Annotated in this window: 54 protein-coding genes and 1 tRNA gene (2 of these 55 only partly in view); 26 read left to right on the forward strand and 29 right to left on the reverse strand. The window is 62.8% G+C overall.

What is annotated here, in order from left to right; genetic code table 11:
• The 10 genes from DCO57_RS13150 to phnG all read right to left on the reverse strand — a co-directional run.
• Window positions 1-254, reverse strand: partial view of a hypothetical protein gene (locus DCO57_RS13150; RefSeq protein WP_133192670.1) — the 5' portion only. It extends 574 nt beyond the left edge of the window; only the first 254 of its 828 coding nucleotides appear in the window; the start codon lies at window positions 252-254; its stop codon lies off the left edge, out of view.
• 245 nt (window positions 255-499) lie between these two features.
• Entirely contained in the window at window positions 500-1,078 is a 579-nt protein-coding gene (gene phnN / locus DCO57_RS13155; protein WP_347876555.1) for a phosphonate metabolism protein/1,5-bisphosphokinase (PRPP-forming) PhnN, read from the reverse strand.
• A complete protein-coding gene (locus tag DCO57_RS13160; protein WP_116699367.1) occupies window positions 1,071-2,216 on the reverse strand; it encodes an alpha-D-ribose 1-methylphosphonate 5-triphosphate diphosphatase in 1,146 nt (381 codons plus the stop codon). The genes phnN and DCO57_RS13160 overlap by 8 nt, the downstream gene beginning before the upstream one ends.
• Entirely contained in the window at window positions 2,213-2,962 is a 750-nt protein-coding gene (locus tag DCO57_RS13165) for a DUF1045 domain-containing protein (protein WP_116699459.1), read from the reverse strand. Before DCO57_RS13165 ends, DCO57_RS13160 begins: the two co-directional genes overlap by 4 nt.
• A gap of 125 nt (window positions 2,963-3,087) precedes the next feature.
• A complete protein-coding gene (gene phnL, locus DCO57_RS13170) occupies window positions 3,088-3,792 on the reverse strand; it encodes a phosphonate C-P lyase system protein PhnL (RefSeq protein WP_116699368.1) in 705 nt (234 codons plus the stop codon).
• 12 nt (window positions 3,793-3,804) lie between these two features.
• Window positions 3,805-4,593, reverse strand: a complete 789-nt coding sequence (phnK, locus tag DCO57_RS13175) for a phosphonate C-P lyase system protein PhnK (RefSeq protein ID WP_116699369.1) — start codon at window positions 4,591-4,593, stop codon at window positions 3,805-3,807.
• Entirely contained in the window at window positions 4,593-5,492 is a 900-nt protein-coding gene (locus DCO57_RS13180; protein ID WP_116699460.1) for an alpha-D-ribose 1-methylphosphonate 5-phosphate C-P-lyase PhnJ, read from the reverse strand. Before DCO57_RS13180 ends, phnK begins: the two co-directional genes overlap by 1 nt.
• Before the next feature lie 26 nt (window positions 5,493-5,518).
• On the reverse strand, window positions 5,519-6,640 hold the full coding sequence (locus DCO57_RS13185) for a carbon-phosphorus lyase complex subunit PhnI (protein WP_116699370.1): 1,122 nt from the start codon (window positions 6,638-6,640) through the stop codon (window positions 5,519-5,521).
• Window positions 6,641-6,644: 4 nt separating this feature from the next.
• A complete protein-coding gene (gene phnH / locus DCO57_RS13190) occupies window positions 6,645-7,283 on the reverse strand; it encodes a phosphonate C-P lyase system protein PhnH (RefSeq protein ID WP_116699371.1) in 639 nt (212 codons plus the stop codon).
• A complete protein-coding gene (gene phnG / locus DCO57_RS13195) occupies window positions 7,283-7,759 on the reverse strand; it encodes a phosphonate C-P lyase system protein PhnG (protein ID WP_208977936.1) in 477 nt (158 codons plus the stop codon). The genes phnH and phnG overlap by 1 nt, the downstream gene beginning before the upstream one ends.
• Before the next feature lie 152 nt (window positions 7,760-7,911).
• On the opposite strand from phnG, the gene phnF reads away from it, so the two are divergent.
• On the forward strand, window positions 7,912-8,652 hold the full coding sequence (phnF, locus tag DCO57_RS13200; protein ID WP_116699372.1) for a phosphonate metabolism transcriptional regulator PhnF: 741 nt from the start codon (window positions 7,912-7,914) through the stop codon (window positions 8,650-8,652).
• 49 nt (window positions 8,653-8,701) lie between these two features.
• Here the strand turns inward: phnF and DCO57_RS13205 are convergent, their stop codons facing one another.
• Window positions 8,702-9,871, reverse strand: coding sequence for a LuxR family transcriptional regulator (locus DCO57_RS13205; RefSeq protein WP_133192671.1), 1,170 nt, complete (start codon window positions 9,869-9,871; stop codon window positions 8,702-8,704).
• A 702-nt stretch (window positions 9,872-10,573) separates the two neighbouring features.
• Here DCO57_RS13205 and DCO57_RS13210 point away from each other — a divergent pair.
• From DCO57_RS13210 to DCO57_RS13230, 5 genes are all read left to right on the forward strand, one after another.
• Window positions 10,574-11,977, forward strand: a complete 1,404-nt coding sequence (locus DCO57_RS13210; RefSeq protein ID WP_116699374.1) for a glutamate decarboxylase — start codon at window positions 10,574-10,576, stop codon at window positions 11,975-11,977.
• 119 nt (window positions 11,978-12,096) lie between these two features.
• Window positions 12,097-13,653: a glutamate:gamma-aminobutyrate antiporter gene (gadC, locus tag DCO57_RS13215; RefSeq protein ID WP_116699375.1), complete on the forward strand. Its 1,557-nt coding sequence runs from the start codon at window positions 12,097-12,099 to the stop codon at window positions 13,651-13,653.
• 81 nt (window positions 13,654-13,734) lie between these two features.
• Window positions 13,735-14,679 carry a glutaminase A gene (gene glsA, locus DCO57_RS13220; protein WP_208977943.1) on the forward strand — a complete coding sequence of 315 codons (945 nt, stop codon included), beginning with the start codon at window positions 13,735-13,737 and terminating at the stop codon, window positions 14,677-14,679.
• Window positions 14,680-15,023: 344 nt separating this feature from the next.
• Window positions 15,024-15,887, forward strand: a complete 864-nt coding sequence (locus DCO57_RS13225) for a mechanosensitive ion channel family protein (protein WP_279629135.1) — start codon at window positions 15,024-15,026, stop codon at window positions 15,885-15,887.
• 192 nt (window positions 15,888-16,079) lie between these two features.
• The gene (locus DCO57_RS13230; RefSeq protein ID WP_116699378.1) at window positions 16,080-16,859 is read left to right on the forward strand and encodes a hypothetical protein; all 780 of its coding nucleotides are present in this window, start codon (window positions 16,080-16,082) and stop codon (window positions 16,857-16,859) included.
• A gap of 75 nt (window positions 16,860-16,934) precedes the next feature.
• Here DCO57_RS13230 and DCO57_RS13235 read toward each other — a convergent pair whose 3' ends face one another.
• Window positions 16,935-17,534, reverse strand: coding sequence for a TetR/AcrR family transcriptional regulator (locus DCO57_RS13235; RefSeq protein WP_116699379.1), 600 nt, complete (start codon window positions 17,532-17,534; stop codon window positions 16,935-16,937).
• Window positions 17,535-17,724: 190 nt separating this feature from the next.
• Here DCO57_RS13235 and DCO57_RS13240 point away from each other — a divergent pair, with 190 nt between their 5' ends.
• Complete coding sequence (locus DCO57_RS13240; protein WP_116699380.1) at window positions 17,725-18,288, forward strand: carboxymuconolactone decarboxylase family protein; 564 nt, start codon at window positions 17,725-17,727, stop codon at window positions 18,286-18,288.
• A gap of 138 nt (window positions 18,289-18,426) precedes the next feature.
• Here the strand turns inward: DCO57_RS13240 and DCO57_RS13245 are convergent, their stop codons facing one another.
• Together DCO57_RS13245 and DCO57_RS13250 are read right to left on the reverse strand one after the other, a co-directional pair.
• Window positions 18,427-19,992 carry a CYTH and CHAD domain-containing protein gene (locus DCO57_RS13245; protein WP_116699381.1) on the reverse strand — a complete coding sequence of 522 codons (1,566 nt, stop codon included), beginning with the start codon at window positions 19,990-19,992 and terminating at the stop codon, window positions 18,427-18,429.
• A gap of 120 nt (window positions 19,993-20,112) precedes the next feature.
• Window positions 20,113-20,643, reverse strand: a complete 531-nt coding sequence (locus tag DCO57_RS13250; RefSeq protein ID WP_205756155.1) for a cupin domain-containing protein — start codon at window positions 20,641-20,643, stop codon at window positions 20,113-20,115.
• Between the two features lie 271 nt (window positions 20,644-20,914).
• On the opposite strand from DCO57_RS13250, the gene DCO57_RS13255 reads away from it, so the two are divergent.
• The 9 genes from DCO57_RS13255 (at window position 20,915) to DCO57_RS13295 (ending at window position 29,619) form a co-directional block, all read left to right on the forward strand.
• A tRNA-Leu gene (locus DCO57_RS13255) sits at window positions 20,915-20,999 on the forward strand.
• A 242-nt stretch (window positions 21,000-21,241) separates the two neighbouring features.
• Window positions 21,242-22,594: a sigma-54 dependent transcriptional regulator gene (locus DCO57_RS13260; RefSeq protein WP_116699382.1), complete on the forward strand. Its 1,353-nt coding sequence runs from the start codon at window positions 21,242-21,244 to the stop codon at window positions 22,592-22,594.
• A gap of 3 nt (window positions 22,595-22,597) precedes the next feature.
• A complete protein-coding gene (locus tag DCO57_RS13265; RefSeq protein ID WP_208977937.1) occupies window positions 22,598-24,553 on the forward strand; it encodes a cache domain-containing protein in 1,956 nt (651 codons plus the stop codon).
• 245 nt (window positions 24,554-24,798) lie between these two features.
• Entirely contained in the window at window positions 24,799-26,520 is a 1,722-nt protein-coding gene (locus tag DCO57_RS13270) for an OFA family MFS transporter (protein ID WP_116699383.1), read from the forward strand.
• A gap of 136 nt (window positions 26,521-26,656) precedes the next feature.
• Window positions 26,657-27,586, forward strand: a complete 930-nt coding sequence (locus tag DCO57_RS13275; RefSeq protein ID WP_116699384.1) for a LysR family transcriptional regulator — start codon at window positions 26,657-26,659, stop codon at window positions 27,584-27,586.
• A 165-nt stretch (window positions 27,587-27,751) separates the two neighbouring features.
• Window positions 27,752-28,330, forward strand: a complete 579-nt coding sequence (locus DCO57_RS13280; RefSeq protein WP_116699385.1) for a YqaA family protein — start codon at window positions 27,752-27,754, stop codon at window positions 28,328-28,330.
• 15 nt (window positions 28,331-28,345) lie between these two features.
• Window positions 28,346-28,870 (forward strand): disulfide bond formation protein B, encoded by a 525-nt coding sequence (locus DCO57_RS13285; protein ID WP_116699386.1) that lies wholly within the window; start codon window positions 28,346-28,348, stop codon window positions 28,868-28,870.
• Window positions 28,867-29,145 carry a hypothetical protein gene (locus tag DCO57_RS13290; protein ID WP_116699387.1) on the forward strand — a complete coding sequence of 93 codons (279 nt, stop codon included), beginning with the start codon at window positions 28,867-28,869 and terminating at the stop codon, window positions 29,143-29,145. Before DCO57_RS13285 ends, DCO57_RS13290 begins: the two co-directional genes overlap by 4 nt.
• 30 nt (window positions 29,146-29,175) lie before the next feature.
• On the forward strand, window positions 29,176-29,619 hold the full coding sequence (locus DCO57_RS13295) for a metallopeptidase family protein (protein ID WP_116699388.1): 444 nt from the start codon (window positions 29,176-29,178) through the stop codon (window positions 29,617-29,619).
• A 19-nt stretch (window positions 29,620-29,638) separates the two neighbouring features.
• On the opposite strand, the gene ppa is transcribed toward DCO57_RS13295, so the two are convergent.
• Window positions 29,639-30,178, reverse strand: coding sequence for an inorganic diphosphatase (gene ppa / locus DCO57_RS13300; RefSeq protein ID WP_116699389.1), 540 nt, complete (start codon window positions 30,176-30,178; stop codon window positions 29,639-29,641).
• A 132-nt stretch (window positions 30,179-30,310) separates the two neighbouring features.
• Here ppa and DCO57_RS13305 point away from each other — a divergent pair, with 132 nt between their 5' ends.
• The gene (locus DCO57_RS13305; RefSeq protein WP_116699390.1) at window positions 30,311-30,895 is read left to right on the forward strand and encodes a hypothetical protein; all 585 of its coding nucleotides are present in this window, start codon (window positions 30,311-30,313) and stop codon (window positions 30,893-30,895) included.
• A 54-nt stretch (window positions 30,896-30,949) separates the two neighbouring features.
• Here the strand turns inward: DCO57_RS13305 and DCO57_RS13310 are convergent, their stop codons facing one another.
• The 5 genes from DCO57_RS13310 to dctP all read right to left on the reverse strand — a co-directional run bounded on the left by DCO57_RS13310 (window position 30,950) and on the right by dctP (window position 35,864).
• On the reverse strand, window positions 30,950-31,468 hold the full coding sequence (locus DCO57_RS13310) for a GNAT family N-acetyltransferase (protein ID WP_116699391.1): 519 nt from the start codon (window positions 31,466-31,468) through the stop codon (window positions 30,950-30,952).
• 164 nt (window positions 31,469-31,632) lie between these two features.
• A complete protein-coding gene (locus DCO57_RS13315) occupies window positions 31,633-32,910 on the reverse strand; it encodes a hydroxymethylglutaryl-CoA reductase, degradative (RefSeq protein ID WP_116699392.1) in 1,278 nt (425 codons plus the stop codon).
• 15 nt (window positions 32,911-32,925) lie between these two features.
• Complete coding sequence (locus tag DCO57_RS13320; protein WP_116699393.1) at window positions 32,926-34,239, reverse strand: TRAP transporter large permease subunit; 1,314 nt, start codon at window positions 34,237-34,239, stop codon at window positions 32,926-32,928.
• The gene (locus DCO57_RS13325; RefSeq protein ID WP_116699394.1) at window positions 34,236-34,742 is read right to left on the reverse strand and encodes a TRAP transporter small permease subunit; all 507 of its coding nucleotides are present in this window, start codon (window positions 34,740-34,742) and stop codon (window positions 34,236-34,238) included. Before DCO57_RS13325 ends, DCO57_RS13320 begins: the two co-directional genes overlap by 4 nt.
• 81 nt (window positions 34,743-34,823) lie before the next feature.
• A complete protein-coding gene (dctP, locus tag DCO57_RS13330) occupies window positions 34,824-35,864 on the reverse strand; it encodes a TRAP transporter substrate-binding protein DctP (RefSeq protein ID WP_116699395.1) in 1,041 nt (346 codons plus the stop codon).
• A 133-nt stretch (window positions 35,865-35,997) separates the two neighbouring features.
• On the opposite strand from dctP, the gene DCO57_RS13335 reads away from it, so the two are divergent.
• Together DCO57_RS13335 and DCO57_RS13340 are read left to right on the forward strand one after the other, a co-directional pair.
• The gene (locus DCO57_RS13335; protein ID WP_116699396.1) at window positions 35,998-37,404 is read left to right on the forward strand and encodes a PLP-dependent aminotransferase family protein; all 1,407 of its coding nucleotides are present in this window, start codon (window positions 35,998-36,000) and stop codon (window positions 37,402-37,404) included.
• 456 nt (window positions 37,405-37,860) lie between these two features.
• Window positions 37,861-38,250: a DUF2794 domain-containing protein gene (locus tag DCO57_RS13340; protein WP_116699397.1), complete on the forward strand. Its 390-nt coding sequence runs from the start codon at window positions 37,861-37,863 to the stop codon at window positions 38,248-38,250.
• A 24-nt stretch (window positions 38,251-38,274) separates the two neighbouring features.
• Here DCO57_RS13340 and DCO57_RS13345 read toward each other — a convergent pair whose 3' ends face one another.
• The 5 genes from DCO57_RS13345 to DCO57_RS13365 all read right to left on the reverse strand — a co-directional run bounded on the left by DCO57_RS13345 (window position 38,275) and on the right by DCO57_RS13365 (window position 45,638).
• Window positions 38,275-40,308, reverse strand: coding sequence for a S8 family serine peptidase (locus DCO57_RS13345; RefSeq protein ID WP_116699398.1), 2,034 nt, complete (start codon window positions 40,306-40,308; stop codon window positions 38,275-38,277).
• A 149-nt stretch (window positions 40,309-40,457) separates the two neighbouring features.
• Entirely contained in the window at window positions 40,458-41,240 is a 783-nt protein-coding gene (locus DCO57_RS13350) for a Bax inhibitor-1/YccA family protein (protein ID WP_116699399.1), read from the reverse strand.
• A 169-nt stretch (window positions 41,241-41,409) separates the two neighbouring features.
• Window positions 41,410-42,111 (reverse strand): hypothetical protein, encoded by a 702-nt coding sequence (locus DCO57_RS13355; protein ID WP_208977938.1) that lies wholly within the window; start codon window positions 42,109-42,111, stop codon window positions 41,410-41,412.
• Between the two features lie 234 nt (window positions 42,112-42,345).
• The gene (locus DCO57_RS13360) at window positions 42,346-44,928 is read right to left on the reverse strand and encodes an ABC transporter permease (protein ID WP_244287939.1); all 2,583 of its coding nucleotides are present in this window, start codon (window positions 44,926-44,928) and stop codon (window positions 42,346-42,348) included.
• Window positions 44,925-45,638 carry an ABC transporter ATP-binding protein gene (locus DCO57_RS13365; RefSeq protein ID WP_116699464.1) on the reverse strand — a complete coding sequence of 238 codons (714 nt, stop codon included), beginning with the start codon at window positions 45,636-45,638 and terminating at the stop codon, window positions 44,925-44,927. Before DCO57_RS13365 ends, DCO57_RS13360 begins: the two co-directional genes overlap by 4 nt.
• Before the next feature lie 177 nt (window positions 45,639-45,815).
• Here DCO57_RS13365 and DCO57_RS13370 point away from each other — a divergent pair, with 177 nt between their 5' ends.
• The 3 genes from DCO57_RS13370 to thpR all read left to right on the forward strand — a co-directional run bounded on the left by DCO57_RS13370 (window position 45,816) and on the right by thpR (window position 48,254).
• Window positions 45,816-46,391, forward strand: a complete 576-nt coding sequence (locus tag DCO57_RS13370; RefSeq protein WP_116699465.1) for an arylesterase — start codon at window positions 45,816-45,818, stop codon at window positions 46,389-46,391.
• Window positions 46,392-46,460: 69 nt separating this feature from the next.
• Window positions 46,461-47,513: an NADP(H)-dependent aldo-keto reductase gene (locus DCO57_RS13375; RefSeq protein ID WP_116699402.1), complete on the forward strand. Its 1,053-nt coding sequence runs from the start codon at window positions 46,461-46,463 to the stop codon at window positions 47,511-47,513.
• Between the two features lie 204 nt (window positions 47,514-47,717).
• Entirely contained in the window at window positions 47,718-48,254 is a 537-nt protein-coding gene (thpR, locus tag DCO57_RS13380) for an RNA 2',3'-cyclic phosphodiesterase (RefSeq protein ID WP_116699403.1), read from the forward strand.
• Here the strand turns inward: thpR and DCO57_RS13385 are convergent.
• Window positions 48,236-49,429, reverse strand: coding sequence for a glycosyltransferase family 4 protein (locus DCO57_RS13385; protein ID WP_244287940.1), 1,194 nt, complete (start codon window positions 49,427-49,429; stop codon window positions 48,236-48,238). The genes thpR and DCO57_RS13385 overlap by 19 nt on opposite strands.
• 85 nt (window positions 49,430-49,514) lie before the next feature.
• Here DCO57_RS13385 and DCO57_RS13390 point away from each other — a divergent pair, with 85 nt between their 5' ends.
• Window positions 49,515-50,282 carry an alpha/beta hydrolase gene (locus DCO57_RS13390; protein ID WP_116699405.1) on the forward strand — a complete coding sequence of 256 codons (768 nt, stop codon included), beginning with the start codon at window positions 49,515-49,517 and terminating at the stop codon, window positions 50,280-50,282.
• A gap of 9 nt (window positions 50,283-50,291) precedes the next feature.
• Here DCO57_RS13390 and DCO57_RS13395 read toward each other — a convergent pair whose 3' ends face one another.
• Window positions 50,292-50,933: a DNA-3-methyladenine glycosylase gene (locus DCO57_RS13395; RefSeq protein ID WP_116699406.1), complete on the reverse strand. Its 642-nt coding sequence runs from the start codon at window positions 50,931-50,933 to the stop codon at window positions 50,292-50,294.
• Between the two features lie 100 nt (window positions 50,934-51,033).
• Here DCO57_RS13395 and gluQRS point away from each other — a divergent pair, with 100 nt between their 5' ends.
• A complete protein-coding gene (gluQRS, locus tag DCO57_RS13400) occupies window positions 51,034-51,918 on the forward strand; it encodes a tRNA glutamyl-Q(34) synthetase GluQRS (RefSeq protein WP_116699407.1) in 885 nt (294 codons plus the stop codon).
• Window positions 51,919-51,930: 12 nt separating this feature from the next.
• On the opposite strand, the gene DCO57_RS13405 is transcribed toward gluQRS, so the two are convergent.
• Entirely contained in the window at window positions 51,931-52,905 is a 975-nt protein-coding gene (locus DCO57_RS13405; protein ID WP_116699408.1) for an AEC family transporter, read from the reverse strand.
• 164 nt (window positions 52,906-53,069) lie between these two features.
• Here DCO57_RS13405 and DCO57_RS13410 point away from each other — a divergent pair, with 164 nt between their 5' ends.
• Complete coding sequence (locus DCO57_RS13410) at window positions 53,070-54,224, forward strand: response regulator (RefSeq protein WP_116699409.1); 1,155 nt, start codon at window positions 53,070-53,072, stop codon at window positions 54,222-54,224.
• Between the two features lie 10 nt (window positions 54,225-54,234).
• Here the strand turns inward: DCO57_RS13410 and DCO57_RS13415 are convergent, their stop codons facing one another.
• Window positions 54,235-54,903 (reverse strand): 2-hydroxychromene-2-carboxylate isomerase, encoded by a 669-nt coding sequence (locus DCO57_RS13415; protein ID WP_116699410.1) that lies wholly within the window; start codon window positions 54,901-54,903, stop codon window positions 54,235-54,237.
• A gap of 181 nt (window positions 54,904-55,084) precedes the next feature.
• Here DCO57_RS13415 and DCO57_RS13420 point away from each other — a divergent pair, with 181 nt between their 5' ends.
• Window positions 55,085-55,740: the 5' portion of a phosphatase PAP2 family protein gene (locus DCO57_RS13420; protein WP_208977939.1), read on the forward strand. 163 nt of this gene lie beyond the right edge of the window; only the first 656 of its 819 coding nucleotides appear in the window; the start codon lies at window positions 55,085-55,087; the stop codon falls past the right edge of the window.

Genomic DNA, 55,740 nt, shown 5'->3' on the forward strand with positions numbered 1-55,740 from the left:
CCGGTCTCGACCGGCTCATGCCAGTGGGTGGTGTCGTAGCAGTGGGATTCGGGGATATCGAGGGTGAGGGCGGTGCTCAACGGAAAATCGTCAAAGACGGTCTGCCGCCCTTCGCTCGTGTGCGGATCGCTTGGTGCTTCGCCGTAGCACAGAACGACCTTGCGGACCGTCGACAGGATCGAACTGGCCCACAACACCTCGTCGTCAGGATGGGCCATAACAATGACAGCCGACCTGAAACTATCGAGTTTCATCCCCAAAACCCGCCCCTCGCCTTAAAATTTTGTATTTGCCCGTTCACCCGTTTCCCGCGGGTTGTCTCAACTCAAACCCAATTTTCTTAATTGTCGGTTGAATCGGCAAAAATCATCGTGATTTTTAACGGTAAGGGTACAATTTAAGGTGGCGAAGACCCGACAGCCCGGGTGCGCCCAGTTCAATCCGGTGACTTTCCGAAGGATGAGCGGGGGCTGATCCGGGGCGGCATCCGTCCGGGAATTCAGTCGTCCCCGGAAAGCTCCAGCACCGCCATCATCTTCGTGACGGCGTCGTCCACCGTGCCGGTGTTCTCGATGCGGATCAGGTTCGTGACGTTTTCCGGTTCCAGGTCCGCACGTTCCAGGCGCCTCCTGATCTCTTCCCGGGTTTCGCGGCCGCGGGCGGCGAGGCGCTCGGCGAGGATGTCGACCGGGGCGGTGATCAGAAGAACCAGCGCGTTTTCGTACTTGCGTTCCGCCAGCCTCAGGACCCGGCGGGAGCCATTGGCAATGACGGTGCCGCCGGCGCGGATGACCGCGTCGCAGGTCTTCGGGATGACATAGCCCAGACCGTGGGCCTCCCAGGCAAGGGCGACCTCGCCGGTGGAGACCAGGCGCTCGAAGCCGGCCCGGTCCAGCGTGTCGTGGTCCTCTGCGTCCGCATCCGCCTGCCGGGTGATCGCCCGGCGGGCAAATTGCACGTCGCTGCGGCCGCGAAGCCTGTCCTGCAGCGCTTCCATCAGCGTGTCCTTGCCGGCACCGCTGGGGCCGACGACAAGCACCATGCGGCCGGGACCGAGCCTTGCGGCCTCCTCAGGCAACCCGGCGACCCTCGCGCCAGACGCCGCGCACGATGGGGACGTCTCCGACCAGTTTCACCTGGATGAAATCGGCCCTCAGTCCCGGCTGCAGCACGCCGCGGTCGTTCAGGCCGATGGCCTTTGCCGGGGTCGAGGTGACCATGGCGACGGCCTGGGGAAGGGAAATTGCCTCGACCTCGTCGGCAAGCTGAAATGCGGCCTGGACAAGCGAGACAGGCACATAGTCGGAGGACAGCACGTCGAGATAGCCGGCTTCGGCCAGCTCCCTCGCGGAGACATTGCCCGAGTGGGAGCCGCCGCGCACCACGTTCGGCGCGCCCATCAGCACGGCCATGCCGGCTTCGTGAGAGGCCCGGGCGGCTTCGACGGTGGTGGGAAATTCGGCGATCCTGGTCTGCAGCGCGATTGCCTCGTCCACATGGGCGCGGGTGGCGTCGTCATGACTGGCAATGGCGATGCCGCGTTCCAGGGCGATGGAAGAGAGCTGCTTGCGGTTCTCCGGTGCCAGACCGCTGGCGCGTTGCTGGCGGCGGCGGATGAACTCCTCCATCTCCGCGTCGGAAAACCCCTTCTTGCCCTGATAATAGACCTTGTAGGAGTCCAGCGAAACGAACTGGCGCTGTCCGGGGGTGTGATCCATCAGCGAGATCAGCCGGATGCTGTCATCGTTGCGGAAGACCTCGAAGGCTTCCAGGACGTCCGGCGCGGAGACCTCGCAGCGCAGGTGAATGAAGTGATCGGCCCGCAGGCGCTGTTCCCTCTGGCCAGTCTCGATGGCGTCGGCGAGAATGCGCATGTCCGGATAGCGCAGGTCCGCGTCCTCGTCCATGCCGACCCTGAGCGCGTCGAATACCGTGGTGATGCCGGCGCAGGCGATCTGCGCGTCATGGGCCTGAACGGCGGAGATGGCGTTCCAGCGGACTTTCGGGCGCGGGGCGTAATGGGTCTCCAGGTGGTCGGTGTGCAGCTCGACCAGTCCCGGCAGCAGGTAGTCGCCGTCGCAATCGTGCCCGTCGGCCTCTGTCGGCGATCCGATGGCTTCGATCAGGCCGTCGCCGTCGAGGGAAAGAGACCCGTCGATGACCTCATCGGCCAGAACGAGCCTGGCGTTTCTGAAGACTTTCGGATGCGTGCTCATGCGTTCTCCTTGCGGGAGGACCCGCCTGTCTGTTGTTCTGCCGCCTGCGGTGTGACGGTGCCGGTCAGGGTGAAGATCCCGCGCACCTGAAACGGACCGCCGGGCTCAGGTTCGACATAGAGTCCGAAGGTGCGGCAGCTGCGCGGCCGGCCGGTGACATCGGCGAAAAACGATTGCGCCGCCCGTGTCAGCGCGGCGGCTTCCGTATCATCGTCCAGCTTGTCCGAGAGGGTCATGTGGAAACGGAATTCCTCGAAAACATAGGGATAGCCCCATGCGGCCAGATAGGCATCCTGGCGGGACGTCAGCCCGCTTCTGCGACGCCGGGCCAGGTCGTCGTCGCTCAGCGGAGCGCGGAAGGGTTCGAAGCTGCGCAGGCACAGGGCGGCAAAGGCCTGCAGGTCCGGTTCGGTTCCCTTCGGGGTCAGAGCGAGGAACTTCCCGAGCCGGTTGACGTCGAGGCCCTGGATGTCAAAGGGCGCGACCGAGCCGGCAAAGGCGGCGCAGGCGTCCAGAAGTGCCGCTTCGCTCTCTCCGTCGCGGAGCCGGAAGGGTGCCTTGAGCGTACCGTGAAAGCCGTAGCGGCGCGGGCTGGCGGTCAACTGGAACAACCGGTCCGGCGCGAGGCCTTCGATCACCGGCTGGGCCAGCTCCCTGCCGGAGAACGGGTCGCGTCCAAGCCAGGCATTGCCGAGCTGCATCAGCGGATCGTCGGCTTCGGCGGCGAAATAGATGGCGTAACGCATGTCCGGAATCACGATTTCATGTTGGAGAGGCATGACCTAAAGAGAGGCGGTGACCTTTCTGTGACAGTTTTCATATGCCCGCAAGGCTTTCCCCGGTTTCCGTCCCGCCCGTCCGGCGAATTGCTTCAGGCAGCCGCTTCGGAACCGAATTTGGTGACGTCCACGATCCGGTCGGCAATCTGGTCGCGGACATCCTGGTCGTGCAGGATTCCGACCATGGCGACGCCCTGCGCCTTTTTCTCTTCCACGAGCCGGACCACCACCGCCCGATTGGCGGCATCGAGGGAAGCGGTCGGCTCGTCCAGCAGCAGGACCGGGTAATGGGCGATGAAACCGCGGGCGATGTTGACCCGCTGTTGCTCCCCGCCGGAAAAGGTTGCCGGCGGCAGGGTCCACAGCCGTTCGGGCACGTTGAGCCGGGAGAGCAGGGCGCGCGCCATGTCCTGTGCTTCCGTCTCGCCCGTGCCCTGCGCGATCAGCGGCTCGGCCACCACGTCCTCGGCCGGAACACGCGGGATGGTGCGCAGGAACTGGCTGACATAGCCGATGGTGCTTTCGCGCAGGGTCAGGATCCGGCGCGGCTCGGCCCCGGCCACGTTGATGATCTCGTCGCCGACGGTGACCAGGATCTGGCCCTCGTCGCAGCGGTAGTTGCCGTAGATCATCTTCAGGATCGAACTCTTGCCGGCGCCTGAAGGGCCGCCGAGCACGACGCACTCCCCGGCATCGACCGAAAATTCGACGTTGTCGACCACCGGGATCACGGCACCGTCCTGCAGATGCATGGTGAAGGACTTGCCGACGTTGTTGAGGTAGAGACGGACAGGCATCCGGGACCTCCTTTACACCTGGAGAATGGAAGAAACGAGCAACTGTGTGTAGGGCTCGCGCGGGTCGTCGAGCACCTGGTCGGTCAGGCCGGTTTCGATGACGTTGCCCTGGCGCATGACCATGATCCGGTGCGACAGCAGCCGGGCCACGGCAAGATCGTGGGTGACGATCACCACCGAAAGACCGAGATCGGCGACCAGACGGCGCAGGAGATCCAGCAGGCGCGCCTGCACGGAAACATCCAGCCCGCCGGTGGGTTCATCCATGAAGACAAGTCTCGGCTGGGTGACCAGGTTGCGGGCAATCTGCAGACGCTGGCGCATGCCGCCGGAAAAGGAGCGCGGATCGTCGTCGATCCGGTCGCTGTCGATCTCCACCCGGCCCAGCCAGTCGTCGGCGGCAGAACGGATGTTGCCGTAGTGGCGGGCACCGACCGCCATCAGCCGTTCGCCGACATTCGCGCCGGCGGACACATTCATGCGCAGGCCGTCGGCGGCATTCTGGTGCACGAAACCCCAGTCCGTGCGCATCAGCAGCCGGCGCTCGGCTTCGCTGAGCTGATAGAGGTTGCGCATGGCGCCGTCGCGCATGCGGTACTCGATGGCGCCGGCCGTCGGCGCGAGGCGGGTGGACAGGCAGTTGAGCAAGGTGGTCTTGCCCGATCCGCTTTCCCCGACGATCGCCAGGACCTCGCCCGGCCAGAGGTCGAAGGAGACCTCCGAACAGCCGATGCGGTCGCCGTAGTAGCGGGTGACATTGCGGACCTGCAGCAGCGGGTCTTCTGCGTGAAACAGGGTCATCAGGCGGGTTCCTTCGTGCCGATCCGTGCGGCGGCGGGATCCGCCGCCATGGGTCCCAGATGGCCCTGCGCGCGGCGTTCCTCGCAATAGTCGCTGTCCGAACAGACGAACATGCGTCCGCCCTCATCATCGAGTATGACTTCGTCGAGATAAACGTTGTCCGCGCCGCACAGGCCGCAGGGCTTGTCGAACTGCTGGATCTCGAAGGGATAGTCCTCGAAATCCAGGCTCCTGACCTTTGTATGGGGCGGAATGGCGTAGATGCGCTTTTCCCGGCCTGCGCCGTAGAGCTGCAGGGCGGCCATCCGGTCGATCTTGGGATTGTCGAATTTCGGCGTCGGCGAGGGGTCCATCACATAGCGGTCGTTGACCTTTACCGGATAGGCATAGGTGGTGGCGATGTGGCCGTTCCGGGCGATGTCCTCGTAGAGTTTCACATGCATCAGACCGTAATCTTCCAGCGCGTGCATCTTGCGGGTTTCGGTCTCGCGCGGTTCGAGAAAGCGCAGGGGCTCGGGGATCGGTACCTGGAACACCAGGATCTGCTCCCCGGTCAGGGGCTTTTCCGGAATGCGGTGGCGGGTCTGGATGATGGTGGCCTCCGCCGTTTCGCAGGTGGTCCGGACTCCGGCGGTCTTTTCGAAAAAGCCGCGCAGGGAGACCGCGTTGGTGGTGTCGTCGGAGCCCTGGTCGATCATCTTCAGGCAGTCGTTTCTGCCGAGGATCGCCGCCGTCACCTGGACGCCGCCGGTGCCCCAGCCATAGGGCATGGGCATCTCCCGGGAGGCGAAGGGCACCTGGTAGCCGGGAATGGCGATGCCCTTGAGGATCGCCCGGCGGATCATGCGCTTGGTCTGTTCGTCCAGATAGGCGAAATTGTATTCGTCCTGCTCGTGAATGCTGTCCTGTATCCGTGCCGTATCGGTCATTGGGCGGCCTCCGGGGCGGCTTCGCCCTCTTCCTGCTGTTCGCGTCTGCCGAACCATTCGGCGCGCATGCGGCGCACCAGATCGAGTTCGGCCTGGAAATCCACGTAGTGCGGCAGTTTCAGGTGCTCGACGAAGCCGGTCGCCTGGATATTGTCGGAATGGGACAGGACGAACTCGATGTCCTGCGCGGGCGCCACCTGCTCCTCGCCGAGTTCCTGCCAGCGCATCGACCGGTCGACCATGGCCATCGACATGGCCTTGCGTTCCACCTGACCGAAGACCAGCCCGTAGCCGCGGGTGAAGGTCGGGGCCGCCCGGGCAGAGCCGGCGAACTGGTTGACCATCTGGCATTCGGTGACCTTGATGGAGCCGAGAGTGACGGCAAACCCGAGCTCCTCGGCGAAGAATTCCACTTCCACCTCGCCATAGCGGATCTCTCCGGCGAAGGGATGGGTGCGGCCGTAGCCGCGCTGGGTGGAATAGGCGAGAGCCAGCAGGAAGCCCTCGTCGCCGCGGGCAAGGTTCTGCAGCCTCAGGTCCCGGTCGGCGGGAAAGGAGAGGGGCTCGCGGGTCAGGTCGCCGACAGGGGTGTCCTCGTCGCTGACGGGATCCGGTTCCATCAGGCCCTCGTCGCCGAGCAGGTCGGTCACCCGTGGCATGGCCTCATCGACGCTCTCCGCCGTTTCGGCTGTCCGCAGCACGCCGTCGTCTTCCGCCGCAAGGGCGAAGTCCAGCAGGCGGTGGCTGTAGTCGAATGTCGGACCCAGAACCTGACCGCCGGGCAGATCCTTGTAGGTGGCCGAGATCCGGCGCTCGATCCGCATGGCGCCGGTGTCGACCGGTGTGCTGTAGCCGAAGCGCGGCAGGGTGGTGCGGTAGGCGCGCATCAGGAAGGCGGCCTCGATCAGGTCGCCGCGCGCCTGCTTGATGGCCAGGGCGGCCAGCGTCTCGTCGTAGAGCGAGCCTTCGCCCATCACCCGGGCGACCGAATGGGAGAGCTGCTGCGCGATCTGCTCCAGCGTCAGCGCCGGAACGGAGGTGTCCCCCCGGCGGCGTTTCGCCGTGAGCTTGTGGGCGTTGCGGATGGCCTTCTCGCCACCCTTGACGGCTACATACATGGCGTCAGGCCTCCGTCGGCAGAATGCGGGTGGAACGGGGCAGGGCGGCAATGTCCGAGGACCCGGCGAAAATCAGGTCGATGCCGCGCGGGAACTGGCGGCTGTTGGCAACGGCCTGCTCCCAGAACACCGGGGGAAGCGGTCCGGTGGAGAAAACCGTGCTGTTCTCGATGCCGGGGCCGCTCAGCGTCACTGTCTGCGCCGCCTGGAAGTCCTGTCCCAGAAGGATGACGGTAGCGGAGCTGTCCGGATATTCGGCCGAGCCCTGGTTGAAGCCGGCCAGGGGAACCATCTGTCCCGGACTGGAAACCAGCGCGAAGGCCGCCTCCACAGGCTCGCTGACGATCGGTGCCCCGGTGTGAAAGCGGAGGAAGGCCTTGACCGCGCCGGATGCCATCAGCGGCTTGTCGAGCCAGAGGGGGGTGTCATAGTCGAGGAGGGTCAGGGCCAGCGCCGCCGCAACGGGGGTCAGCGGCGCGGGCGGGGTCAGGTCCGGCGCGCCGACCGGCTGCCGGCTGCCCGGCCGGGCCATGGCGTTCATGACCGCCCGGAAACACGCCTGGGCATCATGGACGGGATCGCGGAACCCGGCGGCAAGCGGCGCCTTTGCGCCCAAGGACTGGGTGTCCTGCTTTGCGGTCATCAGTTGTCTCCCCGGACCATGGTGAAGAAGTCCACCTTCGTTGCCGCGGTTTCCTGCCGCACGGTCTCCGCTGCGGATTTTTGTGCGGCGGCGAGCGGGGCGATGATGTCTGTCTCGATCCGCGCCCGGGCTTCCGGACGCTGCCAGAGCGCGTCGATCACCGCCGACTGCAGGGCCTTCTTCTTGCTGCGGCCAAGGGCGTAGGCGCTGCCGGTTTCACCGGTCTCCAGGCGGACGACGCAGCGGGTCACCGTGACCTCGCCCAGATTGAACGGGCTGCCGGTGCCGCCCATGCGGCCGCGCACCATCACCAGGCCGGTTTCGGGCTGGCGGACAAGGTCGAAGGCTGGCGGGGCAAGGCTTTCGAATTTCTCGGCAACGGCTTCCGGCGTGGCCGCCGCCAGCGTCGCCATGATTTTCTTCCGGTCGCCGTCAGCGGCAGTCCCGGTCCGGTCATTGAATGTGGTTTCGGTCATGAAGCGCCTTCTGGGAACTTGGCGGTCGTGCGGACGGATGCCGATCGCCGGGCGGGAGAGCGATTTGTGCGGAGTGTCTAGTCTTATGTTGTCTATTTGTCTATACAAATATTATGTTTGACTCTTTGGTAGCGAAATTTGATGACGGACGCATGACGACCCACAGCACACTCGACCGCGGCGCGGGCATTGCCGTCTGGCGCCAGATCATGGAAACGCTCAAGGCGGAGATCGTCAGCGGAGCGTTCGAGAAAGGCAGCCGGCTGCCGGCGGAGTCCGAGCTGGCCGCCCGCTTCGGCGTCAACCGGCACACGGTGCGCCGGGCCATCGCGGCGCTCACCGGTGAAGGCATCCTGCGCGCCGACCAGGGCCGGGGCACCTTTGTGGCCTCCGCGCCGCTCAGCTATCCCATCGGTCCGAGAACGCGGTTTTCGGAGATCGTTTCCGGCCAGGACCGGGCTCCGGACGGGCGGCTTATCGGTTCGGCGGTGGAAGAGGCCGACGCGCTGCTCGCCAACCAGCTGAAGGTGCCGCTCGGCACGGCCCTCCTGCGGGTGGAAACCCTGCGCGTAGCCGACGGGGTGCCGATGATTGTGGGCACCAACTGGCTGGAGCAGGCGCGCGTGCCGAATTTCGTCGCGGATTATGCCGAAAACGGCTCCATTACCACGGCCCTGAAACGCGCCGGCATCGCGGACTACCGGCGCACGGAAACCAGGATCACCGCCGAACTGGTCGAGCCGGGCGATGCCCGCCAGCTCGGCCTGGCGCTGGGCCAGCCCGTCATGGTGATGGAAAGCGTCAACCTGGACATGACCGGCCGTCCGGTCCAGTACACGCGGGCGCGCGTGGCGGCGGACCGGATGCAGCTTGTGGTGAACGAGGCCGGGTGAGGACGCTGTCCTGCCGAACACCCTCCCAACGCGGTCAAATGGGTTCCTATCAACTGCGGTTGGTATAACCTTCCAGGTGGAAGGACTGATGCCGGCCGAGCGCGGACATGCGCAGCACGAGTTCCGCCTGCCGCTTGACCCCGAGCTTCTGGAAAATCCGTTTGAGCACGACCCGGGCGGTGCCCTCGGTAACGCCCAGCTGGCTGGCGGCCTTTCGCACGGTGACGCCGCCCCCGACCAGCGAGGCCAGTCGCGCTTCGCCGAGCGACAGGTCGAAGATGTCACGCAGGGCCGTCGGATTGATCAGCGAGTCGTGTTCCGCCGGCGTTGTCAGGACGAGCGTGCGCGCCGTGTCGGTCAGATTGAGCTGCGTCCTGCCGGAGTCGGTCAGGGGCAGGGCCGATATGAGAATCCGCTGGTCATTTTCGCTGCCAAGCATGCAGGAGCGCGGTGTCGATTGCAGGCCTGCAGCGCTCCGGGCGTCTGCGAGGAGCGTGTCGAACAGGGGGGCGCTGTCTTTGTCGAGTGCCGTCAGGCGGCCGTCGGAGAGGGTGAAGAAATCGCTGAATTGCGCGCGGCCCACCTGATTGTCCAGCACTATGCGTTCCTGTGCGTCGAGCACGTAGAGACCGGCCTCGATCTTGTCCAGGATCTGCTGAAGGACCCTCTGTGCGCTTTCCAGATTGGCGATCCTCAGTGACAACCGCAGTGCCTGTTCCACATGCCGGCTGAGGAGGCGCAGCATGTCCATCTCCGTTGCGGTGAAGGGTCCCCGCTCCCTGGCGCGGGGCACCGAAACCGAAGCGAACATGTCAAGGTCGGGAACGATGACGCAGCCCATCAGCCAGCCGAATCCCACCTTCCGGAAGAAATCGGTAAAGATCGGCAGGGTCTCGATTTCCTGTTTCGTTGCGACGCTTTGGTCAGTGAAGATGTCACCGCCCGTCAGGTGCATCTCCATGGCCCGTTGCGCATGCACATCACGCTGCCACCAGGCTTCGTCCTGGTAGATTTGGACAGCGTGACCCACGCCCTCGGAGAAAAGGAAATCGGTGTCGCCGCCGCCGTTGTTGAAGTAGATCACCGCCCCCCGGGCGGCAAACAGCTCGCCGATGCGATGCAGGGCGACAGGCCATGCGTCCGGTGAAAGTGCTGCGTCGTAGATTGCGCGGACCGTGTCGCTGAATGATTCAAGGAACTGACTGTCGACTGGGTTCAATGGAACGCTTCCCCGAATTTTCGCCGCAAGCGCGAGGGTACCGCCCTGCGCCATGTCACGGTGACCTTCGATAGCGGAATTTTCATATAAGCCGGAAGGCGCGGCAAGTCGGGGAAACATTAATTCCGCCAAGATATCCCATTTGGGATATTGACGTTAAAAGTCTCTCTATGAAATACAATCAAGTAAATATCGTGTGTATTTCCTTGCGTACGCGTAAGCGGACTTGCGTCAAGACTGTGAAATTTTAAGTAATAAAATTGTGGATGGTCTTATTGATGTCCATTACCCTGCGGGAAGATGTGATGACTGGCGAGATTGATCAACCTTTCGTGGTCCCGGTTTGGTCCCGCCAGACCTTGTTGCAGGGCCCTCCCGCCGAATGTCCGCCCAGGGATGCGTGCGGTTTCCGATTTGCCGAGGGCAATCGTCAATCAGCCGAACGCCTGTATGGATGCGGCAGGGAGCCTGTTGCAGGGCTCGGTCCGCGACAGGCTCGCGCGCTGCCCGGGGAACCGGACACCGGTATTCGGTCCGGTCTTCCCCGGTGGCGAAGACACCTTCGATACCAGCTCAATTCATAAAAATCTCCGAGATAAAGCCTGGTCAAAATCCAGAAATACATGAATCCATCGCATTATCTGCATGGGTAATGCCTGTGAATACCCAAAATTCTACCGAGGCGTAGAAAGGAAATGAGAAATGACGAATAAAAAACGCGAAAATATTCGAGACGAACTTTTGGACGACGTCTATTCGTCCGGGGATCTGGCGCAGGCCCTTCCCAAGGATGCGTTTCCGCAGTCCGAGCGTGCGCCGCGCCACGTCTTCGCCTCGGTGCGCGACGAGCTGATGCTCGACGGCAACTCGCGCCAGAATCTGGCGACCTTCTGCCAGACGTGGGTGGACGAGGAAATCCACGAGCTGATGGACCTGTCGATCGACAAGAACATGATCGACAAGGACGAATACCCGCAGACCGCCGATATCGAGGCGCGCTGCGTGGCCATGCTGGCCGGGTTGTGGAACTCTCCCGACGCCACGGGCACGCTCGGCTGTTCGACGGTCGGCTCCTCGGAGGCGGCCATGCTCGGTGGTCTCGGCATGAAGTGGCGCTGGCGCAAGAAGCGGGAGGCTGAAGGCAAGCCGACAGACAAGCCGAACATGATCTGCGGTCCGGTGCAGATCTGCTGGCACAAGTTCGCACGCTATTTCGATGTCGAGCTGCGCGAAATTCCGCTCGAGGGCGACCGTCTCATCATGAATGCCGAGGAGGTCCTGAAGCGCGTCGACGAAAACACGATCGGCGTCGTTCCCACCCTGGGCGTCACCTTCACCTGCCAGTACGAGCCGGTGAAAGCGGTGAGTGATGCTCTCGACCAGCTCCAGCACGAGACCGGGCTCGACATTCCGATTCACGTCGACGGAGCATCGGGAGGTTTCCTTGCTCCGTTCTGCGCGCCGGACCTTCCCTGGGATTTCCGTCTGCCGCGCGTCAAATCGATCAACGCGTCGGGGCACAAGTTCGGACTTGCTCCGCTGGGCGTGGGCTGGGTTGTCTGGCGTGAAGCGACGGATCTTCCCGAAGACCTGATTTTCAACGTGAACTATCTGGGCGGCAACATGCCGACCTTCGCGCTCAATTTCTCCCGCCCCGGCGGCCAGGTGATCGCGCAGTATTACAACTTCCTGCGTCTCGGCCGGGAAGGCTACGCCAAGGTTCACAACGCCTGTTACGCGACCGCGCAATATCTTGCCCGCGAGATCGGCGCTCTCGGGCCCTTCGAGGTCCTGTTCGACGGCGACAGCCAGGGGGGCATTCCGGCGCTGTGCTGGAAGCTCAAGGAGGACACCGGCATCGGTGGCTATACCCTCTACGACCTTGCCGACCGGCTGCGGAGCCGCGGGTGGCAGGTTCCCGCCTATTCCATGCCCGCCAACCGGGAAGACCTCGTCATCCAGCGCATTCTCGTACGCCACGGGGTTTCCATAGACCTGGCGAGCCTTCTCATCGAGGACATGAAGCGGGCGATCGACTATTTCGACCGGCACCCCGTCTCCAGGCCGATGACGGAGAGCGAGGCCAGCGGTTTCAACCACAACTGATGGAACACGGGCGTGCTGGCAGGACGTTTCCCGTCCGGGCGAGCCCCATTCGCGCCGTCTGGCGGGCACGGTCCGTCAAGCGGCGCTCCTGAAACGAAACATTGTCAAAGGGGCGTATCATGACAAGCAACTCGACCAAGGCCGGAGCCGCGAGCGCGCCGGCCGGAAGCGCAGGTGCCAAGCAGCTGACCCTCATGGGATTCTTCGCCATCACCGCGTCGATGGTAATGGCGGTCTATGAATATCCGACTTTCGCGACATCGGGCTTTTCGCTGGTGTTCTTCCTGCTGCTCGGCGGTATTCTGTGGTTCATTCCGGTTGCCCTTTGCGCGGCGGAGATGGCAACCGTCGAAGGCTGGGAAGAAGGCGGTGTCTTTGCCTGGGTGACCAATACGCTCGGCGAACGCTGGGGCTTCGCGGCCATCTCGTTCACCTATCTTGAGATCGCCATCGGTTTTCTGCCGATGCTCTATTTCGTGCTCGGGGCACTTTCCTACATTCTCGACTGGCCGGAGCTGAACAACGATCCGGTGGTGAAAACCATCGCTGCGATCGTCCTGCTGTGGGCTCTCGCGCTGACCCAATTCGGCGGAACCAAATACACGGCACAGATCGCCAAGATCGGTTTCTTCGCAGGCATTCTCGTGCCGGCCCTGCTGCTTGTCGGGCTGGCCATCTGGCACATCGCCAGCGGTGCCAGGCTCGAGATCGAGATGAATGCCTCCACCTTCTTCCCGAATTTCACCCAGATCGGGACGATGGTCGTCTTTGTGGCGTTCATCCTGAGCTACATGGGCGTGGAGGCCTCGGCTACCCATGTCAACGAGATGAAAAATCCGGGCCGCGACTATCCCCTCGCCATGTTCCTGCTGATGATCGCGGCAATCGTGCTGAGCTCGATCGGCGGCCTGGCGGTTGCCTCGGTGATCCCCCACGACCAGATCAATCTCTCCACCGGCGTGGTGAAGACCTATGAAGCACTGATCACCAGCCATGGACCGGGTTTCGAGTGGGCGGTTCGTATCGTCGCCGCGCTTCTGGTGCTCGGGGTTCTGGCGGAAATCGCTGCCTGGATCGTCGGCCCCTCGCGTGGCATGTATGTCACCGCCCAGCACGGTATCCTGCCGGCGGTCGCCGCCAAGGTGAACAAGAACGGCGTGCCGGTGCCGCTGGTGATCTTCCAGCTGTGCATCACCACGGTGGCCATCGTCGTGTTCACCAACATGTCGGGCAGCAACATGTCGTTCCTGATCGCCATGTCCCTGACCGTGGTGCTCTATCTCATCACCTACTTCATGCTGTTCCTGGCCTACATGAGCCTGACCCTGAAGTATCCGGAGAAGAAGCGCAGCTACCGGCTGCCGGGCGGTACCGGCTTCCGGCTCACCGTTGCGGGAGCGGGGTTCATCGTCTCGCTGCTGGCATTCGTCATCTCCTTCGTTCCGCCCTCGGGCCTGCCCGGCGGCGAGAGCAACGAGATCTATGTCGGTCTGCTGGTGGTGAGTTTCCTGATCGTTCTCGTCATTCCGTTCATCGTCTATGCCTTCCATGACAAGAGCGGGAAGACAGTCGAGGCCGATATGGTGCACATCAAGATGCACAACGCGCCTCTGGGACATTTCGCGATCCATCCACGTGCACGGGCAACCCATCACCTCGTGCCGCGCGGCGACTAGCGCCGGCGGAAATTGGCAAGAGGCAGCGCCGTGCGGCGGGAAACCGCCGCTCGGCGCTGCAGTCCATCAATAAAAAGGCACATCATGACCCGATCCGACATCAAGGCGGCGCTGGCCGCCGGCCATGCGGCCGCCATGGCGGTCGACGGCGGCCAAAATGCCGACTACATCCCCTTCCTCGCCTCCGTTCCTTCCGACCTTCTGGGGATTGCAGTTGTGACGGCCTCGGGCGAGACCCACACCATGGGCGATGCCGGCTACGGCTTCGCCATCGAGTCCATTTCGAAGGTTTTCACGCTTGCGCTGGTGCTGGAAAGGATCGGTGCGGAGGCCGTGCGTGAGAAGATCGGCGCCGATCCGACAGGACTGCCGTTCAATTCCGTGATGGCGCTTGAATTGCATAACGGCAAGCCCCTGTCGCCGCTGGTGAATGCGGGGGCCATCGCGTCGGCGAGCCTGGCGCCCGGCGACAGCGCGGATGCCAGCTGGGACGCGATTCTCGACATGCAGAGCCGCTTCGCAGGGCGGCCGATCCAGTTGAGTGCGACGGTGAACAAGTCCGAGCAGGAGACGAATTTCCACAACCGGGCCATAGCCTGGCTGCTCTATAGTGCCGGCTCCTGCTTCTGCGATCCGGTCAAGGCGGTCGACGTCTATACGCGCCAGTGCTCGACCCTGGTCACGGCGGAAGACCTGGCGGTGATGGGAGCGACCCTGGCCGCAGGCGGCGTCAATCCGCGGACCGGCGAACAGGTGATCAAGCCGGAGCACACGGCTCCGATCCTGGCCGAGATGATGATGGAGGGGCTCTACACGGCCTCCGGAGACTGGGCCTATACGGTGGGTCTTCCGGCGAAAAGCGGCGTCGGCGGCGGCATCATGGCCGTGGTCCCGGGCGTGATGGGGATTGCCGCATTCTCTCCGCCGCTCGACACGGCAGGCAACAGCGTTCGCGGTCAGGCGGCGGTCGCGGCGGTCGCCAAGTCGCTTGGCTACAATCTCTTTACGAATCCGCTTCAGGCCTGAAGACACCTCCCGGTGGCGCCGGACCGGATCCGCTCCGGTCGGCGTGCCCTGGGATGAGGGCCGCGGTGCCCTGACGCGCCCGCCCCCGGCTCCCTCGCTTGCGTCCTCCCGACTGCCGTGGAGACGGTTCGGCGGGCGGCATCCGGAGCCGTTCTCTCCTTGCTCCACGCTGCCCGCATCGCGGCTGCGCGTCACGGCAACAGGTTGATATCATGACGGTTTACTGGATAAACGCAGCCATCTTCCTTGTTCTTGTTTCCATCGTGCTGTCATGCCTGTTTGTCATGCGGCGAAGGAGCGGTCTGTCGAGAAGCATAACAATACATTTCATCTATGTTGTCGCCATGTCTGGGGCATTGCTGACCGTCAACAGAACGATCGACAGACTGCTTCATGCCTATGATATCACGACGATAAAGCCCGAAATAATTGACAATCTGACCTTCGCGGCAATCGGCCTGACGGCCATGGAGCGGTTGTTCCGGCTGATCAACCGCCTGACCTACCAACAGGTGAAGAAAGGCAGTGACCGGACGTCGGCGACAAGTGTCGCACGGGTCATCAAGCTGGCGATCGTCCTGTCTCTCGTGCTTCTGTTCGGCGAGCATCTGGGACTGAGCCTGTCCGGCCTCCTCGCGTTCGGAGGCTTTGGCGGCATCGCCATCGGCATCGCAGGCAGAGACGTCCTCAGCAACGTGTTCACCGGCGTCATGCTCTATTTTGACCGCCCCTTCAGGCTTGGCGACTGGATCAGGTCTCCGGACCGCGATATCGAAGGCACGGTGGAGGAGATCGGTTGGCGAATGACCAGAATCACCACGTTCGACAATCGCCCCCTTTACGTGCCGAATTCGCTTTTCTCCTCGATCAGTGTCGAGAACCCCGGCCAGATGTCGAACAGGCGCATCACCACCTCAATCAATCTGCGCTACGAGGATGCCGGCAAGGTCAATGCAATCGTCGCGGACATACGCGCCATGCTGCGTGCGAACCGGAATATCGACCTGACGCAGGACCTGCTCGTCTACTTCAACGAGTTCGGCGATTACTCGATAAACATCATGGTGTATTGTTTCACGAAGACCACGAAATGGGCCGAATGGCTGGAGGTCCAGCAGGATGTCTATCTGAAGGTCATCGAGATCGTTCACGCCAACGATGCCGATTTCGCCAATCCGGAACAGCTGATTTCTCTCAAGAAGTGCTGACGGATCGGGTCGATGGCAGGCCTGTTCGCGTTCGTTTGACGCGAGCCGGACAGCCGGCATGAGGGGCGCGCCGGACGTTGACGTGCACGTCTCGAGAATAACCGGCGCACCGCATTGGCAAGGAAGACCTGACGGCCTATAGATTTTATCAGCGCGTGAAATCGGATCTGAAAAATACGAAAAGGGAGCAGGATGAAGGGCATCATCTCAAAGCTGCTGATTGCGGCAGGCCTTGCAGCCGGCTCCTGGTCAGCTGCGGATGCGGAGGATATTTCCGGTGGAAGCCCGCCGTCTTTTCAGTCTGATCATGGCTGGAAATTCAGTGCGGATGTCTATGGATGGCTCCCCCAGATCGATCTTGAAACCGCCAGGGGAGACAAGATGGAGCTGCCGCTCTGGCAGATCCTGCAGAATCTTAACTTTACGGCAATGGCCGGTCTAACGGCGCAGAACGGAAGATGGACGGGGTTTTCGGACTTCATTTACATGAATCTCCAGGGAACCCGTACCTCCACGGCCAATATCATCGGCCGGCCGGTGGAGACCGGTGTCGGTGTCAAGATGCAGGCGTTCATCAACACCACGGCTGTCGGGTATTCCTTCCTGCAGACCGACAACACCGAACTCAAGGCGTTTGCCGGTACGCGCTATCTCTGGCTCGAGTCCGACCTCAGTTTCAACATCGGGCGGGTCGGTGGCGAGGTCGTCGGTCAGGGGCATGTCTGGGACGGCATTGTCGGCCTTCGGGGTCAGACGAATTTCGCCGACCGGTATTTTGTCACTTATTATGGCGACATCGGCACCGGACAAAGCGACCTGACCTGGCAGGCGCTCGGTGGCCTCGGCTACCGCTTCGACAGGTTCGATGCGGTCGTGGGGTGGCGCTATCTGGACTGGAATTTTTCCGATACCGCCAAAATGGACGATCTGACCGTCAATGGCCCCTTCGCGGGCATCAAGGTTCATTTCTGAGGGGATTTGACAACGCAGTGGCGGTCCGGACTTCCGGCGGCAGGCCGTGCCTTTGCTGTTTCAATCCTGATGCGGTCAGCCGCCGTTCCCCAGCTCCTCCACCTCCTGCGCCATGTTTTCGGCCAGATCCTTCAGGCCGGCGGGGTCGCCGCCGAGATGCGCTTCCACTCTGAGGGCGGTGATATTGGCCTGGTACCGGCGGGCAAGGCGATCGGGATTGGCGTCGGGAGGGAGCTCGCCGTTGTCCCGGGCCTGGCGGAAGAAGCCGGCGAATTCGTCGCGCAGGGCCTCGAAATAGATCTGGGCCCTGTCGGAAATCGCACCGTCGTCGGCGGTGGTGTCCAGAAGGGTCTTGACGATCATGCAGGCGCGGCCGTGAGGCGGAGCGCCGGTCGTGTCGCCGTAGCTTCGCAGATGATCCGCCAGAGCGCCCAGAACGGTGGCGGCGCCGGCCATCTGGTCGCGCAAGGCCTGGCGGCTGCCGAGGAAATAGCGTTCCAGGCTTGCCAGGTAGAGCGCCTCCTTGCTCTTGAACGCGGCATAGATGCTGCCAGGCTTCATGGCCAGCGCAGCTTCCAGATCCTTCAGGGAGGTGGCGTGATAGCCCTTGCGCCAGAACAGGTCCTGTGCCGCGTCCAGCGCCTTTTCGCGGTCATAGGGTTGAGCTCGTGTCATGGGTAAAAAATAGGATCTTCCGTCCGGATTGTCTTGTCTCGAAATCGTGGTTTCGGCTCACATTTGAGTGAATGCTCAAATAATCGATTGAGCAATCGCTCAAAGTTACCTATCTGCTGATCGCAAGCCCGGCCGTCGCCGGACAATGTCACGGGCGCCTCCCAGGGCCAACCTCAAAGGATCGACACAGATGACCGACTTCACGCTTTACGACGAGACCAATGCTCCGGAAGACTCGCGGCCGCTGCTGGCCAAATCCAAGGCTGCCTACGGCATGGTGCCGGGCCTTCACGCGGTGATGGCCGAGGCGCCGGGCCTGCTGGAAGCCTATCAGCGCGTGCATGAACTGTTCGCGAATTCCAGCTTCGACAAGGATGAGCTGACCGTGGTCTGGCAGACCGTGAACGTGGAAAATGCCTGTCACTACTGCGTTCCGGCGCATACGGGCATTGCCAAGAGCATGAACGTGGACGACGCTATCACGGATGCGCTGCGCAATGAAACGGCGTTGCCGACGCCGCGCCTGGAAGCGCTGCGTGATTTCACCCTGAAACTGGTGCGCCAACAGGGCAACCTGTCGGACGCGGACGTGCAGGCCTTCCTTGATGCCGGTTTCACCCAGCGCAACATTCTGGAAGTGATCCTGGGCTACAGCCAGAAGATCATGTCCAACTACACCAACCACATCGCGCATACGCCGGTAGATGCGCCTTTCCGGAAATTTGCCTGGGAACCTGCCGACAAGGCCGCCTGATCGTCTGGTGTTCCGGGGCGGCCTTGTCGCTGCCCTGGAACGTCCGCCAAACCGGACAGATGCTGTCGGGTGCGGCGGAAGGGACCCGATGACCGCACGTGTCGCCGTCCGGGGGCTGGCCCAGGTTTCCCGAGGGCCCTAATTCCAGAACTTCGGGGTTTCCCGCGTGGCGTCCCAGTAGCCCCTGGCGTGCCGCCACATGGTCTGGCACTGGCATTCGTGCCAGCCGATTACGAAGCCGACAGCCTGATGAACAGCCCCGGCCTGCGGTCCGGAGGGGGGGCAGGTCTGGGGCAGCTTTTCCGCCATGGCCACGTCGTTCAGATAGCCGAAAATATCCTGCAGTTTCTTCATCCGCTTGAGGAACGGCCTGACCTTGTCGCGCGGATAGAGGCAGCCGAAGAATTCGATGCCGTAACGCATCTTCTTCATCGCCTTGCGCATTTCATGGCGTTCGGCAACGGACAGTTTTTCCAGCCGCTTGCCGTATTTGAGAACCTTCTTCCACTGCCGGGCGAGGGCCTTGTCGGCAAAGTCTCCGACCGGCTGCGCCAGTTGCGCCGTCTGGTCGAAATTCTCGGGGTCCAGCCAGCCCCGGCCTTCCGTGTAGGCGGCCAGATCCAGCAGAAAGCCGTTTACCTCGGCGGACTTCAGATGGTTCTGCAGGACGCGGCGGGTATCCTGGCCCCGGGTTGCTTTCAGGTGTTCCAGAAGTGCGTCGAAGGACAGGCTTTCCGGCGCCCTGGCTGCCAGAGGAGAGACGATTTCGTCGATCAGCACGTCAAGGTCCCGCAGGGCGCCGGCTTTGGCGGCAATCCCGCGCGCCATCGCGTCCAGGGGCCGCAAGGTCGCCGGATTGAGGACCGGTTTGAAGAGCCGGAAGGCGCTGCGCAGCCGCCGCAAGCCGATCCGAAGCTGGTGCGGCCCTTCCGGGTCGTTGGAGGCCAGCACCACCAGCCGGTTTTCGGCAATCTGGGTCAGGCAGGAGCGCAGGATATCGCGAAATGCGAGCTCGGTGCCGATCCCCGAGGGAAGGTCGACGGGCGCGGCAAAACAGGCGGTCGTTTCCGCCGCCGCAAGGCCTTCGGCGAACCGGTAGCCCCGTTCGGCCTTGCTGAAGGGGGAAAACCGGAAGGGAATGTCTCCGAGAAGCGCCTTGGCCGCTTCGAAGAGCGCCTGACCCGGACCGGATTTCAGCTCCATCTCCAGCTCGGTCAGCGGCTGGCTGCCGCTGCCGGCGAGAATATTGCCGCTGTCGAGGGCCAGTTCGATGCAGGCTCCGTCGCTTTCGCGGGTGAGCTGGCGGGTTGTCCGTTTCATCACCGTTTCGAAGCATTCGCCCAGAGAGGCATCGCCAATGGTGTCCGCCAGTTTTTTCCTGACGTCGGGATCCTCGATGACGGAAAAATCCAGTGCCCGGCCGCTGACCGGATGCTCGGCTTCCACGGCCGTGGACAGTCCGGCCATCACACCGGTGCCGATCTTCACCGTCTGCACCCAGCTGCGGCCGGTCTTGCGTACCCGCAGGGAAATCTTCGCCTTGCGCAGCGCCTGGTCCGGGGTGTCGAAATAGATCGACTGCAACGTCCTGGTCACCGCGCGTCCCGCGGTGAAGCCTTCGATGGAGCCTGCGCGTTTCAACGCGTCCTGGGCCATCGGATCCAGTTCGAGCTTGAGCTCGATTTCTCGTCCTGATTTGCTCATCCGGAATTTCTAGCCAAGCGGGAAGAACTTGTCCAGAAAAAGCGCACAATTTGCGCTTTTGTTCGCCACCTAAAGATTGCGGCCCCAATTTCGCAGCCGTGTTCCCGGTGAACCGGAAGGTCAGTTGAAAATGTTGCGCTGGATCTTGTTGAGCAACCGGCACAGCTTGTGAAGATAGGACGGGACGGGCTTCTGGTTGAAGGCAATCTTGCGGACATAGGACGGAACCTCCCAGTCTGCGGCGGAGCCGTCCGGGAACGACAGGGTCGCACCGGGCACCGCGTGATAGCGCACGCCGTTGTCGTCGGTGATGAACGCTTCACCTTCCAGGATAAGGATGGTTTCGTCGTAAAAATACTGCCAGCGGAACTTTCCCGAGGTGCAGGACCAGTGATCGACAAATGTCCAGTCGTCGCCGAACCGGGAAAGATTGGCGCAGCGCGCCTGCGGATCGCCTTCCAGGATCCAGTCAGGCTCGATGGGAGATGGCTTGAGGGCATCCTTGTTCAGAAAGGAAAAAGTGAACAGGGCGGTGTCCGGCACGGCGGAGATGTCCTGCGTCACGGGGGCCGGCTCTCCCGCCAGTGTCAACTCCGTAAGACGCGCTGCCGTGGCCGTTCTGGCGGTCATCGTTTTGTCGCGGAATACCATGGTCTGCCCTTTCCTCCATCACCCGTCCAATCTAGGAAACGGCATTTGACGGAGTCTTAAACCATCGGGACTTCTGATCGCCTATTGGTGGAAACTGCAAATTGTATCGACTCATGGTAAATATCGGGTTTTCTCAACCGCTAAAACTGTCGGGATCGCTGCCTGCGAAGCGGCCGGAAAAGCGGCTCGGCAGGATCCCCGGCGCCCGGTGACCACCGAACCGCTTGCATCGCTCAAATGCCCATGATAGGCACCCTTCCCGGTGCCGGTCGCCCCTCTGGCGGAACTGGTAGACGCGCGGGATTCAAAATCCCGTTCCTTCGGGAGTGCCGGTTCGATTCCGGCGGGGGGCACCAGTTTTCACCTTTATCTTCTTTTCTTCCGATGAATTCATGAGCTCGAGGCTCCTGGCAGCGCACAAGCGGGTCCCGTCCTGAAGCGCACGAAACGCGCCGGGCCGGAACGGCATTGTCGGCGGCGGCTACGCCATTTTCCTGTAAACGGCGCAGGGCTTTCCCCCGCAAGTCCAGCCTTGCAAATTTTTGCGTATTATTGCTAGGGTTTCCCGAGTGGGGAGACACAGGACAAGTGGTGGCAGATGGAGGGAGGATCAGGCGAACGAAGCAATCCGCTTGCCGCCGCAAGAATTCTTGTCGTTGATGACGAACCCGGCATGCGGCACTTCCTGGTCAAGACACTGCAACCGATCTGCCGGCATGTGGACGAGGCGCAGGACGTTCGTTCCGCCGAAGCCCTTCTGTCGTCTCATCAGTATGACGTGATGATTCTCGACAACATCATGCCGGGACAGAAGGGGCTCGAATGGCTGCAGGACCAGCGGGAGATCGGCGGCTTCACCGACACGATCCTGATCACGGCCTATGCCGATCTTCAGACGGCCATAGACGCCATGCGGGCCGGTGCGTCGGATTTCCTGATCAAGCCCTTCCGCTCCAACCAGGTTCTGAACGCGATACGCAAGTGCCTCGAGCTTTCCCGGCTGAAGCGCGAGAACTCTCTTCTCCGGCGCGAGCTGGATACCGTGGCAAGCGGCAATCGCCGCCGGGAACTGGTCGGAAAGTCCAGCGCGATTGTCGAAGTGCGGCGTCTGCTGGAACGGGTCGCGCCACTGACCACGCCCGTCCTGATTACCGGACCGTCCGGATCCGGAAAAGAGGTTGCGGCACGGCATATCCATAGTCATTCCGGACGCGGCGAGGCGCCCTTCGTGCCGATCCAGTGCGGTGCGATCCAGGCGGAGATGATCCAGTCCGAGTTGTTCGGCCATGGCGCAGGCGCCTTTCCGGGGGCGCAGTCCGGACGGGAAGGGCTGCTGGCCCAGGCCTCCGGCGGCACCGTCTTTCTCGATGACGTGAGCGAGTTGAACGCAAGCGCGCAGACAGCCTTTCTGCGCGTGCTGGAGGACGGCGTGATCCGGCCCCTGGGGACGGGGCGTGACGTGCAGCTCGATCTTCGCTTCGTCATTGCGTCGACGAAATCGCTGCAGGCGGAGGTCGAAGCGGGAAGGTTCCGCGAAGACCTGCTGTTTCGCGCCAATGTGGTCGAGCTGGAGATGCCGCCGCTGAAAGATCGCGGCACCGATGTGCTGGAGCTGGCAGACCTGTTCCAGGCCGAAATCTCGGTGGCATTGAACCTGCCAAAGGTGGAAATGTCCGCCGCCGCGCGCTCTGCCATGCTGCGCTACGACTGGCCGGGAAATATCCGGGAACTGCACAATTTCATCGAGCGGGCGCTGATCTTCGGGCGCTTTCCCCTGGAAACCCTGGGCAAGGTCGTCTCTGCCGATGAAATCGCGCCACTGGAGGATACCGAAAAGCGCGAGATCCTGCTGGCTCTCGAGGCCCTGGGAGGGAACCGCTCGGAAGCCGCGCGGCGTCTGGGCGTGTCGCGCAAGACCATCGACCGGAAATGCGCGGCCTGGGGTCTGTAGCTCATGTCGCGCCTTCACACCTTCATGCGCTCGGTCCGGGTGCGTCTGCTGGTCATAGCCTTGCTTCCGATGCTGGTCCTGTTGCCGGTGCTGCTGGGCGGCACGATTTGGCGCTGGTCAGGCAAGGTCGATGCCCTTCTGGTCAACAAGGTCACCGGGGATCTGACCATCGCCGATCAATATCTGGCGAAACTGATCGAGTCCTCCGGCGAACAGATTGATGCGATCGCCCGTTCGATCGATCTGCGCCGGGCGCTCGAGGCGGATGCCGGGGCTGATTTCCTCGCAGGGGAAGAAGAACGGCTCGGGCTGGATTTTCTTCGTATCGTGGAGGGCGGGGCCGAGGCCGCAGAGTGGCCGGTCGTCAGGAGCGCCCTGGAGGGGCGCTGGCAAAGTGCGATCGATATCTTCTCCCACGATGATCTCGACGCCCTGTCGCCGGACCTTGTCGCGCGGGCCGAGATCCCGCTCGTTCCGACGCAGGGTGCCGTCCCGACCGAACGCACCGTCGAGACGCGCGGCATGGTGATCCATTCCGCGGCGTCCGTGAGCATGCCGGACGGCACGCGGGCGGCATTGGTCGGAGGGGTGCTGCTGAACAGGAACCTCGACTTCATCGACACGATCAATGACCTGGTCTATCGCGAGCAGAGCCTGCCGGAGGGCAGTCAGGGCACGGCGACCCTGTTTCTGGAAGATGTGCGCATCTCGACCAACGTCCGCTTGTTCGAAAACGTCCGCGCGCTCGGAACGCGGGTGTCCGCGGAGGTGCGCGCCAAGGTGCTGCAGGAAGGGGAGATCTGGCTGGACCGGGCCTTTGTCGTGAATGACTGGTATATCTCCGCTTACGAGCCGATCCTCGACAGCTTCGGTGCGCCGGTCGGCATGCTCTATGTCGGCTTTCTCGAAACCCCCTTCAGCGCGGCCAAGCGCAATTCCGTCATAACCCTGACCGTCGCCTTCCTGCTGATCGCGCTGGCCTCGGTCCCGGTCTTTCTGCGCTGGGCCGGGCATATCTTTCGTCCGCTCGAAGGCATGATGCGCACCATCCGCAGGGTCGAAAGCGGTGACATGACCGCCCGCAACATGCCCTTCGAGGATGACGGGGAGATCACACAGGTCGCGCGGCATTTCGACAGCTTGCTGGATCTTCTCGAGGACCGTGACCGGCAGTTGCGGCAATGGGGCGAGGCGCTTGAGCACCGGGTCGAGGAGCGCACCAGCGAATTGCGGGCTGCCAACCAGCGCCTGGAAAAAACCACGGAGCGGCTGATCATCTCGGAAAAACTGGCGGCGGTGGGCGAAATCACCGCTTCCGTCGCACATGAGATCAACAATCCCGTGGCGGTGATCCAGGGCAATCTGGATCTGGCGCGCAGCAATCTGGGAGAGGCGGTGCGCCATGCGCAGGAGGAGTTCCGCCTGATCGACGATCAGGTCTATCGCATCAGCGTGATCGTTTCGAAACTGCTGCAATTTGCGCGCCCCGAAGAATATTCGGGGGCTGACAACCATATCGACCCGACCGAAGTCGCGCGGGACTGCCTCGTTCTGACCCACCACCAGATCGAGATTTCCGAGATTTCCTGCGAGGCGAACCTCAACAGCCGGGAAAAGGTTCACATGTCGCGGACCGAGCTGCAGCAGGTTTTCGTCAATCTCATCCTGAACGCGGTCCAGGCCATGCCCGAAGGCGGCGACCTGCGGATCGAGTCCCGCGACGAGGCGGGAGAGGTCGTCCTGACGTTCGAGGATACCGGGAGCGGCATCGCTCCGGACATACTGTCGCGAATCTTCGATCCCTTCTTCACAACCAAGCAGGCACAAGGCACGGGCCTGGGCCTGTCGATCAGCCGGCAGATCGTGAGTCGGGTCGGGGGGCATATTTCCGCCAGCTCCACCCTCGGCAAGGGGAGCTGCTTCCGCATAGGGCTGCCGGCCGTAAAAAAATCGGAATAGCTCGAACTGGACAAAATGTCCCGATACGGCGCGTGACCTGCCCGGCCTTCGGATAGAATGACGCAATCTGCCTGAAAATTGAGCATCCAGCCGGACAAAACTTCTTCTAAGTGTCTGATATACATAATAATTTAGTCTTGACAGCACAAGGTCTGCGCGGCCTTTTCTTGCCTTGCATGCGACTGCATGTCTCGGCCGGGCCCTTGGAGGGGGTCTTGCCGAGGGCATTCAAGGGAGGAGAAATCATGAGCAACGCTGCAAGCGGTGCGCTGGGGTTCCTGCACAAGAACCACATCGTTGCCGAACCCGGATTCAACCGGTGGCGTGTGCCGCCGGCATCCATTGCCATTCATCTGTGTATCGGTTCGGTCTATGCATGGTCGGTGTTCAATCCGGCGCTGACGCACCAGCTCGGCGTGGTGGCGCCCGCTGCCGCCGACTGGAGCCTGAGTTCCGTGGTCTGGATCTTTTCGGTGGCGATCGTGTTCCTTGGCCTGTCGGCCGCCTTCGCGGGCAAATGGCTGGAAGAAGTCGGCCCGCGCATGGTGGGTGTGGTCGCGGCGTGCTGCTGGGGCGGCGGCTTCATCATCGGTTCCTTCGGCATCGCCTCCCACCAGCTGTGGCTGATCTATCTCGGCTACGGGGTGCTCGGTGGCTGCGGACTGGGGCTTGGCTATGTGTCCCCCGTCTCGACGCTGATCCGGTGGTTTCCGGACCGACGGGGCATGGCGACCGGCATGGCAATCATGGGGTTCGGCGGCGGTGCGATGATCGCGGCTCCGGTCAAGGGCTGGCTGCTGAATCTTTACCAGAAGGCGCCGGAATATCTCGGTGCGCAGGACGCGGTCGCAACCGTGGTCGAAGGCGGCCGGGTGTTCGCCGAAACCGCTGCCGGGAAGGTCGAGGTGGTGCTCGCCACCGCGGCACAGGCGGCGCCCTTCGGCGGCGATGCCGGGGTCTATGTGGTCGGCACCGGCAACACCGGCGCGGCGCAGACCTTCCTGACGCTGGGTATCGTCTATTTCGTGGTGATGATCCTGGCATCTTTCCAGTATCGGGTACCGGCCGAAGGCTGGAAGCCGGCTGGCTGGGAGCCGAAGCCGGTGGCCTCGGGTCTTGTCACCCAGCAGAACGTGCATATCGATCAGGCGCTGAAGACGCCGCAGTTCTGGCAACTGTGGATCATGCTGTGCTTCAACGTGACCGCCGGGATCGGTGTGATCGGTGTGGCCAAGACCATGATGTCCGAGATTTTCGGGACCGTCATGCCGCTGGTGGTCACCGCAAGCTTCGCCTCGACCTATGTTCTGATGATCTCGGTCTTCAACATGGTCGGCCGGTTCTTCTGGGCCTCGGCCTCCGACTATATCGGGCGCAAGGCCACCTATATGTGCTTCTTCGTGCTGGGCACGGTCCTGTATCTGTCGATCCCCTATTTCGCCTCGGCCGTGGCCACCAACCCGGCGCTGATCTATCTGATCGGCTTCTATGCGGCGACCATGATCATCTTCTCCATGTATGGTGGAGGCTTCGCGGCCATTCCGGCCTATCTGGCGGACATGTTCGGCACCATGCATGTGGGCGGCATCCACGGCCGGCTGCTGACCGCCTGGTCGACCGCCGGGGTTCTGGGGCCGCTCGCCATCACCTCGCTTCGGCAACTGTCGGTGACCAACGCGATCAACGATCTGGCGAGCCGGGTCGATCCGGCCGCCTTCGCCGAGAAGTTCGGGGCGCCGCTCGGCCAGCTCGATCAGCTGGTGGCGGCCAAGACGGTGACCATCGCCAAGCTGATGGAGATCGCACCGGCGGGGACAATCGATCCGACGCCGAGCCTCTACAACACCACCATGTACTGCATGGCGGCGCTGCTGGTGGTTGCCTTCTTCGCCAACCTGCTGATGCGCCCGGTCAAGGAGCATCACCATCACGACGAAGCGGCGCTCAGGGCCGTTCCCGTGGAGTAGCGCTACCGGAGGGGCGCCGTCACGGGCGCCCCTTCACCCCATTTCGGATTGGCCGCTGTTACATCAAAGGCGGTCAAACGGGTTCCTATCAGCTGCGATTGGTATTAATCCGCTCTCACGACAGGGGAATTCGATCATGCTCGACAAACTGGAAATGTTCATCGCGCTTGCCAAGGAAGGCCATTTTGGGCGCGCCGCCGAGCGTTTGAACATCGCGCAGCCGACCTTGTCGGCCGGTATCAAGCAGCTTGAGGAACAGCTTGGCGTTCAGCTCGTGCATCGCGGCTCGCGGTTCGGGGGACTGACGCCCGAGGGGCAGACGACGCTCACATGGGCCAAGCGCATCACCTGCGACGCACGGCAGCTTCGGGACGAAATGCGCTCGAGCCAACGGGGGCTGTCCGGCGAAGTCCGCCTGGCCGTGATCCCGACCGCGCAGACATGGGCGGGCCGGCTTTGTTCCGCCTTTGCGCAACGCCATCCCAATGTCCGCTTCACGATCCTGTCGCGAACCTCGCGCGAAATCCTGCAAATGCTCGAGGATTTCGAGGCCGATGCCGGGATTTCCTACCTTGCAAACGAACCGCTGGGCCGGGTCGAAACGGCCGAGCTCTATGACGAAAGCTATCTCCTTGTCTGCGCGCGATCCTCTCCTTTCGCAAAAAGGGCGAGCATTGCCTGGTCCGATCTGGCAGATCAGCCGCTGGCCCTTCTGACGCCGGACATGCAGAACCGCCGGATCATCAACCAGCTGTTCGAACAGGTCGGCGTTCCCCTGGATACCTGTATCGAGTCCAATTCGATCATCGCCCTGGTCGCCAGCGTGGCCTCGGGACATTGCATCACGGTTCTGCCCGCGGATATCGCGAACTTTCTGTCCGGTGGCAAGGATCTCGCGCTGATACCCCTGGAAAGCGCGGCGCAGCAGCAAACGGTCGGTCTGATCATGCCGCATCGAGTTCCCCGCACGCCGGTTCTGTCGGCGCTGCTGAAGGCGGCGCGCAGCGGTTCGGCCGCCGGGTATGCCGACGTGCGCAGCCCCGGAATACGAGGGGTGGCCATCTAATACCAAACGCGGTCAAATGGGTCCCTATCAACTGCGGTTGGTATAAACCGCGGCTGTTGCCACATCCGGCCGATTGACCTGTCCCGAGGCCCGGTTTCAGGTGACCTGACGCTTTCCCGAATTCTCCGGATGACTTTTTCCGCCGCTGCCGCTATGGGAAGCGCCATGATCAGACGTCTTTATGACTGGACCCTGTCCCTTGCCGCCGGGCCGCGCGCGCCTGTCGCGCTGGGCGCGGTGTCCTTTATCGAAAGCTCGGTGTTTCCGATCCCGCCCGATATCCTGCTGATCCCGATGGTGATCGCGCGGCGGGAGAAGGCCTGGTGGTATGCCGCCCTGTGCACCCTGATGTCGGTTCTCGGCGGCATTCTGGGCTATCTGATCGGCATGTTCCTGTTCGAGCAGGTAGCGGTGCCGGTGCTGACCTTCTACGGCAAGATGGGCTTCGTCGAGGAGTTCAAGCAGATCTATCACCAATACGGCTGGTGGTTCGTCTTCATCGCCGGGCTGACGCCGTTTCCCTACAAGGTGATCACGATCGCTTCCGGTGCGCTCGGCCTGGCCCTGCCGGTGTTCGTCGCCGCCAGCATCGTGTCGCGCGGCATCCGGTTCTTCGCCGTTGCCGGTCTGCTGTATCTGTTCGGACCGCCCATCAAGACCTTCATCGAAAAGCGCCTCGGTCTCATGTTCACCATATTCGTGGTGCTGCTGATCGGTGGATTTGTCCTGCTGCGCTATATCTGATCTACGGGAGATGTGATGACTGACGAGCGGATGGCAAGATATCTGACCGGCCTGCTGCTGATCGGCGGCCTTGCCGCCATCGCGACGGCCTGGGGCTTTCAGCTTCTTGGCGGATATGTGCCCTGCAAACTGTGCCTGGAACAACGGATTCCCTATTATGTCGGCCTGCCGGCGGCGGCCCTTGCGCTGGTGCTGATGCTCCGGGGCCGGGACGGGCTGGCGCTGCTTCTCCTGCTGGCGGTTGCGGCGGTATTCGCCTATGGCGCAGGTCTTGGGATCTATCAGGCGGGGGCCGAATGGCAGTTCTGGGCGGGGCCCAGCGATTGCGGCGGCGGCAGTGCCGCGCCGGCCTCGGCGGCCAACATGCTGCAGGCGCTGCAGACCACCCGGGTGGTGAGCTGCACGGAAGCCAGCTGGCGGATGCTCGGCCTGTCCTTCGCGGGCTGGAACGCGGTGGCCTCCGGCGGCCTTGCCGTGCTGGCCCTGATTTCGGCCGCCCTGTTGAAACGGCGCGGCAACACGGTAAGTGTAGGGGCATGAGCGAAACCAGACCCCCGAACGGCGGAAACCCGAAGGACAAGCAGCGTCAGGAGGCGCTCCGGGCGCTCGATCGGGTCGAGGCGGAAAGCGAGACCATCGTCGGGTCGACATTCGTGCGCATGGCCGATCGGGCCAGGAGCCACATGAGTGCCGGTGACAAGGACGAGGACGACCGGGTCGAGGTGTGGGGCACACGGATCGGCCGCAGTCTCGGGCTCGTTTTCGCGATAGGGCTGGCGATTTACCTGTTCGTCACTTACGTGTTAGCCCCTTAGAGACGAATTCGTGCGGCCAAAGGAATGAGAATGGCGTCGATCCATCCGGTCAGCCGGAGTGACTGGTCCGAATTGCGGGCCCCCGATCTTGCCGATTTCGAGGCCATGGCGAGTGAAACACTCGCCGGCCTTCCGGACGATCTGTTGCTGCGCTGCGGGCATGTGCAGATCAATCTGGCGGAATATGCGCCCGATGACGTTCTCGATGCGATGTCCATCGAGGACCCGCATGAACTGCTGGGACTGTTCGAAGGAAACGGCCTGATCGACGGGGACGATGCCGCCGGAACCGGCCGGCTGCCCAACCGGATCTGGCTGTTCAGAAGACCCATCCTGGACTACTGGGCGGCCATGGACGAGACTCTCGGAGATGTGGTCGCCCATGTCCTGATCCATGAGATCGGCCACCATTTCGGGCTTTCCGACCAGGATATGGAACGGATCGAGGCCGCCGCGGATTGCGGCCTCGATTGATACCTTCCAGAAGGAAAGCCTATTCGGCGCCTTCCATGCGGGCGCGCTCGATGGACTCGAGGATCATCCGCTTGGCTGCCTCGACCCCTTCGATGCCGGTGATCTTCACCCATTTGCCGGGCTCCAGATCCTTGTAGTGTTCGAAGAAATGCTTGACCTGGGCCATGGTGATGTCCGGCAGGTCGGAAATGTCGTTGATGTTGTCGTAGCGCTTGGACAGCTTGGGGGACGGCACGGCGATGATCTTCTCGTCCTGACCGGACTCGTCTTCCATCAGCAGAACGCCGATCGGGCGGCAGTTCATGATCGCGCCAGGCACGACCGGCCGCTGGTTGACCACGACCACGTCGATCGGGTCGCCGTCGCCGCACAGGGTATGGGGAACAAAGCCGTAATTGCCCGGATAGCGCATCGGCGTGTAGAGGAAGCGGTCGACGAACATCGCGCCGGCTTCCTTGTCCATTTCGTATTTGATCGGTTCGCCACCAACGGGCACCTCGATGATGACGTTCACGTCTTCCGGCGGGTTCTTGCCAATCGGCACAGCGTCGATACGCATTGCATACTCCTGTGTTTCGTTGCTGGGTCTATCGCAATCCCGCAGGAGAAGTTCAAGCCCCAAATTTTCGCATTGCACCCAAAGGATGACCGTGTCTCAATTCGCAAACTCAATTCTTCCGGAGGATCTCACATGCAGCGGTTTGTCTTTCGTGTGGCGGGCGCCCTGTGTCTCGCCTTCCTCGTCTCGGCCTTTCCTGCTGCTTATGATGCCGCTGCGGCAGGTCTTGCCAGCGACTATACCAGGATCCGCCTGGAAAGCTGCGCGCAGGTCGCCGCGGCCGACTCGGAAGAGGGCACTTTCGGCGGCGCATGGCAATGCGCCGGCTACGGGGGCCATCCGGTCTATGTTGCCGAGGGGGATCTGCGCATGTTCGTCTCCTTCGGAGCGGTCGCGGCGGAGGAGCCTGCCGCCGGTCAGACGCTGCCCAATTTCAATACGATCAACGAGACGCTTGAATGGCGTCTGCGCGATGGCGTGCCCTTTGCGACGATCCTGCGCTGGTTCCCGAGCCTGGACGGCGGCGGCAGCACAGGCAGCGTGCTGATCGTGACCCAGTTGCTTCCGGGCGGCGGCACCTGCCAGATCGCCCGGATCGATGCCCAGGCCAACAGCAATGCCAATGTTCTGGCCCGTCAGGCGGCGGATACAATGGCGGGGACATTCGACTGCTCAAATCAGCCGGCGGTCATCGGAAACCCCGGTATCCTGTACTGACGATCCTGAAATCGAATGTTGCGCCGGCAGTTTCCGTCCGGGTGATACCGGTGGTCAGCCGTTCTTATCGGGCCAGGCGTAGATGGACAGCTCCATGCGTCGGCCTCCCAGGCGATACCAGGATTTCGCAGCCAGTCTGCCGCCAAGCGCCTTGTAGAAGGCGCGGGCGGGCTGGTTGTCGCTGAGCACCTGGACCGCCAGACCCGAAAGATTTCCTGCCGACAGGGTCTCCCGGACATGGCCGAACAGCATGCGGCCGAAGCCCAGGCCCTGGTATTCGGGTTTCAGGTAAAGCTCGTATATCTCCCCCTCCATGCCCGTGTCGCGCAACCGGCAGGGGCCGCAGGTCGCGTATCCGGCGGGGACGTCGGCGATGCTGAGGATCTTTATGTCGACACCGCGGGCAAGGGCGCCGCGCCACCAGTCCGTGCCCCTGCGGGAAATCATCTTCTGCAGGTCAACGCCGTGCAGGACGCCCCGATAGGCGCCGAGCCAGGCTTCGCTGTGAATGCCGGCCAGTGCCTCGCAATCGGCGGTCCGGGCCGCGCGCAGATCGATCAGGTCCGTTGTCATCGTCTAAAAGGATACAACAAGCGGCCGGATGGAAAAGAGGCAATTTCCCCGCAGGGCGGAGAAAACAGGCAGTCGGTGCGCTGCCTGCGCGCCATTGAGCGCGCAAGACGCGTTGCGGACTGCCAGTATTACCTAGAGCCCCGATCTCCCCGACGGCCGCCCTGTCAGGCGCCGCTGCGCAGACGGGCCAGAATCTCCTCGGCCACATCCTGACGGACCTTGCCGAGTGCCTTCAGTTCCGTGGCCACCTTGTCGATTTCCTCGCCGACGGCACCGACCATCAGGGCGACGTTCTGGGCGTGCAGGGCCATGTGCCCCTTCTGGATGCCGGTGGTTGCCAGGGCCCGCATGGCGCCGAAGTTCTGGGCCAGGCCGACGGAAACGATGATGCGGGCCAGCTCGTCGGCGGTCTTGACGCCGAGGATCTTGAGATTGGCCTGTGCGGTCGGGTGGATCTTCGTGGCGCCGCCAATCAGTCCGACCGCCAGGGGCATTTCCAGAATGCCGACCAGATTGCCGTCGCCGTCCTTTTCCCAGCGGGTCATGGAGCGATACCAGCCGTCCTTTGCCGCATAGGCATGGGCGCCGGCCTCGATGGCGCGGGTATCGTTGCCCGTTGCCAGCACGACGGCACTGATGCCATTCATGATGCCCTTGTTGTGGGTGGCGGCCCGATAGGGATCGGCATCGGCGAAATAATAGGCGGAGAGCATGTCGTCGCGCACCTGTTCGCCGCCGATTTCCTCGACCGGCCAGACCGCACGCACACGGGCCAGGCGTCGGTCGGCCAGATTGGTCAGGATACGCAGCAGGCTGCGGGCACCGGTCCATTCCTCAAGCTTCGGCGCAAGGGCCTCGGCCATGCTGTTGACGGCGTTGGCGCCCATGGCGTCGCGGGTGTCGACGATGATGTGGACCACGGTCATCGGGCCCTCGGCAGTCTCGATCACCCGGATTTCCAGGTCGCGGAAACCGCCGCCGAATTTCAGCAGCAGCGGATCGGTCTCGTCGCAGATCGCCTTGATTTCGCCCATGCGTTCAAGAACCTTCAGGCGGACGTTCTCCGGGTCGCTGGCATCCAGAAGCTGGATCTGGGCGGCCATTACCGGGCCGCTGGTGGAGGTCCTGAAACCGCCGGTCGACCGGCAGCGCTTGGCTGAGTTGCAGACCGCGGCAACGACGGAGGATTCTTCGGTGGCCATGGGCACCAGCACATCCCGTCCGTCGACGGTGATGTTCGTGGCGATCCCGACCGGAATGGACATGCTGGTGATGGCGTTTTCGACGAGACGGTCGGCCAGCTCGATCTGGCCGGAGGCCGCATCCGCGAGACATGCCACGGCTTCATTGTCCAGCTTCGCCTGACGCGCCACGGCCTGAAGCCGGGCGTCCGGTGCCATTTTGTGAAAGCCTTCAATTCGGGACGAGGTGACGTCGCTCATCGGATGTCCTGCATGTTAGTTGATCATGGAATTGGGGAGCCACAACACCAGCTGCGGGAAAAGCGCGCAGATGAAGATGCCGAGGGCCTGGAGAAGGATGAAGGGGATGATGGCACGGTAGACGGTGCCCATGCCGATTCCGGCCGGAAGAACGCCTTTCATGTAGAAGAGCGTGTAGCCGAAGGGCGGCGAGATATAGGCCATCTGGGCGGAGACCAGGAAAAGGATACCGAACCAGAGCCGGTCGAAATCCAGGAAGTCGATCACCGGCAGAAAGACGGGGACGCACAACAGGATGATGCCGATTTCGTCCAGGAACATGCCCAGCAGGAAGAGAATCGCCAGCATCACCGCCAGAACGACCCAGCGGTTGGTGTCCAGATTCTGAATGAAGTCCAGCAGGAAGTCGGCGCCGCCGGTTCCGGTGAAGATCGCCACGAAGGCTCTCGCGCCGATGGTGATCCACAGGATCATGGCGGTGACCTTGACCACGTCGAGACCGACGCCCGAGATGAGTTCCCAGCCCAGACGCCGCTCGACGAGGGCCGACAGAAAGGCCAGGAATACGCCCACCGCAGCAGCCTCGGTCGGGGTGGCGATGCCCATGTAGATGGTGCCGAGGACACCGACGATGATCAGCAGCGGCAGCACGAGGGATTTCAGCGAGGCGATGCGCTCGTCCCATGTGGCGGCCTCGCTGGCGTCGGGGCGCGGCGCAACGGACGGGTTGAGAGCCGCGCGCAGGACGATGTAGCCGATGTAGAGCGAGGCCAGCAGCAGGCCGGGAATGACCCCGGCAATGAACATCTGGCCGATCGAGGCCTGGGCGGTCACCGCATAGACGATGGTGATGACCGACGGGGGAATCAGGATGCCGAGCGTTCCGCCGGCGCAGATGGTGCCGATCGCCAGCTCCGGGCTGTACTTGCGCTTCAGCATGGAGGGCAGGGCCAGCATGCCCATGGCGGCAACCGCGGCGCCGACAATGCCGGTCATCGCGGCGATGATCGTGCAGATGATGATCGTGCCGACCGCGAGACCGCCCGGAAGGCGGCGCGACCACAGTTCCATTGCCCGGTAGAGGCTCTCGATGACCCCGGAGCGCTGCAGCGTGCTGGCCATCATGACGTAGAGCGGAATTGCGAGCAGCGCTTCCGACGTCATGGTGGAATAGAGATTGAGAATCGTCACCGACAGGGCGGCGGAGCCCCAAAGAAGCAGGGTGAAGAGCAGGGCAAGGGCGCCGAGCGTGAAGGCAAGCGGCACGCCGGTCAGCAACAGGCCGACAAGGCTTGCGAACATGATGGCGAGGACGAATTCGGAACTCATGCGTCCGCTCCGATCTCAGGCGCGGGAAGAAACAGGACACGGACGGTTTCGGCGAACGCCTGGGCGAAAAGCATGGCAAAGGAGAAGGGCACGACGAATTTCAGCCACCAGACCGGCGGGTTCCATGCCGAAAAACTGGTTTCGCCCATGCCATAGGAGTTGACGGCCAGCGGCCAGCTCACCACGGCAAAGACGCCCGCGAAGATGGCGATGACAAGATAGGAGAACACCTCGGCGGCAACCTTAGGGCCGCCATGCAGCTTCTCGCTGAAGATATCGACCGCGACATGGCCCTTGAGATGCAGCAGGTAGGGGCCCGCGAGCAAAAAGTGCGGCCCGAAGACAAGCGTGCTTGCTTCCATTGCCCAGACCGTCGGGGCGTTGAACGCGTAACGGGCAACGACCTCGAAGAGCAGCATCGGGACCACCGCGAAGATAAGGGCGGCGGCTGCGATGAAAAGCACCCGGTTGATAGCCGTGATGAGCGAACAGATCTGTGTCATGTAGCTGCCGAGGCAAGATGAAATGGCAACCGAACGGCGACCGGTGCGGGGCACCGGTCGCCGTCCAGCGGGAGGAAGCTCTTATAGCAGGCCGAGAGCCTTCATGAAGGCAATCTGGCTTTCAAGGACCCGGTTGGCAAGGTCATCGCCTTTGGTCGCCTTTTTCCAGGACTCGACGGCATCGGCACGATGGCTGGCAATGTCCGCTTCATCCAGGTAGATCACTTCAACGCCATTTTCCTTGTACTTTTCGAGTACCTCGGCGTTCTGCGTGATGATGCGCTGGCGCAGGGAGCCGGAGATTTCACGTGCGGCGACCGCCAGAGCTGCCTTGTAGGAGTCCGGCAGGGCCTCATAGGCTGCCTTGTTGGCAACATAGCTTGTGGCCGTTGTCGGCTGGTGCACACCCGGAAGGATGATGAATTTGGCGACTTCCGCCAGACCTGCCTCGTAGTTGGCCGTCAGGTCGCCCCGGTCGGCAAAGTCGATGAGGCCCTTTTCGAGCGCCGTGTAGATCTCGCCTGTCGCCATCGGCGTGACCGCGACACCCATGTCACCCATTACCGCCGAGGCAAGGCCGACGAACCGGCCCTTCTTGTCGGCCATCTCGGCAATGGTTTCCATCTTCACGGTCGAATGGATCGGCTCCTCGCCGTAAACGGTGGGGGCGATGTAGAAGAGACCCGCCTTGTCGTAGGCTTCGCGCGCAAGGTCCAGTCCGCCGAGCTCGTAGAACCAGGCTTCGTACTGGTCGGGGTCCGGAAAGCCGAAGGGAATGGACGAGGTGAAGGCGAAGGCCGGGATCTTGCCGGCTTCGTAACCGTCATAGGTTTTCATCAACTCGAAGGCGCCGGCGCGAACCGCATCGAATGCCTGGTTCGCCGGGACGAGCTGTCCGGCCGAAAACAGCTTGATGTCGAACTTGCCGTCGGTCAGTTCGCTGACGCGCTCGACGAATTTCTTTTCATATTCGAACGGGGTCGTGCCTGCATCCCACAGGGCCTGCATGCGCCATTCAACGGCTTCCTGAGCCTGAACCGTGGCCGGTACAGTCAGTGCCGCCAATGCCGCCACGCCAAGGGCCGCGCCCGCAAGAAGTCCGCGTCTATTCAATCCTGTCATGGTTTCCTCCCTAGGAAGCTGTCGCTTTCTGGTTTAATGGTCGTGACTGTCATAAAAAATTTTGGGACAATCAAGGGACGGATAGCGGCAAAAATGAGGTCACTGTCCCAGTCCGATAGCAGGGACAATCACCATGAGCGATGGCAGCCGGCGCCTTTCCCGTGTCGACCAGATCGTTGAAAAAGTTGCGCTGATGCTGGAGGCCGGAGCTTACAAGACTTTCGAACGGCTGCCATCCATCCGTCAGGCAGCGCGCGAGAACGGCGTTTCCAAAAACACCATGGCCGAAGCCTACGACCGGCTTGTCGCCCGCGGGCTTCTCGAAGCGCGGGCCGGGTCCGGCTATTATATGTCCCAGATCAGGGTTTCTGCACCCGCGTCTCCGGCGCCCCATGTCGCGGCTGCGGTCGACGGGGTCTCCCTGCTGCGCGAACAGCTTGAAAAGCATTACGAGGTGCGCCCGGGGGACGGGCGCCCGCCGCCCTTCTGGATGGAAGGATCGGAACTGAGGCGCCATTTCGCCAATGCCAAGGCGCCCTATCCGGAAGCCATTCAATTCGGCTACGGCAGTTGCTGGGGGTACGGTCCGCTGCGCGACCGTCTGCGGGTACAGCTTCTGGAACGCTCGATCCCCGTTCAGCCGGACGGCCTGCTTCTGACGCATGGAGTCAATCACGGGCTGGACCTGATCATCCGTCACCTGACCGAGCCGGGCGATACGGTCTTTGTCGACGAGCCCGGGTATTACCCGCTGTTCTCCAAGCTGACCTTCGCCAAGGTCGAGATTGTCGGTATCCGCCGCGACCGGGACGGGCCGGATCTGGAGGATCTTACAGCGAAGCTGGCGCTGCACCGTCCCAAGATGTTCGTCACACAGTCCCACGGCCACAATCCGACCGGCGGGTCCCTGTCGCCATCGCGGTCCTTCGGGCTGATGCAGCTCGCGGAGCGCTGGGGTTTCCTGCTGGTGGAAAATGATGCGCTGGCCGACATTCTTCCGTCCACGCTGCCGCGGCTGGCCGCCCTCGACCAGTTGAACCGTGTGCTTTATCTCGGCTCCTTCTCCAAGACGCTGTCGGCCAGTCTGAGATGCGGCTATGTGGCCGGAGCACCCGAGGTTATTCGTCGTCTGGCGGACATCAAGATGGTCACCCTGGTCAATTCCTCCGAACATGTCGAACGGTTCGTCTTCAACCTGATACAGGCGGGACACTATCTGCGCCACCTGAGACGCCTCAGGGGCCGGGTGGAGGAGGCCTGCAAGGCCACCTTCGGAGAGATGGAGAAACTCGGTCTCTCTCTCATGGAGAGCTCCATTCCCGGCTTCTATCTCTGGGTGGAGTTTCCCGAGCATGTCGACGAGGAGGAGCTGTGCGCGCAGGCGAGCCGCCGGAGTATCTTCATTTCGCCGGGATCGGTCTTCTATCCGAACCGGAAAAGCCGTGGGCGCGCGGCCATGCGCGTCAATGTGGCCCATGGGACGGATCCGAGATTCATCGCGTTTCTGCAGGAGTATCTGGGCAGGGCGGAAGCGCGGTGACGTCCGGGCCGGCTGGCCGATCCGCACAAATGAAAAGGGCCGGCGTGGCGCCGGCCCTTCAGTTGCCCTGATGTTTGACTCGCTAAAATCTGGTTGGCCGACGAAAACCACGGGGGGCTGGGGGGCTAATGCATTCCGCAGCTTCCACTGACCATACCCATCAGGGTATGAAGCTAATATGGTAAGTCAAAATGGCTGGCCAAGGGCTGGATTGCGGCAAAAACATGGAAATATGGGCGTTCTTTCTGGGCAAGGTTCCGTTACGTCCGTTTTTGCCGTTCTCCTCAGGAAATTGCCTGTCAAATCTGACAATATCGCGGCCTGAGCGGGCGATGCGGGATTTGCGGACTTGCCTTCCGGACAAAAGCCGACGCATCATGACAGGCAGGTGACAGGAGACCCTTGCCGGGACGACAGTCCCGGCCGTTGCGGAACCGCAAACGGAATGGAGGCGGAATGAGCGAAGCCGATGACAGCGCGTTTCATCGCGGTGCGGGTGGCAACCCGTCGCCGCAAGGCCAGCCGGCTCCCCCTCCCAAACCCGTCGTCGCCTTCAACCGGCGCGAACTCGATACGATCCTCAGGTTGTATGGGCGCATGGTCGCGGACGGTGAGTGGCGGGACTATGCCATCGACCTGCTCAAGGACAGGGCTGTTTTCTCCGTGTTCCGGCGCTCTTCCGAGATGCCGCTCTACCGGATCGAAAAGGATCCGAAGCTGGCCAGACGCCAGGGCGCCTTTTCGGTTGTCGCCACGGGCGGCGTTGTCCTCAAGCGCGGCCATGAGCTCGCGCAGGTTCTCAAGGTCCTCGAGAAGAAGAAACACCTGCGGCTGGTAGGGATCTGAAACGGCCGCAACCGCGGGCCGGGATCAGAACCGGAGCGACAGCTTGAAGCCGAGCACGTGGCTTTGGGCGTTCTCGCGGTAGGCGCCTGAATAGCCCAGAGAGCTGCTGAGGCCGGTGTCCTTGAAATCGAGTTCCATCCCGGCGCCGAGCATGCCGATGTCCCGGCCGAGCTCGGCCGTGGATCCGGTCAGCTGGGATCCGAGCAGCTGGACTTCGCGGGTATATTCGTCCGGTCCGATTGCGCGGGCATAGGCGATATCGAGCCGGGCGTGAAGCGTGGCGAAGCCGAAGTCGGCGGCATGGGGGCGCATGTTGAGCCCTACTCCGGCTGTCGACCCGGTGACGTTGTCGGCCGAGGCGGACAGATCAAACACGCCGGCGCCGCTCTCGGTGTAGGAACCCATCCACTGGTGAACGAGGCGGCCGTGCAGATAGGGCCTGAGCGCACCGGCGCGGGTTTCGAAGCTGGACCCGGCCCTTGCCGCCAGCCAGCCGCCGAAATCGGTGCTTTCGCTGCTGGCGCTCAGGCCGGAACCTCCCAGGACGGTTCCGTTCGTTCCGGCGATGTCCTTGCGCGTCTGATGGGTGCGGAAGGCGCTGAAGCCGGCGGCGGCGTCGGCAAACAGTCTTTCGTCGTCATAGGCGCCGAAGACTGCCAGATGGTATCCGGTCACGTCAGCCCGGTTGCTGCCCGCTTCGACCCGGGAGCCTGTAAATCCGAGCGCGGCGCCGAGCGAGCCGGTGCCGGTCCGCAGCAGCTCCATGCTGGCGAGGGCACCGCCCGACCAGGATGTGGCGCCGCCTTGCGACCCGCTTCCCGAAATCCGGCTGTCGGCGACGATCGGTTGAATCACGATTCTTTTTTCCAGCGGCTGTGCCGGGTGCGCGCCATGGGTGGAGATCAGAATGTCGTCGCCGGTAGCGCGGCCCGAAAGATCCTGACCGCGGCGGGTCAGGTCAATGATCCGGTCGAGAATATCCGCCTGGGCCCAGACGTTCTGGGCGGGAAAGGATGCCGTCTCTGCCTGTCCGGTGGCAACCAGGTTGCCGATGTTGAGCAGGCCCCATCCGTAGACCGTGTCGATGCCTTCGGCACCGATGTCGGTCGAAGTTTGAAGGACAAGATCGGCCAGATCGGTTGCCGAGGCATTCGGATACATTTCCCGGGCAATGGCCAGGGCTCCGGTCACATGGGGGGCGGCCATCGAGGTGCCGGAATACCGGACATAGCCTCCGTCGTTGGAGGTGGAATAGATCCCGTCCGCGTCTTCATCGTCTCCGCCACCCGGGGCGGCGAGGCACCAAGTGGCGGCCACGCCGCACCAGTTGGCATAATCGGTGATCGTGCCATCGCGACCGACCGCGGTCACCGCCAGCCAGCTGGAGGTCAGCTCGGAAAAATAGAGCGGCAGTTGCGCTTCCAGGCCGGGATTGCTTTCGCCATCGTTGCCGGTGGCCCAGACGAGGACCGCACGGCGATTGGCCGCATTCCGGAAGGCGCCCAGCTGTTCCGGCATGTTTTCCAGAACGTAGGCCCTGCCTTCTTCGATATCCTCCTCGTCTTCCGGGTCGATGGATTCGCTACCCCAGGAGTTGTTGAAGAATTCGATGCCCCTTGCGAGACCGTAGTCGTAGACCCGCGGAACGGAGATCTCCAGCTCATCGTCCTCGGCACCGCCGTCCTCGTCGAATATGGTGAGTGCGGTGAGTTGCGCGTCCGGAGCAACACCCATCATGCCGATGCCGATGCCGTTGCTGGCCGCGCCGATGATGCCGGAGACATGTGTGCCATGGCCGTTCAGGTCATCGGTGACGGGGGCAAGCGTGTTTCCGTCCAGGGAATAGCCGCTGAGGTTCGGTGCAAGATCGGGATGATCGGCCGTGATGCCGGTGTCGACTATGCCGATATTGACATTCAGACCCGTGTAGCCGGCCTGATATGCTGCATCGGCATGGATCAGGGCGAGGCCATACTGACTGGAAAACTCGTCCGCGAGCGCGGCTGCGGGAAACAGGCTGGCGGCAACCGAGACAGAGCGAAACAGGACCTTGCGCATCGACAATCCGTAAAAATGACAGGATAAATTCTGCGGGAAGGATGCTAACCAGAAATTGTCTAATCAGTCAAAGCAGCTTTTCGTACATATGTAAAAAGGCCCGGCGGATGCCGGGCCTTTCAGAGGCTTGGTCTGACGCGTCAGTCGGATCAGTTACGATTTCCGAACAGCTGCAGCATGAACAGGAACATGTTGATGAAGTCGAGGTAGAGACGCAGGGCGCCCATCACGGACTTCTTGGTGGCAACTTCACCGCTGTCACCTTCGTAGTACATTTCCTTGATCTGCTGCGTGTCATAGGCCGTCAGGCCGGCGAACACCAGAACGCCGATCACCGAGATCGCGAACTGAAGGGCGGCGGAGGCCATGAACCAGTTGACGACCATCGCGATGACGATGCCGATCAGGCCCATGAACAGGAACTTGCCCATGGCGGACAGGTCTTTCTTGGTGGTGTAGCCGTACAGGCTCAGGGCACCGAAGGACGCCGCAGTGATGAAGAACACCTGTGCGATCGAACCCGGGGTGTAGACCAGAAAGATCGAGGACAGGGAAATGCCCATCACGCCGGAATAGACCAGGAACAGGGTCCGCGCAGCGGAAGCGCTCATGGACTGGATCCGGAAGGACAGCCACATCACCATGCCCAGGGGCGCCAGCATCACGAGCCACTTCAGCGGGCTGCCATAGATGGCGACACCAAGCTGGGTCAGCATGCGGCCGTTGCCAAGGCTGGCGACGGCGGCGCTCTGATCGGTGGTCGTTGCCATCATTGCGGTCAGCAACGCCAGGAAGCCGGTCAGCGCAAGGCCGATGGTCATGTAATTGTAGACGCCCAGCATATAGGCCCGCAGGCCCTGATCAATGCCGGCCTCGGCACGTGTGCCGGCTGCCTGGTAGGCGCCTTGAGGTTGACGGTTAAAGGTCGACATGGTCGTTAAGATCCCCTTTTAGATCGAAATTGCTTGCGACATCGCAAGCAACGCAACTCCCTCAACATATGGGAAATTGCGAGGCTCAGCACAAGTCAGGAGTCTTGAAAAAAACGTTATCCTGACCTGCCTGACGGAAGAAACAGCAATATGCTTAAGATTCCGGTGCCTATTTCATTGCTTTCAGACGGGAAGCGATCTGCCTGTCGCAGGTGCCGCCCGGGTTGCGGACAATCTCTTCGGCCTCGAAATCCAGGATTTCCCGTTCCTTGTTGCGCATCTGCTCTTCGCTCACGCCGGGCCGAAACCACTGGAGAACGGCATAGTCGCCACCGGCGTCCGTCAGGAAAGCGATCGGCCTGCCGTTTTCCATGATGCCCATGCGCCCGACACGGACCTCCTCGATGGATACCTTGCGGGTCTTGCCGTCGATGGTCAGGCTGTTTCGTCCGACCCTGAGCTTCTTCAGTGTCGACCCTGCGGTGCCGGTCCAGTTTCCGAAAAAGCGCTTGCCCTTTTTCTCCACCGACAGGCAGGAATTCTCGAAATTGGGTATGGACAGGCGGACCGCCGAGACCTCGATGGGATCCCCGCCCTTGGGCGCCAGCGTGTATTTCATCGAATTGTCGCCGGTGCGGTAGACCCGGATGCCGACCGGCGTGTAGCCGCTGTCACCCATGGTGCGGGTGAAGAAGTCGAACTGGTTTGCGTCGTTCGTGCCGGCGCGCCGGTAAAGCCAGCGTTTCGGCAGGCCGTCCTCGAAGACAAGCCAGTCACTGACGACCAGACCGCGTGGGCCTTCGGGTGTGTTCAACTGCCACACGCCGGTGTGGAACGGACTTTCTGCCTGTGCGCCGACGACAAATGACATCGTGGCTGCTGCGGCGATTGCCGCTGCTGCTGCGAAATTCCGAAACTGAACTCTACTGATAAATCCAAACATTTACGCGGCCCTTGATCAATCTTTTCCGGTCCTTCCGGATAGCCAAGAATATTGCCGCGCGCAAGTTGCGTCGACCTGATGCCGCGTTGCACCTCCCGCGGATCGGGCGAAAGGACCGGCAGGTGCCGGCCCATGATGTGTGCGCAAACCGCTCGATGTCTCCTACAGGTTTCTGAGGACCGGGGCCGGCTTTTCGCCGAGAATCCGCCAGGTGCCCACGAGGCCGAAACCGACGGTCAGGATCAGGGCGACGAGCGCGGCGCTCGCGGCAGTGACAGGCATCAGGACGAAGGATCCGCCCATGATCTGGGTGATCACGTACCAGGCCGCGATGCCGCCCGCGACCAGTGCGAACAGCGCGGTCACCAGGCCCAATATGGCGTATTCCAGTCCATAGGCGACGATCAGCCGGGTTCTTGTTGCCCCGAGGGTCTTGAGGATGACCGCGTCATAGATGCGGCTGCGGTGTCCGGCGGCAAGCGCGCCGGCCAGTACCAGAATGCTGGCGATCAGGGTGATCGAACTTGCGCCGCGGATGGCCCAGGCAAGCTGGGCCACCAGATCGTTCACCTGGGATATGGCGTCCTTGACCCGGATGGCGGTGACCGTCGGAAAGGCATTGGACACTGTCTTGAGAAGTTCCAGTTCGGTTTCCTGCGGAACGTCGCGATCCCAGCCGAGGGTCATCAAATGGGCATGCGGCGCGCCTGCAAAGGTGTTCGGGGAAAACACCATCACGAAGTTGATGGCCAGTGACTGCCATTCCACATCGCGGAAATTGGCGATTTCGGCCGTCATTTCGCGTCCGAGCACGTTGACGGAGATTTTGTCGCCGATGTTCAGACCCAGATCCGCGGCAGCTTCCGCATCGAAGGACAGCAGGGGCGGTCCGTCATAGTCCCGGGGCCACCATGTGCCCGCCGCCAGTTTCGAATTTTCCGGCATTTCGGACTGGTAGGTGATGCCGCGGTCACCGCGCAGGACCCAGCCGGAGCCTTCCCTGGCCGGGGTGAATTCCTCCGCCGGAACATCGTTCAGGCTGATGATCCGTCCGCGCAGCATGGGCACGCTCTGCAGGGTGGCGTCCGGAGCCTGTTCCGTCAGCAGCGCTTCGAAGGCATCGCGTTCGTGGCTCTGGATATCGACGAAAAAGAAGCTGGGGGCCTGGTCTGCGATCGTCGCCGTCAGTTCGCGGCGCAGGTTGCCGTCGATCAGGGCCAGGGCCACCAGCAGTGACAGGCCGAGTCCGAGGGACAGGACAACCGAGGGTGTCAGGGCGCCGGGCCGGTGGATATTGGCGATGGCCAGCCGGAGTTCCGTGGAGCGGACCGTGGGCAGGCGTCTGGCCGCCACCATTATCAGCCGGGCCACGGCAACCAGAAGAATGAAGGCTCCGCCGGTGGCTGCGATATAGATGCCCGCCATGCGCTGGTCGTGGGACAGCAGGATGGCGATGGCAGCGAGGGCGACGACGGTCACCAGCGTGGCGACGAGATAGCGCTTGCGCGGAAATTTCGGTCCGCCGGACACGATGTCGCGAAACAGGGCGGTCGGCGGGACGTCATGGGCGCGGCCGAGGGGCCAGAGCGCGAAAGCGAGCGCCGTCAGCAGACCGTAGACAAGGCCGAGGCCCAGTTCCGCCGGATAAATGCTCGCCGCGAGCTCTATCGGCAGGACGCCGGACAGGGCGGCGGCGGCGGCAAAGGGAAGCAAGGCGCCAACCACCAGGCCGATACCGATGCCGATGAGTGCCAGGATCAGCATCTGGACCAGATAGATCTGGAAGACGAAGCCGCCGGTTGCGCCCAGGCATTTGAAACTGGCGATGACCTCCCGCTTGGTCTCCAGATAGGCGCGGATGGCATTGGCGACGCCGACGCCCCCGACGACCAGTGCGGTCAGGCCGACAAGGGTCAGGAATTGCGCGAAGCGGCCAATGCTGCGCTGCAGGCCGGGTGAGGCATTGGCGCGGGAGCGGATCCGCCAGCCCGCATCGGGATATTCGTGTTTCACATCTTCGACGACGGTTTCGAGCGCCTGGATTTCGGGCGCCGGGTCGAGGCGGACGCGGTAGTGCCAGCGCACCAGACTGCCGGGCTGAATGAGGCCGGTGTCGGCGATCGCCGCATCGGAAATCATCAGGCGCGGGCCGAACTCCAGCCCGCCGGACAGCTTGTCGGGTTCGGCATCGATGACATCGGTGATGCGTACCGTCGTCCGCCCGAGCGCCAGCGTGTCGCCGACGGCGACATCGAGGCGGGCGAGCAGTGCCAGGTCGGCAACGGCGCCCCAGACGCCGTCCTGTCTGGACAGGGCCGCGTCCAGCGGCTGACCGGAGGCAAGATCAAGAGAGCCGTAAAGCGGATAGACGCTGTCGACAGCCTTCAGTTCGACCAGGGCCTGATCGCTGGTGTCGGCCCGGCGGGACATGGCCCGCAAGGTGGCGGCGCGCGACACGGTTCCCAGCGTTTCGAGGAAGTCGACCTGCTCCGGTTCGGCTTCCCGATGGATCAGCGAAAAGGACAGATCGCCGCCGAGAATATCCTGGCCTTCCCGAGAGATCCCTTCGGTGAGGGCACGGGATACCGAGGTGACCCCGGCAATGGCGGCAACGCCGAGAGCGATGCAGGCGATGAAGATGTAGAATCCCCTGAGGCCGCCGCGCAGTTCGCGCAGCGCGAAGCGGGTGGCCAGGGCGAAGGTCTGGTTGCCGGCGGAACCATGCCCCGGAAGGAAGCCGCTCACGCGGAGACCTCTTGCTGCATGTCGGCACCGGTGGTCGTCTCGTCGATCTCGCCGGACCGCACCCGGATCACGCGGTCGCATTTGGCCGCCAGCGCCGGGTCATGGGTGACCAGAACGAGTGTGGTCCTGCGTTCGCGCTGGGCCGAAAACATCAGATCGACGATCTGGCTGCCGGTCGAGTCGTCCAGATTGCCGGTCGGTTCGTCGGCGATGAGGATTTCAGGTGCCACGACCAGTGCCCGGGCGACCGCGACCCGTTGTTGTTCGCCGCCCGACATCTGCGCCGGATAATGGTGGATGCGGTGGCTGAGGCCGACCGAGTCGAGTTCGGCCCGGGCCTTGTCGAAGGCGTCCGGGTCGCCGGCAAGTTCCAGCGGCACGGCGACGTTTTCCAGTGCGGTCATGTTGGGGACCAGGTGGAAGGACTGGAAGATGATGCCGACATTGCGGCCCCTGAACTGTGCCAGCCTGTCTTCCGAGAGCGGCCCGAGCTCCGAACCGGCGACCTGAACGGTGCCTTCATCTGCCCTCTCCAGTCCGGCCATGACCATCAGCAGTGTCGATTTTCCCGAACCGGACGGGCCGACAAGGCCGACGGAGGTGCCTTTTTCGATCTGCAGATCGATCCCTTTGAGGATGTGCACCCGGCCGGCTCCGTCTCCGAGGGTCAGGTGGACATTTTTCAGGGCGATCGCGGGCGAATTCGGCATCATCTGACCTTTACAACAGGCGTGCGATCGTCTTCCTGACGGATGCATGGCCTCGACATTGGGACTCATTGCGACCATATGGGCCTGATGTGACGCGTCTTCCAGTCCTGAAAGAGGGTTAGCGTGAACCGATTAATCGCCCGTTTAGCTGTCGTTGTCTTTTTTCTTCTTCCCGCCATGGCCCATTCAGAGGATCTGAAGCTGGTGGTTCTGGGCGACAGCCTGTCCGCCGGATACCAGCTTGCGCCGGAAGAAGGCTTTCCCGAACAGCTCCAGAAGGCGCTGCTTGCACGCGGTCATTCGGTGGAGGTCGTCAATGCCGGAGTGTCCGGCGACACGACGTCCGGCGGGCTTTCGCGGCTTGACTGGTCCGTGGGAGCCGACGTGGATGCGGTGATCGTGGAACTGGGCGCGAACGACGCCCTCAGAGGCATTTCCCCGGAAATCACGCGGAAAAACCTTGAGGAAATCGCCAGACGCCTGCGGGAACGGGATGTGGAAGTTTTGCTCGCGGGCATGCTGGCGCCGCGCAATCTGGGGCCGGAATACGCGGAGGCCTTCGATCCGATCTATGCGGATATTGCAAATACCCACGATACCCTGCTTTATCCGTTCTTTCTGGACGGGGTGGCTCTCGACCCGGATCTCAATCTTGCCGACGGCATGCATCCCAACGCGGACGGGGTCGCCGTCATTGTCGAAAATATTCTGCCGAAGGTGGAAGACCTTCTGGCCAAAGCCCAGTCGTCCTGACGGGCGGGAGCCGAGGCCGCCGGCCTTGCCGCTCCCGCATCGCCCTGTTTGCAAATAAAGGAAATTCTGATGGAACAACGCCGTCTCGGCCGCACGGATGTGCAGGTAAGCGCTCTTTGTCTTGGAACCATGACCTTCGGTGAACAGAATTCGGAAGCAGAAGGCCACGCGCAGATGGATCTCGCGCTCGAAAAGGGCATCAATTTTTTCGACGCCGCCGAACTCTATCCGATTCCACCGAAAAGAGAGACCCAGGGGCGCACGGAGCGCATCATCGGGACGTGGCTTGCCAGGACGGGCAATCGCGACAAGGTGGTCATCGCGACCAAGGTCGTCGGGCGAACCGACATGGACTGGTTCCGTGAAAACGGCGCGCATGGCCGGCTCACTCGTGAGCAGATCGAATTCGCGGTCGACCGCAGTCTGAAAAATCTCCAGACGGATCATATCGACCTCTACCAGATCCACTGGCCGGACCGGAACACCGCTGGTTTCGGCTCGAATCCGACGCGCTGGCGCGACGTGGAGCCGGCGGAGGATGAAAACAGCATCGAATCCACGCTGGAAGTGCTGGCCGATCTGGTGAAGGCGGGCAAGATCCGGCACATCGGCATCTCCAACGAAAGCTCCTGGGGCACAATGCGGTATGTCGCGGCCGCGGAGCGTTACGGTCTGCCGCGTATCGCCTCGATCCAGAATGCCTATTCGTTCGTCAACCGGACCTTCGAGACCAATCTGGCGGAAGTCGCGCACAGGGAAGATGTCGGTCTTCTGGGGTATTCGGTCCTGGCGCAGGGTTATCTGACCGGAAAATACCGCGACGGTGCGTTGCCGGCGGGAGCCCGGAAAACCCTGTTCAACCGCCTTCAGCGCTATGAACATCCGCGGGCGCTCCAGGCGGTCGATGCCTATGTGGATCTTGCCAGGGAAGCCGGACTCGATCCCTCGCAGATGGCCGTTGCCTTCGCGATGTCGCGCAGTTTCATGACCTCGGTGATCCTCGGGGCCACCCGGCTGGACCAGCTTGAAACGGATATCGCGGCAGCCGAGCTGACCCTGAGCGAGGATGTTCTGGAAAAGATCGACGCGTTGCACCAGGAATTCGGCAATCCGGCGCCGTAAACGGCGCGAAACCGGGCCGCCAAAATTGCGGTTCCGGCAAGAATCAATTTGCCCGCACATGCCGGATCCGCCTTCAGCCGATCCGGCATTTGTGTCTTTTCACAAGGAAAACTGACGCGAAATCAGAAACTTGGAATTTTGTCTTGCGAATTTCATGAAGTTGATTCCTCATGGGTTTTATCAGCGACAGCGGAGGGAAAACCCATGCCGCGCCTATTTACAGGCCTTGAGATTCCGTCCCAGACGGCACTCATGCTCTCGATGCTCCGGGGAGGCCTCCGGGGCGCCCGCTGGATCGACCCGGAAAACTACCATCTTACCTTGCGTTTCATCGGTGACATCGACGACCGCACTGCCGATGAGGTCGTGGCTGCCCTCGACCGGATCCGCCGGGATCCGATCGAGATCAGGCTGGCCGGGCTGGGGTCCTTCGGCAACGGAAGGCCGCATGCCGTGTGGGCCCGTGTGGAGCCGACGGCCCAGCTGGCCGACTTGCAGGCGGAGCAGGAGCGCATCCTGCAGCGGATCCATCTGCCACCCGAACGGCGCAAATACATGCCGCATGTGACCGTGGCCCGCTGCCGGACCTCAACCAACGAGGATGTGGCCAAATGGCTGAGCGAGCGGGGAAACTTTCAGGCGCCGCCCTTCACGGCCGGCCGCTTCGTGCTGTTTTCCGCAAAAGCCAGCGTCGGTGGCGGACCCTATCTGGTCGAAGAAGCCTATCCGCTGGCGGCCTGAGCGCCGTTCAGCTGTTGTCCATAGACCGCCAGCGTGCGGGCGCACATGGTTTCGACCGAGAAATTCCTGCGGACATGGTCAAGCGCCCGGCTTGACATCTTTTCCATCGTTGCCGGATCCAGGGCGAGTGCCGCCTGAATGGCGTCGGCAAGGGCCTGAGGGTCGCCGGGGGGCACGCGCCAGCCGGTACGCCGGTCCTCGGTCACTTCCGGCGGGGCGAGCACGGTTTCCGGCACGGCGCCCAGATCGGACACGATGACAGGCACGCTGGCCGCCTGGGCCTCGACAGCCGCGCGGCCGAAGGCTTCCGGTTCGACCGAGGCGACGACCGAAAGATCCGCAAGGGCGAGCGCTGCCGGAACATCCGCGCAATGACCGACAAGGCGGACGCTTTCCTGCAGCCGGTGGTCCGCGATCAGCTTTCTGAGTTCGGCTGCATAGGCTTCACGGCCCTGTGCGTCTCCGGCGAGGATCGCGATCGGTTCATCCAGTCCGGCATCCCTGAGAAGCGCCATGGCCTCGATCACCACCTTCTGTCCCTTCCAGGCGGTCAGGCGGGCCATGTTCAGGATGATGGGCCGTCCTGTGGGTATCCCCCAGCTGTCTTTCAGCGCCTGGCGGCGCAGGGCACTGACGTTTTCCGGGTCGAGCCCCTTCAGGTCCGAACCGCGCTCGATCACCGTGATCCGATCGCTGGCGGATGGGTGCCTGTCGCGGATGATCCCGGCGATGAAGCCGGAATTGGCGATGACCGCATCGCCGCGCGCCATGACCGAATTATAGAAGGCCTTCAGGGTGTTCGTCTGGTTGTAGGTGCCGTGGTAGGTCGTCACGATGGGGATTTTCGCGCGGCGTGCGGCCCATAGCGCCGACCAGGCCGGGGCACGGCTCCTGGCGTGCAGCAGGCTGACATTGCGCTCGGCGATCAGCCGGGTCAGCCGCCCGGCGTTCTTCCACAGTGTGAGCGGGTTCTTCGACTTGACCGGCATGAGGATATGTTCGGCCCCGGTGTCCACAAGACTGTTGACCAGCTGGCCGCCCTGGCTGACCACCAGCGCCTTTCCGCCGGCCTTGACGATTGCCCGCGCCACATCCAGCGTCGTCTGTTCCGCGCCGCCGGAGTTCAGGTCCGGAATGACTTGCAAGATGGTGGTGGCAGGGGGCAATCGGTCCAAGTCTTCCCTCCGGGTGGCCTTTTCCGTCCAAGGCCGATATGTCAGCTGTTCGTGCGAAAGAGTTTAGCAGAACGAGAGCCATAGTATGGGTGCGGGCGAACCGCAATTCATCCCGGTGGGAAAAAACGCCCGGGAGCGCCGTATCGCGGTCCTGGATGCCCCCGGCAGGGGGCCGGGTCTCCTGTGGCTGTCCGGGTTCAAATCGGACATGACCGGTACGAAGGCCGCCGCGCTTGCCGAATTCGGTGCGGCGCGCGGTCAGGCGGTCGTCCGCTTCGATTATTCCGGCCACGGCCAGTCCGGCGGCGATTTCGAGGACGCCTGCGTTTCCGACTGGCTGGAGGAGGCGGAAGCCGTGTTCGACCGGTTCTGTCCGGACGAAACGATTCTGGTCGGCTCGTCCATGGGGGGCTGGATTGCGCTTCTGCTGGCGTTGAGCCGCAAGGCGAGCGGCAGGATCCGGGGGCTGGTCCTGATCGCCCCGGCGGTGGATTTCACCGAGGACCTGATGTGGAAACAACGCTTCACGGAAGACATCCGCCGCACGATCCTGTCGCAAGGCCGCTGGGCACAACCTTCGGCCTATGGCGATGAACCTTATGTCATCACCCGCAAGCTGATCGAGGACGGCCGCAAGCATTTGCTGCTGGGCGGCCCGCTGCATGTGGGTGCGCCGGTCACGATCCTGCAGGGGGCCGAGGATCCTGACGTGCCCGCGAGCCATGCCCGGCGCCTGGTTGAGGCGCTGCCGCTGGACGATGTGACCTTTTCCCTGGTGCCGGATGGCGACCATCGCCTGTCGCGGCCGCAGGACATCGACCTGCTTCTGCGGGCGGTGACCGACCTGTCCTGAACTCCTGCGTCAGACCGGCAGCGTGTCCCGCCCCTGTCTCTGCACCCGGTACCAGGACCAGAACAGACGCGCGGCGACGGCGCGGTGCGGGGACCAGAGCGCCGAGATCTCGTCCAGTGTTGCCGGTGCCGGTTTTTCTGTCAGCTCCAGTGCGTCGCGCACGGCAATCTGCAGGGCGAGGTCGCCGCTGGGAAAGACATCTGGATGCCCGGCGCAGAACAGCAGGAAAATATCCGCCGTCCAGCGGCCGATGCCCTTGATGGCGCACAGGCGGGCATGGGCTTCCTGTGGCGGGGCTTCGGCCAGGTGCGCCAGATCGAGCCCGTCAGCACAGGCGGCGGCGATCGCGCGCAGGGTCCGGATCTTCGGACGGGAAAGACCCGCATCCGCGAGGTCCTGGTCGGAAAAGCGCTGCAGCTGCCCGGCGGTGAGCGGCGAGACCAGCGTCTGAAGCCGCTGGAAAATGGCGGTCGCGCTGGCCACGGAGACCTGCTGACCGGTGACGATCTGGGCAAGGCCTTCAAAATCTGCCGTCCGGCGCCGCAGGGGAAGGGGCCCCGCGATCCGGGCGATGGGCGCAAGACGCGGATCCGAGCGGATCAACTCGGACAGGCCGGTGCGAATGTCGTCTTCTGTGTCAATCGGCTTCATGCGGGACGATCTGGCTGTTTGCGCTCTTGCGCCGGGCCTCGGGGATGCTAGGACTTGAATTCAGGCTCACCGTCCCGTCAACCCCGTTGCGTTGGTTCCGATGACCGAACCCGTCTTCCGTTTCGCGCCGTCTCCCAACGGCCATCTGCATCTCGGCCATGCGCTGTCGGCGCTGCTGAACGCCCGCGCGGCCGTGGCGCTCGGGGGCCGGTTGCTGCTGCGCGTGGAGGATATCGACCAGACCCGCTGCACCCCGGACCTGGAACGGGAGATGTTCGAGGACCTGGCGTGGCTTGGCCTCCATTGGGAAGAGCCGGTGGTGCGCCAGTCGGACTGCTTTGCCTTCTACAGGCAGGCTCTGGAGCGGCTGCAGGATATGGGACTGGTCTATCCGGCCTATCTGACGCGGGCCGAAATCAAGGGCTTCGTGTCCGGCCGGGAAGCGGAAGGGGTCAGCTGGCCGCGCGACCCGGACGGAGCGCCGCTCTATCCGGGCGACGGCGCGGTCCTTTCGGAAGACGAGCGCAAGAGGCGGGCGGCGAGCGATGCGCCCTTTGCCCTGCGTCTGGACATGCAGCAGGCGCTGACCCGGATCGGACAGCCGCTCTTCTGGGAGGAACTGGGCGCGGAGGGGCCGGCGCTGTTCGAGCCGGGCCGGAAAATTTCCGTGGAGGCTGCTGCGTGGGGCGACGTGGTGCTTGCGCGCAAGGACACGCCGACGAGTTATCACCTGTCCGTGGTGGTCGATGATGCGCGGCAAGGCATCACGGATGTGCTGCGGGGGCAGGATCTCTATCATGCCACCAGCGTACACAGGGTGCTGCAGGAATTGCTGGGTCTGCCGGTCCCGCGTTACCGGCATCACCGGCTGATCCTTGGAAAGGACGGCCGCAAACTGTCCAAGTCCAACCGCGACACAAGCCTGAAAATCCTGCGGGATGCCGGTATGAGCCATGCGGAGCTGCGCAAGCGCATTGGTCTTTGAAGCGGGGGAACGTCAGCGCAGTCCCGGACCGAACCACATGTCCAGAAACCAGATCCACAGGCTTGTGGTGATGATGGCACTCAAGGTGGTCACGGTGATTGCGTTGGCCGACATGGCGTGGCCGGTGCCATAGCGATTGGCGAAAATATAGGCGTTGGCACCGGTCGGGCAGCTGGCCGTCAGGGTTGCGACGGCCGTCCACAGAGGCGGCAGGTGGAACACGAATGCCCCGGCGACAAAGACGACGACGGGCATCACCAGCATCTTTACCGTGGCAAGCAGCAGGCCGGGCAGCACGTTGCCGCGCATTCCGTATTGCACCAGGCTCATGCCGAGCGACAACAGTGCCAGGGGCAGGGCTGTCGCGGCGATACGGTCCAGTACGTCCGTACCGATCTCCGGAATTTCGAGGCCTGTCTGACGCCAGACGAAGGCGATGGCGATGGCAAGGATGAGCGGGTTTCTTGCAAGGTTCCTGGCGGCCCCCTTCAGGAGATGGCCAAGCGGGGGCGTGGTGGTGCCGCCGTCGATCGCGGCGGCGCGTTCCATGGCGACGGCCATCAGGATGGTCATGACGGCCAGATGAATCGAAATGATCAGCAGCAGCGGCACCAGACCGTCTTCGCCGTAGACAGCGGCAATCAGCGGCAATCCGACCATGATGCCGTTTGCAAAGGCCGCCGAGATTCCGCCGATGGCTCCGGCACGGGCATCGCGCGCGAATCCCTTGCGGATGATCAGGGCGCCAAGCACCCAGGCGATACCGACCCCGAGGAAATAGCTGGCCCACAGGGCAACAGGCACGCCGGAGCTGAGATCCGCCCCGATCAGCGTGCGGAAGAGCAGAACGGGGATGGAGACGACAAAGACAAAATGTCCGAGGGCTTCGCTGGCATTCTGCTTGAGAACCTGAAATTTCGCCAGGGCATAGCCGATGCCGATCAGAACGAAGACCGGGGCGACAATGGAAAGTGTTTGTCCAAGCATTGGGAAGCGTTGGCCTCTGGCTGATTCGGATATCGCGGGTTCGGGACGTTCGGCAAGCGACCGGATGGACAGCGGCGAGTCATCGGGGTAAGCACAACTTGGCTTTTTGGCACTCGTCTGGCAAGCCCCGTTGACATTCATCCTGGCGAGGGAACCCGGGCTCCATGGCAGACCCCGACGACGACAGCGTCAAAATTGCGCTTCTGGCCCACGATCTGAGAACGCCCCTGGCGGCGATGCGCCTGACCGCGGAACTGATCGGCAATCGTCCGCTGGACCCTGTCCAGCAGGAACATCTGTCCATTCTCGTGCGCTCCATCGATGCCCTGACCCAGCTGACCGGCGACCTCATTCCCTCTGGCAGCTCCGGTGGCGGAAGCGGGTCGAGCCGGGTCGGTGATATTCTTTCCGATGTCGCCGGGCTCTTCCGGATCGCGGCCGAGGCAAAAGGCCTTTCCTTCGACGTTTCGCTCGAACCAGCGGTGAAGGACATCGTCACCGCCCGTGGGGGTGCCTTGCGCAGGGTGTTGACGACCCTTCTCGACAATGCAGTCAAATACACGCCGGAAGGCGGGATTTCGCTGGCCGCCTGGCTGCCGCCGTCCGGACCGGACGGGCGGGAGATGGTGGCCCTGACTGTCGTCGACAGCGGGCCGGGTATCGACCCCGAAGAACAGGCCCGGCTCTTCCGGCCGTTCGTCCGGGGGCGTCATGGCCGCGAGACCGGACCTGGAACGGGTCTCGGCCTGTGGGGCGCGCAGCAACTTCTGCAGGAGATGGGCGGGCAGATGGACCTGAGCCGGCCGGCTGCCGGCGGTAGCAGGTTCGAGGTACGGATTCCCGTTGACGCCATCGCGACCGGGGGGCCGGGCACTTCGGTGGCACCTGCCTGCGTGCGGGGACCGTCCCGGCCGGCCAGCGGGCTTTCCGCCCATGTTCTTATCGTCGACGACAATGATACAAATTGCCGGCTGCTGGAAGCCTTGCTGGAATCCTTCGGCATCTCGTCGGAAATTGCCAGATCCGGCGAACAGGCCATCGGTCTGGTGGGCAAGAGCGCTTTCGATGCGGTGCTTCTGGACCTGCATATGCCCGGCATGAGCGGCATGGAAACCGCCGAGGAACTCAGGCATCTCCGTCCGGAGGCGGATCTGCCGCTGATCGCGGTGACGGCGGCGCTGGAATCGGTGGATGATGATCGCCTGCGGCAGGCGGGTTTCCGGGACGTTCTCACCAAACCCCTGTCTCCCGCTGCCCTCTACGAGGCCATGGGACTTGTGCTGGGAAAGAGCAGCGAAGCCGGTTCGCTGAACCGGTGAGCGCCCTATTTCAGGCCGGGATCCGCGCGGCCGCCTCCAGGGCCTGTTCGAGCCTGTCATCGCCCCAATAGAGCTCGCTGTCGGCGAGCACGAAACTCGGCGCGCCGAAAATGCCGCCGGTTTCCGCTTCCTCCACCGCTTCGCGCAGTCCTGCCTTGGTGCCCGGACTGCGCGAAGCGTCCAGGACTTCCCTGGCCGGCGCTCCGATGTCCAGCAGGATGTCGGCCAGGAGCCCTTCGTCGGAAATATCGCGGCCCTGGCCGAATTCGGCCATGAAGACCGCGCGGACGAAAGCGCCGATCCAGGGCTGCTCCCGTCCCGCATGGGCGATTCGGGCGGCGGGCAGGCTGTTCTGCGGGAACGGGGATGGCGGCATGAAGGGCAGGCCATAACGCTCGCACTGGCGCTGCATGTCCCGCCACATGTAGCGACCTTTCGCTGGATGCAGCAGGAAGGGCGATGTCTGCCAGCCCTGCTTGCGGAAGATCGGACCGAGCAGAAACGGCCGCCATTCGATCCTCGTGCCGGCATCCCGCGACAAGGTCTCGATCCGCATGGCCGAAAGATAGCTGTAGGTGGAGGCGAATTCGAACCAGAACCGGAGGGGCGGCCGCTGCTGCGGCTCGCGCGCTTCGATATCGCCTGCGGGCGTTCCTCCGGCCGGTTCAACTGGCGTCATGTCTGGTCCTCCGCGCATATCCGGCCCGCATCCGGCCGCAAGATATCCCCGACCGGCTTTCGGGCGCCTGACCGAAGACCGATCAATTTTTCTGCGGTCATATGGTTCCATATGGCCGCAGGTTGAACTAGATCATGGATCCATGAAGCATGCCGGGTCCAGCGAGAATAAACCGAAGTCAATGCCGCACAAGGCGGTCGCGTGGTGCATCCGCTACCCGATGGTTGCGGTCTGTCTCTACGTGGCCATTGTCTCGCTGTTCTTCCTCGCCTTTCCCGGCGTGGATCTTCTGGCGAGCGGTCTGTTCTATTTTCCGGGGGCGGGCTTTTCCGCCCAGGATCTGGCCTTTCTGCGGGAGGTCAGGCATTTCGGGCCGTTTCTCGTCCGCCTGATCGCGATCGTCTGCGTGACGGTGCTTGTTCTCAAGCTGCTGGTGCCCGGACGGCCACCGCTGTTGCCGCTGCGCATGCCGGTTTTTCTGATCAGCACCCTCATCCTGGGGCCGGGGGTGCTGGTGAATCTGATCCTGAAGAACAACTGGGGACGTCCGCGTCCTCGCTCGGTCGAGGAATTCGGCGGTGACCTGCCGTTTCAGCCGGTCTGGAAAATCACCGACAGCTGCGACAGCAACTGCTCGTTTGTTTCAGGCGAGGCATCGGCGGGCATGTGGCTGGTCTCGATAGCCTTTCTGGTGCCGGCTTCCTGGCGCAAGCCGGTCCTTGCCTTCATCCTGCCTCTCTGTCTCATTCTCTCCGTCAACAGGGTCGCCTTCGGCGGGCATTTTCTGTCCGACACGCTGATTTCCTGGGGGCTGACCCTGCTGCTCATCCTGGCCAT

It is taken from the genome of Labrenzia sp. 011 (genome assembly GCF_003075075.1).
Taxonomy (GTDB): Bacteria; Pseudomonadota; Alphaproteobacteria; order Rhizobiales; family Stappiaceae; genus Roseibium.

Coding starts and splice junctions, on each gene's coding strand:
- DCO57_RS13160 (WP_116699367.1), bottom strand. CDS start 2,216: ATGAGCACGCATCCGAAAGTCTTCAGAAACGCCAGGCTCGTTCTGGCC.
- DCO57_RS13165 (WP_116699459.1), bottom strand. CDS start 2,962: ATGCGTTACGCCATCTATTTCGCCGCCGAAGCCGACGATCCGCTGATG.
- phnL (WP_116699368.1), bottom strand. CDS start 3,792: ATGCCTGTCCGTCTCTACCTCAACAACGTCGGCAAGTCCTTCACCATG.
- phnK (WP_116699369.1), bottom strand. CDS start 4,593: ATGACCCTGTTTCACGCAGAAGACCCGCTGCTGCAGGTCCGCAATGTC.
- DCO57_RS13185 (WP_116699370.1), bottom strand. CDS start 6,640: ATGTATGTAGCCGTCAAGGGTGGCGAGAAGGCCATCCGCAACGCCCAC.
- phnH (WP_116699371.1), bottom strand. CDS start 7,283: ATGACCGCAAAGCAGGACACCCAGTCCTTGGGCGCAAAGGCGCCGCTT.
- phnG (WP_208977936.1), bottom strand. CDS start 7,759: ATGACCGAAACCACATTCAATGACCGGACCGGGACTGCCGCTGACGGC.
- phnF (WP_116699372.1), top strand. CDS start 7,912: ATGACGACCCACAGCACACTCGACCGCGGCGCGGGCATTGCCGTCTGG.
- DCO57_RS13210 (WP_116699374.1), top strand. CDS start 10,574: ATGACGAATAAAAAACGCGAAAATATTCGAGACGAACTTTTGGACGAC.
- gadC (WP_116699375.1), top strand. CDS start 12,097: ATGACAAGCAACTCGACCAAGGCCGGAGCCGCGAGCGCGCCGGCCGGA.
- DCO57_RS13225 (WP_279629135.1), top strand. CDS start 15,024: ATGTCTGGGGCATTGCTGACCGTCAACAGAACGATCGACAGACTGCTT.
- DCO57_RS13230 (WP_116699378.1), top strand. CDS start 16,080: ATGAAGGGCATCATCTCAAAGCTGCTGATTGCGGCAGGCCTTGCAGCC.
- DCO57_RS13235 (WP_116699379.1), bottom strand. CDS start 17,534: ATGACACGAGCTCAACCCTATGACCGCGAAAAGGCGCTGGACGCGGCA.
- DCO57_RS13240 (WP_116699380.1), top strand. CDS start 17,725: ATGACCGACTTCACGCTTTACGACGAGACCAATGCTCCGGAAGACTCG.
- DCO57_RS13245 (WP_116699381.1), bottom strand. CDS start 19,992: ATGAGCAAATCAGGACGAGAAATCGAGCTCAAGCTCGAACTGGATCCG.
- DCO57_RS13250 (WP_205756155.1), bottom strand. CDS start 20,643: ATGGTATTCCGCGACAAAACGATGACCGCCAGAACGGCCACGGCAGCG.
- DCO57_RS13260 (WP_116699382.1), top strand. CDS start 21,242: ATGGAGGGAGGATCAGGCGAACGAAGCAATCCGCTTGCCGCCGCAAGA.
- DCO57_RS13265 (WP_208977937.1), top strand. CDS start 22,598: ATGTCGCGCCTTCACACCTTCATGCGCTCGGTCCGGGTGCGTCTGCTG.
- DCO57_RS13270 (WP_116699383.1), top strand. CDS start 24,799: ATGAGCAACGCTGCAAGCGGTGCGCTGGGGTTCCTGCACAAGAACCAC.
- DCO57_RS13275 (WP_116699384.1), top strand. CDS start 26,657: ATGCTCGACAAACTGGAAATGTTCATCGCGCTTGCCAAGGAAGGCCAT.
- DCO57_RS13280 (WP_116699385.1), top strand. CDS start 27,752: ATGATCAGACGTCTTTATGACTGGACCCTGTCCCTTGCCGCCGGGCCG.
- DCO57_RS13285 (WP_116699386.1), top strand. CDS start 28,346: ATGACTGACGAGCGGATGGCAAGATATCTGACCGGCCTGCTGCTGATC.
- DCO57_RS13290 (WP_116699387.1), top strand. CDS start 28,867: ATGAGCGAAACCAGACCCCCGAACGGCGGAAACCCGAAGGACAAGCAG.
- DCO57_RS13295 (WP_116699388.1), top strand. CDS start 29,176: ATGGCGTCGATCCATCCGGTCAGCCGGAGTGACTGGTCCGAATTGCGG.
- ppa (WP_116699389.1), bottom strand. CDS start 30,178: ATGCGTATCGACGCTGTGCCGATTGGCAAGAACCCGCCGGAAGACGTG.
- DCO57_RS13305 (WP_116699390.1), top strand. CDS start 30,311: ATGCAGCGGTTTGTCTTTCGTGTGGCGGGCGCCCTGTGTCTCGCCTTC.
- DCO57_RS13310 (WP_116699391.1), bottom strand. CDS start 31,468: ATGACAACGGACCTGATCGATCTGCGCGCGGCCCGGACCGCCGATTGC.
- DCO57_RS13315 (WP_116699392.1), bottom strand. CDS start 32,910: ATGAGCGACGTCACCTCGTCCCGAATTGAAGGCTTTCACAAAATGGCA.
- DCO57_RS13320 (WP_116699393.1), bottom strand. CDS start 34,239: ATGAGTTCCGAATTCGTCCTCGCCATCATGTTCGCAAGCCTTGTCGGC.
- DCO57_RS13325 (WP_116699394.1), bottom strand. CDS start 34,742: ATGACACAGATCTGTTCGCTCATCACGGCTATCAACCGGGTGCTTTTC.
- dctP (WP_116699395.1), bottom strand. CDS start 35,864: ATGACAGGATTGAATAGACGCGGACTTCTTGCGGGCGCGGCCCTTGGC.
- DCO57_RS13335 (WP_116699396.1), top strand. CDS start 35,998: ATGAGCGATGGCAGCCGGCGCCTTTCCCGTGTCGACCAGATCGTTGAA.
- DCO57_RS13340 (WP_116699397.1), top strand. CDS start 37,861: ATGAGCGAAGCCGATGACAGCGCGTTTCATCGCGGTGCGGGTGGCAAC.
- DCO57_RS13345 (WP_116699398.1), bottom strand. CDS start 40,308: ATGCGCAAGGTCCTGTTTCGCTCTGTCTCGGTTGCCGCCAGCCTGTTT.
- DCO57_RS13350 (WP_116699399.1), bottom strand. CDS start 41,240: ATGTCGACCTTTAACCGTCAACCTCAAGGCGCCTACCAGGCAGCCGGC.
- DCO57_RS13355 (WP_208977938.1), bottom strand. CDS start 42,111: ATGTCATTTGTCGTCGGCGCACAGGCAGAAAGTCCGTTCCACACCGGC.
- DCO57_RS13365 (WP_116699464.1), bottom strand. CDS start 45,638: ATGCCGAATTCGCCCGCGATCGCCCTGAAAAATGTCCACCTGACCCTC.
- DCO57_RS13370 (WP_116699465.1), top strand. CDS start 45,816: ATGGCCCATTCAGAGGATCTGAAGCTGGTGGTTCTGGGCGACAGCCTG.
- DCO57_RS13375 (WP_116699402.1), top strand. CDS start 46,461: ATGGAACAACGCCGTCTCGGCCGCACGGATGTGCAGGTAAGCGCTCTT.
- thpR (WP_116699403.1), top strand. CDS start 47,718: ATGCCGCGCCTATTTACAGGCCTTGAGATTCCGTCCCAGACGGCACTC.
- DCO57_RS13390 (WP_116699405.1), top strand. CDS start 49,515: ATGGGTGCGGGCGAACCGCAATTCATCCCGGTGGGAAAAAACGCCCGG.
- DCO57_RS13395 (WP_116699406.1), bottom strand. CDS start 50,933: ATGAAGCCGATTGACACAGAAGACGACATTCGCACCGGCCTGTCCGAG.
- gluQRS (WP_116699407.1), top strand. CDS start 51,034: ATGACCGAACCCGTCTTCCGTTTCGCGCCGTCTCCCAACGGCCATCTG.
- DCO57_RS13405 (WP_116699408.1), bottom strand. CDS start 52,905: ATGCTTGGACAAACACTTTCCATTGTCGCCCCGGTCTTCGTTCTGATC.
- DCO57_RS13410 (WP_116699409.1), top strand. CDS start 53,070: ATGGCAGACCCCGACGACGACAGCGTCAAAATTGCGCTTCTGGCCCAC.
- DCO57_RS13415 (WP_116699410.1), bottom strand. CDS start 54,903: ATGACGCCAGTTGAACCGGCCGGAGGAACGCCCGCAGGCGATATCGAA.